Annotated in this window: 77 protein-coding genes (1 of these 77 only partly in view); 17 read left to right on the forward strand and 60 right to left on the reverse strand. The window is 68.4% G+C overall.

Features of this window, described 5'->3' with window-relative positions; all coding sequences use genetic code 11:
- Positions 1-244: 244 nt before the first annotated feature.
- The 5 genes from rimI (at position 245) to AC1RTC_RS09390 (ending at position 3122) form a co-directional block, all read left to right on the forward strand.
- Positions 245-724: a ribosomal protein S18-alanine N-acetyltransferase gene (rimI, locus tag AC1RTC_RS09370; RefSeq protein ID WP_493155261.1), complete on the forward strand. Its 480-nt coding sequence runs from the start codon at positions 245-247 to the stop codon at positions 722-724.
- Entirely contained in the window at positions 721-1767 is a 1047-nt protein-coding gene (gene tsaD / locus AC1RTC_RS09375; RefSeq protein WP_493155262.1) for a tRNA (adenosine(37)-N6)-threonylcarbamoyltransferase complex transferase subunit TsaD, read from the forward strand. The genes rimI and tsaD overlap by 4 nt, the downstream gene beginning before the upstream one ends.
- A 97-nt stretch (positions 1768-1864) precedes the next feature.
- A complete protein-coding gene (locus tag AC1RTC_RS09380; protein ID WP_493155263.1) occupies positions 1865-2218 on the forward strand; it encodes a DUF4190 domain-containing protein in 354 nt (117 codons plus the stop codon).
- A gap of 61 nt (positions 2219-2279) precedes the next feature.
- A complete protein-coding gene (locus AC1RTC_RS09385; protein ID WP_493155264.1) occupies positions 2280-2522 on the forward strand; it encodes a DUF4190 domain-containing protein in 243 nt (80 codons plus the stop codon).
- Positions 2523-2549: 27 nt separating this feature from the next.
- A complete protein-coding gene (locus tag AC1RTC_RS09390; protein WP_493155265.1) occupies positions 2550-3122 on the forward strand; it encodes a DUF4190 domain-containing protein in 573 nt (190 codons plus the stop codon).
- Here the strand turns inward: AC1RTC_RS09390 and AC1RTC_RS09395 are convergent.
- Positions 3119-4303: a class I SAM-dependent methyltransferase gene (locus AC1RTC_RS09395; protein ID WP_493155266.1), complete on the reverse strand. Its 1185-nt coding sequence runs from the start codon at positions 4301-4303 to the stop codon at positions 3119-3121. The genes AC1RTC_RS09390 and AC1RTC_RS09395 overlap by 4 nt on opposite strands.
- A gap of 119 nt (positions 4304-4422) precedes the next feature.
- Here AC1RTC_RS09395 and groES point away from each other — a divergent pair, with 119 nt between their 5' ends.
- The 6 genes from groES (at position 4423) to AC1RTC_RS09425 (ending at position 9694) form a co-directional block, all read left to right on the forward strand.
- On the forward strand, positions 4423-4719 hold the full coding sequence (gene groES / locus AC1RTC_RS09400; protein ID WP_184232811.1) for a co-chaperone GroES: 297 nt from the start codon (positions 4423-4425) through the stop codon (positions 4717-4719).
- 80 nt (positions 4720-4799) lie between these two features.
- Positions 4800-5738 carry an EamA family transporter RarD gene (gene rarD / locus AC1RTC_RS09405; RefSeq protein ID WP_493155267.1) on the forward strand — a complete coding sequence of 313 codons (939 nt, stop codon included), beginning with the start codon at positions 4800-4802 and terminating at the stop codon, positions 5736-5738.
- A gap of 35 nt (positions 5739-5773) precedes the next feature.
- Positions 5774-7018 (forward strand): ABC transporter substrate-binding protein, encoded by a 1245-nt coding sequence (locus AC1RTC_RS09410; protein ID WP_493155268.1) that lies wholly within the window; start codon positions 5774-5776, stop codon positions 7016-7018.
- A 28-nt stretch (positions 7019-7046) separates the two neighbouring features.
- A complete protein-coding gene (locus AC1RTC_RS09415; RefSeq protein WP_493155269.1) occupies positions 7047-8279 on the forward strand; it encodes an ABC transporter substrate-binding protein in 1233 nt (410 codons plus the stop codon).
- 163 nt (positions 8280-8442) lie between these two features.
- Positions 8443-9237 carry a tyrosine-type recombinase/integrase gene (locus AC1RTC_RS09420; protein ID WP_493155270.1) on the forward strand — a complete coding sequence of 265 codons (795 nt, stop codon included), beginning with the start codon at positions 8443-8445 and terminating at the stop codon, positions 9235-9237.
- 157 nt (positions 9238-9394) lie between these two features.
- Positions 9395-9694, forward strand: coding sequence for a hypothetical protein (locus tag AC1RTC_RS09425; protein ID WP_493155271.1), 300 nt, complete (start codon positions 9395-9397; stop codon positions 9692-9694).
- Here AC1RTC_RS09425 and AC1RTC_RS09430 read toward each other — a convergent pair.
- Complete coding sequence (locus AC1RTC_RS09430; protein ID WP_493155272.1) at positions 9691-9957, reverse strand: hypothetical protein; 267 nt, start codon at positions 9955-9957, stop codon at positions 9691-9693. The genes AC1RTC_RS09425 and AC1RTC_RS09430 overlap by 4 nt on opposite strands.
- Positions 9958-10064: 107 nt before the next feature.
- Between AC1RTC_RS09430 and AC1RTC_RS09435 the strand changes: the two genes are divergently transcribed.
- Positions 10065-10271: a hypothetical protein gene (locus AC1RTC_RS09435; RefSeq protein ID WP_493155273.1), complete on the forward strand. Its 207-nt coding sequence runs from the start codon at positions 10065-10067 to the stop codon at positions 10269-10271.
- Between the two features lie 92 nt (positions 10272-10363).
- Entirely contained in the window at positions 10364-10864 is a 501-nt protein-coding gene (locus AC1RTC_RS09440; RefSeq protein WP_493155274.1) for a hypothetical protein, read from the forward strand.
- Between the two features lie 143 nt (positions 10865-11007).
- Here the strand turns inward: AC1RTC_RS09440 and AC1RTC_RS09445 are convergent, their stop codons facing one another.
- Genes AC1RTC_RS09445 through AC1RTC_RS09470 form a run of 6 tightly spaced genes read right to left on the reverse strand, consistent with a single transcriptional unit; the run spans position 11008 to position 14628 of the window.
- Complete coding sequence (locus AC1RTC_RS09445; protein ID WP_493155275.1) at positions 11008-11514, reverse strand: hypothetical protein; 507 nt, start codon at positions 11512-11514, stop codon at positions 11008-11010.
- 8 nt (positions 11515-11522) lie between these two features.
- On the reverse strand, positions 11523-12104 hold the full coding sequence (locus tag AC1RTC_RS09450) for a collagen-like triple helix repeat-containing protein (RefSeq protein ID WP_493155276.1): 582 nt from the start codon (positions 12102-12104) through the stop codon (positions 11523-11525).
- Positions 12105-12107: 3 nt separating this feature from the next.
- Positions 12108-12335 (reverse strand): hypothetical protein, encoded by a 228-nt coding sequence (locus AC1RTC_RS09455; RefSeq protein WP_493155277.1) that lies wholly within the window; start codon positions 12333-12335, stop codon positions 12108-12110.
- Positions 12336-12377: 42 nt separating this feature from the next.
- On the reverse strand, positions 12378-13217 hold the full coding sequence (locus tag AC1RTC_RS09460; RefSeq protein ID WP_493155278.1) for a hypothetical protein: 840 nt from the start codon (positions 13215-13217) through the stop codon (positions 12378-12380).
- Positions 13217-14278: a hypothetical protein gene (locus AC1RTC_RS09465; RefSeq protein ID WP_493155279.1), complete on the reverse strand. Its 1062-nt coding sequence runs from the start codon at positions 14276-14278 to the stop codon at positions 13217-13219. Before AC1RTC_RS09465 ends, AC1RTC_RS09460 begins: the two co-directional genes overlap by 1 nt.
- Complete coding sequence (locus AC1RTC_RS09470; protein WP_493155280.1) at positions 14275-14628, reverse strand: hypothetical protein; 354 nt, start codon at positions 14626-14628, stop codon at positions 14275-14277. Before AC1RTC_RS09470 ends, AC1RTC_RS09465 begins: the two co-directional genes overlap by 4 nt.
- 64 nt (positions 14629-14692) lie before the next feature.
- Here AC1RTC_RS09470 and AC1RTC_RS09475 point away from each other — a divergent pair, with 64 nt between their 5' ends.
- The gene (locus tag AC1RTC_RS09475) at positions 14693-15079 is read left to right on the forward strand and encodes a hypothetical protein (protein ID WP_493155281.1); all 387 of its coding nucleotides are present in this window, start codon (positions 14693-14695) and stop codon (positions 15077-15079) included.
- Here AC1RTC_RS09475 and AC1RTC_RS09480 read toward each other — a convergent pair.
- The 48 genes from AC1RTC_RS09480 to AC1RTC_RS09715 form a co-directional block, all read right to left on the reverse strand.
- Positions 15076-15708 carry a tail fiber domain-containing protein gene (locus tag AC1RTC_RS09480; RefSeq protein ID WP_493155282.1) on the reverse strand — a complete coding sequence of 211 codons (633 nt, stop codon included), beginning with the start codon at positions 15706-15708 and terminating at the stop codon, positions 15076-15078. The genes AC1RTC_RS09475 and AC1RTC_RS09480 overlap by 4 nt on opposite strands.
- Positions 15708-16823 carry a hypothetical protein gene (locus AC1RTC_RS09485; RefSeq protein ID WP_493155283.1) on the reverse strand — a complete coding sequence of 372 codons (1116 nt, stop codon included), beginning with the start codon at positions 16821-16823 and terminating at the stop codon, positions 15708-15710. Before AC1RTC_RS09485 ends, AC1RTC_RS09480 begins: the two co-directional genes overlap by 1 nt.
- Positions 16823-17674, reverse strand: a complete 852-nt coding sequence (locus AC1RTC_RS09490; protein ID WP_493155284.1) for a phage tail family protein — start codon at positions 17672-17674, stop codon at positions 16823-16825. Before AC1RTC_RS09490 ends, AC1RTC_RS09485 begins: the two co-directional genes overlap by 1 nt.
- Positions 17667-19205, reverse strand: coding sequence for a hypothetical protein (locus AC1RTC_RS09495; RefSeq protein WP_493155285.1), 1539 nt, complete (start codon positions 19203-19205; stop codon positions 17667-17669). The genes AC1RTC_RS09490 and AC1RTC_RS09495 overlap by 8 nt, the downstream gene beginning before the upstream one ends.
- The gene (locus AC1RTC_RS09500; protein ID WP_493155286.1) at positions 19195-19365 is read right to left on the reverse strand and encodes a hypothetical protein; all 171 of its coding nucleotides are present in this window, start codon (positions 19363-19365) and stop codon (positions 19195-19197) included. Before AC1RTC_RS09500 ends, AC1RTC_RS09495 begins: the two co-directional genes overlap by 11 nt.
- A gap of 14 nt (positions 19366-19379) precedes the next feature.
- Entirely contained in the window at positions 19380-19928 is a 549-nt protein-coding gene (locus AC1RTC_RS09505; protein WP_493155287.1) for a hypothetical protein, read from the reverse strand.
- Positions 19925-20416, reverse strand: a complete 492-nt coding sequence (locus tag AC1RTC_RS09510; RefSeq protein WP_493155288.1) for a hypothetical protein — start codon at positions 20414-20416, stop codon at positions 19925-19927. Before AC1RTC_RS09510 ends, AC1RTC_RS09505 begins: the two co-directional genes overlap by 4 nt.
- A gap of 2 nt (positions 20417-20418) precedes the next feature.
- On the reverse strand, positions 20419-21435 hold the full coding sequence (locus AC1RTC_RS09515; protein ID WP_493155289.1) for a phage tail tube protein: 1017 nt from the start codon (positions 21433-21435) through the stop codon (positions 20419-20421).
- A complete protein-coding gene (locus tag AC1RTC_RS09520) occupies positions 21432-21758 on the reverse strand; it encodes a hypothetical protein (protein WP_493155290.1) in 327 nt (108 codons plus the stop codon). The genes AC1RTC_RS09515 and AC1RTC_RS09520 overlap by 4 nt, the downstream gene beginning before the upstream one ends.
- 8 nt (positions 21759-21766) lie before the next feature.
- A complete protein-coding gene (locus AC1RTC_RS09525; RefSeq protein WP_493155291.1) occupies positions 21767-22267 on the reverse strand; it encodes a hypothetical protein in 501 nt (166 codons plus the stop codon).
- Complete coding sequence (locus AC1RTC_RS09530; protein ID WP_493155292.1) at positions 22267-23070, reverse strand: hypothetical protein; 804 nt, start codon at positions 23068-23070, stop codon at positions 22267-22269. Before AC1RTC_RS09530 ends, AC1RTC_RS09525 begins: the two co-directional genes overlap by 1 nt.
- Positions 23067-23786 carry a hypothetical protein gene (locus tag AC1RTC_RS09535; RefSeq protein ID WP_493155293.1) on the reverse strand — a complete coding sequence of 240 codons (720 nt, stop codon included), beginning with the start codon at positions 23784-23786 and terminating at the stop codon, positions 23067-23069. Before AC1RTC_RS09535 ends, AC1RTC_RS09530 begins: the two co-directional genes overlap by 4 nt.
- On the reverse strand, positions 23783-24052 hold the full coding sequence (locus AC1RTC_RS09540) for a hypothetical protein (RefSeq protein WP_493155294.1): 270 nt from the start codon (positions 24050-24052) through the stop codon (positions 23783-23785). The genes AC1RTC_RS09535 and AC1RTC_RS09540 overlap by 4 nt, the downstream gene beginning before the upstream one ends.
- Positions 24053-24136: 84 nt before the next feature.
- On the reverse strand, positions 24137-25555 hold the full coding sequence (locus tag AC1RTC_RS09545; RefSeq protein WP_493155295.1) for a phage major capsid protein: 1419 nt from the start codon (positions 25553-25555) through the stop codon (positions 24137-24139).
- Between the two features lie 6 nt (positions 25556-25561).
- Positions 25562-26305 (reverse strand): HK97 family phage prohead protease, encoded by a 744-nt coding sequence (locus AC1RTC_RS09550; protein ID WP_493155296.1) that lies wholly within the window; start codon positions 26303-26305, stop codon positions 25562-25564.
- Positions 26306-26318: 13 nt separating this feature from the next.
- Positions 26319-27539 (reverse strand): phage portal protein, encoded by a 1221-nt coding sequence (locus AC1RTC_RS09555; RefSeq protein WP_493155297.1) that lies wholly within the window; start codon positions 27537-27539, stop codon positions 26319-26321.
- Between the two features lie 18 nt (positions 27540-27557).
- Positions 27558-29090, reverse strand: coding sequence for a terminase large subunit domain-containing protein (locus AC1RTC_RS09560; protein WP_493155298.1), 1533 nt, complete (start codon positions 29088-29090; stop codon positions 27558-27560).
- On the reverse strand, positions 29014-29586 hold the full coding sequence (locus AC1RTC_RS09565; protein ID WP_493155299.1) for a hypothetical protein: 573 nt from the start codon (positions 29584-29586) through the stop codon (positions 29014-29016). The genes AC1RTC_RS09560 and AC1RTC_RS09565 overlap by 77 nt, the downstream gene beginning before the upstream one ends.
- An 87-nt stretch (positions 29587-29673) precedes the next feature.
- A complete protein-coding gene (locus AC1RTC_RS09570; RefSeq protein ID WP_493155300.1) occupies positions 29674-30054 on the reverse strand; it encodes a hypothetical protein in 381 nt (126 codons plus the stop codon).
- A 310-nt stretch (positions 30055-30364) separates the two neighbouring features.
- A complete protein-coding gene (locus AC1RTC_RS09575; protein ID WP_493155301.1) occupies positions 30365-30607 on the reverse strand; it encodes a hypothetical protein in 243 nt (80 codons plus the stop codon).
- Complete coding sequence (locus tag AC1RTC_RS09580) at positions 30604-30816, reverse strand: hypothetical protein (RefSeq protein ID WP_493155302.1); 213 nt, start codon at positions 30814-30816, stop codon at positions 30604-30606. Before AC1RTC_RS09580 ends, AC1RTC_RS09575 begins: the two co-directional genes overlap by 4 nt.
- Complete coding sequence (locus AC1RTC_RS09585) at positions 30813-31001, reverse strand: hypothetical protein (protein WP_493155303.1); 189 nt, start codon at positions 30999-31001, stop codon at positions 30813-30815. The genes AC1RTC_RS09580 and AC1RTC_RS09585 overlap by 4 nt, the downstream gene beginning before the upstream one ends.
- Positions 31002-31044: 43 nt before the next feature.
- Positions 31045-31347 (reverse strand): hypothetical protein, encoded by a 303-nt coding sequence (locus tag AC1RTC_RS09590; RefSeq protein WP_493155304.1) that lies wholly within the window; start codon positions 31345-31347, stop codon positions 31045-31047.
- Entirely contained in the window at positions 31344-31580 is a 237-nt protein-coding gene (locus AC1RTC_RS09595) for a hypothetical protein (RefSeq protein ID WP_493155305.1), read from the reverse strand. Before AC1RTC_RS09595 ends, AC1RTC_RS09590 begins: the two co-directional genes overlap by 4 nt.
- A complete protein-coding gene (locus tag AC1RTC_RS09600) occupies positions 31577-31849 on the reverse strand; it encodes a hypothetical protein (protein ID WP_493155306.1) in 273 nt (90 codons plus the stop codon). Before AC1RTC_RS09600 ends, AC1RTC_RS09595 begins: the two co-directional genes overlap by 4 nt.
- 112 nt (positions 31850-31961) lie before the next feature.
- On the reverse strand, positions 31962-32444 hold the full coding sequence (locus tag AC1RTC_RS09605; protein WP_493155307.1) for a nucleoside triphosphate pyrophosphohydrolase family protein: 483 nt from the start codon (positions 32442-32444) through the stop codon (positions 31962-31964).
- The gene (locus tag AC1RTC_RS09610; RefSeq protein WP_493155308.1) at positions 32437-33051 is read right to left on the reverse strand and encodes a hypothetical protein; all 615 of its coding nucleotides are present in this window, start codon (positions 33049-33051) and stop codon (positions 32437-32439) included. Before AC1RTC_RS09610 ends, AC1RTC_RS09605 begins: the two co-directional genes overlap by 8 nt.
- Before the next feature lie 9 nt (positions 33052-33060).
- Positions 33061-33336, reverse strand: coding sequence for a hypothetical protein (locus AC1RTC_RS09615; RefSeq protein WP_493155309.1), 276 nt, complete (start codon positions 33334-33336; stop codon positions 33061-33063).
- Complete coding sequence (locus AC1RTC_RS09620) at positions 33333-33995, reverse strand: DUF2637 domain-containing protein (protein ID WP_493155310.1); 663 nt, start codon at positions 33993-33995, stop codon at positions 33333-33335. The genes AC1RTC_RS09615 and AC1RTC_RS09620 overlap by 4 nt, the downstream gene beginning before the upstream one ends.
- A complete protein-coding gene (locus AC1RTC_RS09625) occupies positions 33992-34540 on the reverse strand; it encodes a hypothetical protein (RefSeq protein ID WP_493155311.1) in 549 nt (182 codons plus the stop codon). Before AC1RTC_RS09625 ends, AC1RTC_RS09620 begins: the two co-directional genes overlap by 4 nt.
- The gene (locus AC1RTC_RS09630) at positions 34537-34923 is read right to left on the reverse strand and encodes a hypothetical protein (RefSeq protein WP_493155312.1); all 387 of its coding nucleotides are present in this window, start codon (positions 34921-34923) and stop codon (positions 34537-34539) included. Before AC1RTC_RS09630 ends, AC1RTC_RS09625 begins: the two co-directional genes overlap by 4 nt.
- Positions 34920-35195 (reverse strand): hypothetical protein, encoded by a 276-nt coding sequence (locus AC1RTC_RS09635; protein WP_493155313.1) that lies wholly within the window; start codon positions 35193-35195, stop codon positions 34920-34922. Before AC1RTC_RS09635 ends, AC1RTC_RS09630 begins: the two co-directional genes overlap by 4 nt.
- Positions 35192-35500, reverse strand: a complete 309-nt coding sequence (locus AC1RTC_RS09640) for a hypothetical protein (RefSeq protein ID WP_493155314.1) — start codon at positions 35498-35500, stop codon at positions 35192-35194. The genes AC1RTC_RS09635 and AC1RTC_RS09640 overlap by 4 nt, the downstream gene beginning before the upstream one ends.
- Positions 35497-35709 (reverse strand): hypothetical protein, encoded by a 213-nt coding sequence (locus AC1RTC_RS09645; protein WP_493155315.1) that lies wholly within the window; start codon positions 35707-35709, stop codon positions 35497-35499. The genes AC1RTC_RS09640 and AC1RTC_RS09645 overlap by 4 nt, the downstream gene beginning before the upstream one ends.
- Positions 35706-36590 (reverse strand): hypothetical protein, encoded by an 885-nt coding sequence (locus AC1RTC_RS09650; RefSeq protein ID WP_493155316.1) that lies wholly within the window; start codon positions 36588-36590, stop codon positions 35706-35708. The genes AC1RTC_RS09645 and AC1RTC_RS09650 overlap by 4 nt, the downstream gene beginning before the upstream one ends.
- A 30-nt stretch (positions 36591-36620) precedes the next feature.
- Positions 36621-37070, reverse strand: coding sequence for a TetR/AcrR family transcriptional regulator (locus AC1RTC_RS09655; protein WP_493155317.1), 450 nt, complete (start codon positions 37068-37070; stop codon positions 36621-36623).
- On the reverse strand, positions 37067-38506 hold the full coding sequence (locus tag AC1RTC_RS09660) for a ParB/RepB/Spo0J family partition protein (RefSeq protein ID WP_493155318.1): 1440 nt from the start codon (positions 38504-38506) through the stop codon (positions 37067-37069). Before AC1RTC_RS09660 ends, AC1RTC_RS09655 begins: the two co-directional genes overlap by 4 nt.
- A 17-nt stretch (positions 38507-38523) precedes the next feature.
- Positions 38524-38904, reverse strand: a complete 381-nt coding sequence (locus tag AC1RTC_RS09665) for a DUF3263 domain-containing protein (RefSeq protein ID WP_493155319.1) — start codon at positions 38902-38904, stop codon at positions 38524-38526.
- Positions 38901-39179 (reverse strand): hypothetical protein, encoded by a 279-nt coding sequence (locus tag AC1RTC_RS09670; RefSeq protein ID WP_493155320.1) that lies wholly within the window; start codon positions 39177-39179, stop codon positions 38901-38903. Before AC1RTC_RS09670 ends, AC1RTC_RS09665 begins: the two co-directional genes overlap by 4 nt.
- The gene (locus AC1RTC_RS09675; RefSeq protein WP_493155321.1) at positions 39176-39658 is read right to left on the reverse strand and encodes a hypothetical protein; all 483 of its coding nucleotides are present in this window, start codon (positions 39656-39658) and stop codon (positions 39176-39178) included. The genes AC1RTC_RS09670 and AC1RTC_RS09675 overlap by 4 nt, the downstream gene beginning before the upstream one ends.
- 8 nt (positions 39659-39666) lie before the next feature.
- On the reverse strand, positions 39667-40419 hold the full coding sequence (locus AC1RTC_RS09680; protein WP_493155322.1) for a hypothetical protein: 753 nt from the start codon (positions 40417-40419) through the stop codon (positions 39667-39669).
- A 7-nt stretch (positions 40420-40426) separates the two neighbouring features.
- The gene (locus AC1RTC_RS09685) at positions 40427-41530 is read right to left on the reverse strand and encodes a hypothetical protein (RefSeq protein WP_493155323.1); all 1104 of its coding nucleotides are present in this window, start codon (positions 41528-41530) and stop codon (positions 40427-40429) included.
- Between the two features lie 120 nt (positions 41531-41650).
- On the reverse strand, positions 41651-41866 hold the full coding sequence (locus tag AC1RTC_RS09690; protein ID WP_493155324.1) for a hypothetical protein: 216 nt from the start codon (positions 41864-41866) through the stop codon (positions 41651-41653).
- A 6-nt stretch (positions 41867-41872) separates the two neighbouring features.
- Entirely contained in the window at positions 41873-42061 is a 189-nt protein-coding gene (locus AC1RTC_RS09695; RefSeq protein ID WP_493155325.1) for a hypothetical protein, read from the reverse strand.
- Complete coding sequence (locus AC1RTC_RS09700; protein ID WP_493155326.1) at positions 42058-42255, reverse strand: hypothetical protein; 198 nt, start codon at positions 42253-42255, stop codon at positions 42058-42060. The genes AC1RTC_RS09695 and AC1RTC_RS09700 overlap by 4 nt, the downstream gene beginning before the upstream one ends.
- Entirely contained in the window at positions 42252-42980 is a 729-nt protein-coding gene (locus tag AC1RTC_RS09705) for a phage antirepressor KilAC domain-containing protein (protein ID WP_493155327.1), read from the reverse strand. The genes AC1RTC_RS09700 and AC1RTC_RS09705 overlap by 4 nt, the downstream gene beginning before the upstream one ends.
- Positions 42981-43080: 100 nt before the next feature.
- Positions 43081-43404: a hypothetical protein gene (locus AC1RTC_RS09710; protein WP_493155328.1), complete on the reverse strand. Its 324-nt coding sequence runs from the start codon at positions 43402-43404 to the stop codon at positions 43081-43083.
- Positions 43401-43631, reverse strand: coding sequence for a helix-turn-helix domain-containing protein (locus AC1RTC_RS09715; RefSeq protein ID WP_493155329.1), 231 nt, complete (start codon positions 43629-43631; stop codon positions 43401-43403). The genes AC1RTC_RS09710 and AC1RTC_RS09715 overlap by 4 nt, the downstream gene beginning before the upstream one ends.
- A 101-nt stretch (positions 43632-43732) precedes the next feature.
- Here AC1RTC_RS09715 and AC1RTC_RS09720 point away from each other — a divergent pair, with 101 nt between their 5' ends.
- Together AC1RTC_RS09720 and AC1RTC_RS09725 are read left to right on the forward strand one after the other, a co-directional pair.
- Positions 43733-44020, forward strand: a complete 288-nt coding sequence (locus tag AC1RTC_RS09720) for a helix-turn-helix domain-containing protein (RefSeq protein ID WP_493155330.1) — start codon at positions 43733-43735, stop codon at positions 44018-44020.
- A 99-nt stretch (positions 44021-44119) separates the two neighbouring features.
- The gene (locus tag AC1RTC_RS09725) at positions 44120-45379 is read left to right on the forward strand and encodes an ABC transporter substrate-binding protein (protein ID WP_493155331.1); all 1260 of its coding nucleotides are present in this window, start codon (positions 44120-44122) and stop codon (positions 45377-45379) included.
- A 242-nt stretch (positions 45380-45621) separates the two neighbouring features.
- Here AC1RTC_RS09725 and AC1RTC_RS09730 read toward each other — a convergent pair whose 3' ends face one another.
- From AC1RTC_RS09730 to AC1RTC_RS09745, 4 genes are read right to left on the reverse strand one after another with little or no spacing between them, the layout of a single operon-like run.
- The gene (locus AC1RTC_RS09730; RefSeq protein ID WP_493155332.1) at positions 45622-46389 is read right to left on the reverse strand and encodes an ABC transporter ATP-binding protein; all 768 of its coding nucleotides are present in this window, start codon (positions 46387-46389) and stop codon (positions 45622-45624) included.
- The gene (locus tag AC1RTC_RS09735; protein WP_493155575.1) at positions 46370-47251 is read right to left on the reverse strand and encodes an ABC transporter ATP-binding protein; all 882 of its coding nucleotides are present in this window, start codon (positions 47249-47251) and stop codon (positions 46370-46372) included. The genes AC1RTC_RS09730 and AC1RTC_RS09735 overlap by 20 nt, the downstream gene beginning before the upstream one ends.
- A 40-nt stretch (positions 47252-47291) precedes the next feature.
- Positions 47292-48281: a branched-chain amino acid ABC transporter permease gene (locus AC1RTC_RS09740; protein WP_493155333.1), complete on the reverse strand. Its 990-nt coding sequence runs from the start codon at positions 48279-48281 to the stop codon at positions 47292-47294.
- Positions 48282-48290: 9 nt separating this feature from the next.
- A complete protein-coding gene (locus tag AC1RTC_RS09745) occupies positions 48291-49544 on the reverse strand; it encodes an ABC transporter permease subunit (RefSeq protein WP_493155576.1) in 1254 nt (417 codons plus the stop codon).
- A 282-nt stretch (positions 49545-49826) separates the two neighbouring features.
- On the opposite strand from AC1RTC_RS09745, the gene guaB reads away from it, so the two are divergent.
- Positions 49827-50693 carry the 5' portion of an IMP dehydrogenase gene (gene guaB, locus AC1RTC_RS09750; protein WP_493155334.1) on the forward strand. It continues 636 nt past the right edge of the window, so only the first 867 of its 1503 coding nucleotides appear in the window; it begins with the start codon at positions 49827-49829; its stop codon lies beyond the right edge, outside the window.

Raw genomic sequence — 50693 nt, forward strand, 5'->3', positions numbered from 1 at the left:
GTGCGCTCTGGCGCGCGTATCGAAACCCCGTGTCTCTTGGCGGGTTGAGTAGTGCGCTCTGGCGCGCGTATCGAAACCCTGGGTCTTCCGGCGGGTTGAGTAGTGCGCTCTGGCGCGCGTATCGAAACCCCGTGTCTCTTGGCGGGTTGAGTAGTGCGCTCTGGCGCGCGTATCGAAACCCTGTGTCTTCCGGGTTTCGATACGCCCGCGGCCGGCCCACTCAACCCACCGCGGAGGTGACCTCGTGACCTGGCAGCTGCGCGCCGCGACCCCGGACGACCTGGACGCGATCATGGCCATCGAGACGAGCGTCTTCCCGGAGGACGCGTGGTCGGCCGGCACCATGCTCGCCGAGCTGCGCGACCGCAACGGCCACTACCTCGTCGCGTTCCCGCCGGACGACCCCTCCCGCATCGACGCCTATGCGGGCCTGCGCGCGCCGCGCGGACTCCCGCAGGCCGACATCCAGACCATCGCGGTCGTCGAGGATGCCCGCCGCCACGGCCTCGGCCGCGTGCTCATGCTGCGCCTGATCGACGTGGCGCGGGAGCGCGGCGCCAGCGAGCTGTTCCTCGAGGTGCGGGCCGACAACCCCGGGGCGAAGAGCCTGTACGTCTCACTCGGGTTCGAGGAGATCGCCGTGCGCCCCGGATACTACGGGGGAGTCGTCGACGCCGTGATCATGCGGCTGGGCATCCCGGAGCCGAAGGTGGGCCTGGCATGAGCGAGCCGCTGGTACTCGGCATCGAGACGAGCTGCGACGAGACCGGCATCGGGATCGTGCGCGGCACGACACTGCTGGCCAACGTCATCTCCTCGTCGATGGAGGAGCACGCCCGCTACGGCGGCGTCGTGCCCGAGGTCGCCGCGCGGGCGCACCTCGAGGCGCTCGTCCCGGCCCTGACCGAGGCCCTCGCGAAGGCCGGCGTCACGCTTGAGGAGCTCGACGCGATCGCGGTCACGAGCGGACCAGGGCTCTCCGGCGCGCTCATGGTCGGCGTGGGCGCTGCGAAGGCGCTCGCGCTCTCCCTGGGCAAGCCGCTGTACGCCGTCAACCACCTCGTCGGCCACGTGGGCGCCGACCTCATGGACCACGAGCCGCTCGACTACCCCACGATCGCCCTCCTCGTGTCGGGCGGCCACACCTCACTCCTGCACGTCCGCGATCTCGTCTCCGATGTCGAGCTGCTCGGCGAGACGATCGACGACGCGGCCGGAGAGGCCTTCGACAAGGTCGCGCGACTCCTCGGCCTGCCCTATCCGGGCGGCCCCGAGATCGACCGGGCCGCGGTCGGGGGCGACCCGAAGGCGATCCGGTTCCCGCGCGGCCTGAGCCAGCAGAAGGACATGGAGAAGCACCGCTACGACTTCTCGTTCTCGGGGCTCAAGACGGCGGTCGCCCGCTGGGTGGAGCGCGAGCGGGATGAGGGCCGCGAGGTCCCCGTCGCGGACGTGGCCGCGAGCTTCCGCGAGGCAGTTGTCGACGTGCTGCTGACCAAGGCCGTGTCCGCGTGCGTGGAGCTCGGGGTGCCGAGGCTCCTGCTCGGGGGCGGGGTGGTCGCCAACGCCCGGGTTCGCGAGCTCGCGGCCGAGCGCTGCGCGGCCGCGGGCATCCTGCTGCGCATTCCGCCGCTCTCGCTGTGCACCGACAACGGCGCGATGATCGCGGCGCTCGGCTCGCAGCTGATCATGGCGGGCCACGAACCCTCCGGCCTCGGCTTCGGTGCGGACTCGACTCTGCCCGTCACGGTCATACAGCAGTTCTGACGCGGTGCGTAACCCCCGGGGAGGCACGTTGACATCGTCGGAGGGTGCTGGAACTATGACAGGGCGCGACTAGCGCCCGTGAACTGAAGGAGTTCTCATGACCGACCAGATTCCCCCCGTCCCCGCTTCGGACGCCACGCCCGCCACCCCGGCCGCTCCCGCTGCCGCCCCGTACGCGGCTCCCGCCGCTCCCGCTGCCGGCACCTGGAACGTGCTCGCGATCGTCTCGCTCGTGATCGCGATCGTCGGCTTCGGCTGGCTGAGCCTGGGCGCCGTCATCACGGGCCACATCGCCCTCGGCCAGCTCAAGCGCACCCCGCAGCAGGGCCGCGGCCTGGCGCTCGCCGGCACCATCGTCGGCTACGTCGGCATCCTCGCGACGATCATCTGGGTCATCGTCGTGATCGGCCTCGGCGTCCTCGCCGCGACGACCGGCTACAACAGCTACTAGACCAGTACCGAGGAGGGGCCCGCGGCAGTGCCGTGGGCCCCTTCTTGCTAGGGTCGGAGCCATGACCGGCGAACCCTCCGAACCCGCCGTGAGGCGCACCAGCACGCTCTCGATCCTCGCCTTCGTCGCCGCCTTCGTCGTCTCCATCGCCGGGATCGTGCTGGGTGTCATCGCCCTCGTCCAACTGCGCCGTAGTGGCGAGTCAGGTCGCGCACTGGCGGTCGCCGCGATCGTCGTCGGCGTGCTCGTGACGGCGTTCTTCGTCTTCTCCTTTGCACTGCCCTACATCCTGAACGCGATGTGAGCATTTCAGGGACGCTAAAGTTCCCTCATGGCTGAGAACACCGACGACATCCCATCCATCCCGCTGCCTCCGGCCGCTGGCGGCGTGCCGCCGATCGAGCCCCCGCCCGCGACACCGCCCGCGCCTCCTGCCGCCCCGGCACCGCCAGCCCCTCCCGGCGCGCCCGTCCCGCTGCCGCCCGTAGCGGCCCCGCGGCCCGATCCGTATGCCGCACCGGGCGCCGTCCCCAGCCCGTACACGCAGCCCCAGGCCGGCTACGCCGCACCGCCCGCCGGGTACGCCGCACCGCCCCCCGGCTACGCTCCGGGCCAGGCGTACGCCTACGCGCCCGCCGCAGCCGGACCCGCGCAGGGCCTCAGCATCGCCGCCATGATCACGGGCATCGCCGCGCTGTTCCTGTCGTTCGTCTCGCTCGGGTTCCTGCCGTCGATCGCCGCGGTCATCCTCGGGCACTTCGGGCAGAAGCGCCAGCCCTACGCCCGGCCGTTCTGGATCACCGGCCTCATCACCGGCTACATCGCGCTCGGCATCTCCCTGATCTGGGGCCTGTTCTTCTTCGGCTCCATCATCACGGGCATCATCGGCAGCTCCTACTACTAGGGGCCGGCCACCCGCTCGACCAGGAGGGCCCTGCGCCGGTCGCCGATCCGCGTGAGGATCAGCGTCCCGCTCGCGGGGCCCTTCGGCGCGAGCGAGGTGCGGAACGCCGCCGGGTCGATGTCGACTCCGCGCTTCTTGATCTCGAGCGTGCCGATCTGCCGCGCGGAGAGCGCCCGCTTGATCGCCTTCTTGTCGAGCGGGAGCTCCTCCACCACGCGGAAGCACGCGGCGAACGGCGTCGCGACGGCCGCGTCCGCCGTGACGTAGGCGATGGTCGGGTCGAGCATGCGGCCTCCGAGAGTGCGCGCCAGGTCCCCGATCAGGCGGGCCCGGATGACCGCGCCGTCGGGCTCGTACACGAACTCCCCGAGGCTGCCGGCTGCGGCATCCTCGCTGTCCTCGTCGGCAACCATCTCGGACGTGCCGTGCTCCCCGACGACGAGGGCGGCCCTGCGCACCCCCTGCCGCGCGAGCGGGCCGAACCACACCCCCAGCTCGACCACCTCCCTGTCGACCGAGACCCACTGCGCCTCGGCGGCGTCGGGGATGAGATCGCGGTCGATGCCCGGCCCCAGCTTGACCCCGGTCGGCAGCCGCTCGGCGAGGCCGAACGCGAAGTCGAGCGAGGGGGACCAGTCAGTGGGGTTCGTGAGGCGCTTGGCGCCGTCGCGCCGGGCGGGATCGAGGTAGACGCCGTCGACGCCGCTGAGGTCGAACGACTCGGCATCGGCGTGCTCCACCCGGGCGTTCGACCACGGCGCGAGGTTGTAGGCGGCCACCGCAGCGGTCACCTCGTCGCGCTCGACGGCGGTGACCTCCAGGTCGAGCGCGGCGATGGCGAGGGCATCCGCCCCGATTCCGCAGCCGAGGTCGGCGACCCAGTTCAGGCCGGCGCGCTGGAACCGCCCGGCGTGCTGTGCCGCCACGCTCAGCCGGGTGGCCTGCTCGAGCCCCGCCTCCGTGAACAGCATGGAGGCCGCGAACGGGCCGAACTTGGTCACGGCCTTCGCCCGGAGCCGGGCCTGGCTCATCACCGCGGCGACGAGGGCGGGGGAGTGGCCGGCCTTGCGGAGGTCGGCGACGCTGCGCACGACATCCGCCGACGACTGCCACGCGGGCAGCGAGTCGAGCAGGCTCAAACCGCCGGGCGACAGCAGCTCGCGCAGTTCGGCCTGGTCCATGGGTCAACCGTAATCGTTGGCACTCACATTGAACGAGTGCCAATGAGGCTCTATAGTTGATCTGGCACTCTCAGAGGGAGTGTGCCAACCCCAAAGTTTCTAGAAAGAAGAGGTCAACCGTGTCGGTGTCCATCAAGCCGCTCGAGGATCGCATTGTCATCAAGCAGGTCGAGGCTGAGACGACCACTGCGTCGGGTCTCGTCATCCCCGATACTGCCAAGGAGAAGCCCCAGGAGGGCGAGGTCGTGGCTGTGGGCCCCGGTCGCATCGACGACAACGGCAACCGCATCCCGCTCGACATCGCTGTTGGTGACAAGGTCATCTACTCCAAGTACGGCGGCACCGAGGTGAAGTACGGCGGCGAGGACCTGCTGGTGCTCTCTGCCCGCGACGTTCTGGCGGTCGTCGTCCGCTAGGGCGAGGACTTCCTGCCAAAGGCCCCGGTGATTTCGGTCACCGGGGCCTTTGGCATTTCTGCGGCCCCTAGGCTTGGCCGGTGACCACCCCCGCTCAGGACAGGCCCTCGGGCTCCGGCATCGCGTTCGCGGGTGGCGCCTACCTGCTCTGGGGCTTCCTCCCGGTGCTCTTCTTCGCCCTGCGCGAGTCGGGCGCCATCGAGATCGTCTCGTGGCGCATCGTCCTGTCCCTCGTGTTCTGCGCACTGCTACTGACGGTGACGCGGAGCTGGCCGAAGCTCGTCGCGATCCTGCGCGACCGCCGCACGATGCTCGCCCTCTCCCTCGCGGCGGTGTTCATCCTCGTCAACTGGGTGGTCTACGTCTTCGCGAGTGTGAGCGGGCACGTCGTCGAGGCGTCCCTCGGCTACTTCACCAACCCGATAGTCACCGTGCTGCTCGGCGTGATCGTCCTCCGTGAGCGCCTGCGGCCGCTGCAGTGGGCCGCCCTCGCGGTGAGTGCGGCGGCGGTGCTCGTGATCGCGATCGGCTACGGCTCGTTCCCGTGGATCGCGCTCACCCTCGCCTTCAGCTTCGGGCTCTACGGGCTCGTCAAGAAGCGCGTGGGGCCGTCGGCCGACGCCGTCAGCGGCCTCACCATCGAGACCGCGGTGCTCGCCCCCGCCGCCGCGGTGGTGCTGATCGTGATCGCCGCGACCTCCGGGCTGTCGTTCGGCGCGCTCGGCACGGCGCACGCGCTGCTCACCCTCTCGCTCGGCGTGGCCACCGCGGTTCCCCTCATCCTGTTCGCGGCGGCCGCCCGCCGGCTGCCGCTCATCTACATCGGCCTCGCGCAGTACATCGCGCCGATCCTGCAGCTCATCGTGGGAGTGGTCATCCTCCACGAGGCGATGCCGGTCGAGCGCTGGGTAGGGTTCGCCATCGTCTGGCTCGCCCTGATCATCCTCACCGTCGACATGTTCCTGCACGCCAACCGACAGCGCGGGGCCGTCGTGCCCGAGGCGACGGGCGCGCCCTAGCCCCCGCCCGGCGGGCCGCGGGTAGCCTGTGGTCCGTGCGCCTGCCCGTCCTTGCCTCCCTCGCGCTGGTGGCCCTACTGGCGGGGTGCACCACCGCGGCTCCGACGCCGGTGCCGACCACCGCCGTCTCCGCAGCGCCGAAGCCCGGTGACGGCGTGCTGCGCGTCGGCACGCTGTTCCCGACGAGCGGAGCGGCCTCCTACCTGGGGCCCGCCCTCGCCGCGGGCGCCGCCCTCGCGGTCGCCGACCTGAACGCGGCGGGCGGCATCGGCGGCGCCCCCGTCGAGCTCGTCGCGCGCGACTCGGGCGACGCGACGACCACCACGCTCGAGGACTCCTTCGCCGACCTGGTCGAGCAGGGGGTCGACGTCGTGATCGGGCCTGCCTCGTCGCTGCTGGCCGCGCGGCTGATCCCGCTCGCCGTGGCGGCGGGCATCCCGGTCATCTCGCCGGCGGCGACATTCCCGGCGCTCACGGCAGCCGACGACGACGGGTACTTCTTCCGCACCATCGCGGCGTACGGCCACCAGGGGCTCGCGCTCGGGCAGGTGCTCTCGGAGAAGGGGCCGGCCAAGGTCGCACTCCTCTATATCGACGACGAGTTCGGTCAAGCGCTCGCGCCGACCCTCTCCGAGGGGCTGGCCTCGCACGGCAGCTCGCTCGTGCTGTCGCAGGCCATCCCGCCCGGCACCACCGACCTGTCGATCACGATCGACCGGCTGAAAGAGGCGGCGCCGGATGCCGTCGTCCTGGGCTCGACGTACGCCTCCGTCGATGCCACCAAGGCGCTCATCACCGCCGTGATCGGCGCGGGCTACGGCGGTGCGAAGCTGTGGCTCACGACCCAGAACACGGGGGACTACTCCCAGGCGCTCCCGAACGGCACCCTCGCGGGCGTCAACGGCATCATCGAGGGCTACCCGGCCGACTCGGGATTCCTCGCCCGCCTGAAGACCGTCGGCTCGGCGCTCGCGGCCGCCCACTACGCGCCGGAGTCCTACGACGCGGTGATCCTCGCGGGGCTCGCCGCCGAGCAGTCCGGGGACGACGGCGCGGCCATCGCCGGGTCGTTGACCGGCGTCTCCGTGGGCGGCCTTAAGTGTGGAAGCCCTGTGGAATGCCTCGGTCCGATCCGCGCGGGGAAGGACGTGGATTACGATGGGGTGTCCGGACCGCTGAACTTCACCCCCGATGGTGACGTCTCGCCCGCGTACTACGGCCTCTACACCTACGACGGTGAGAACAGGTTCGTGTTCGGACGTGGAGTGCTCGCCGGCTGATCCGGTGCCTCGAACCCAGGAGGAGACCATGATGTCCCGAACCGTCTTCCCGGGTGCCGCTGCCGCGGTCGCCCTGCTGCTCGTACTGACCGGATGCACGCCCGATGCGGCTCCGGAGCCCACCGTCGAGGCGCTCGACCGCGCGCCCCTCGACCTCTCCGTCGGCACCCTGCTGCCCAAGACCGGCGCGCTGGCGTCGTTCGGCCCCGCCGCCGAGGCTGCCGCCGAGCTCGCGGCCGGCGACATCAACAATGCCGACGCGGGCATCACGGTGACGATCACCAGCGCCGACTCCGGCGACGCGAAGACCGACACCTCGATCGAGTCGACCACGACGCTGCTCGACGGCGGCGCCTCTGTCATCGTGGGCGCCATCTCCGACAACGTCTCGCGCAAGGTCCTCGACCAGATCGTCTCCGCCGGGGCCGTCGAGATCTCGCCCGGCAACACCTCCACCGACTTCACGCGCGCCGCCGACCACGACCTGTACTGGCGCACGTCGCCGTCCTGCGTGCTCGAGGGCGATGCGATGGGCAAGCAGATCGCCGCCGACGGCGTGAAGACACTCGGCGTGGTCTACGAGACCGGGTTCTGCGAGCCCGGCCTCCCCGAGGCGCTCACGGCCGCGTTCGAGCGGGCGGGAGGCAAGGTCGCTGCGTCCGTGCCGTACGCGGCGGGAACGAGCGACCTGAAAGCCCAGGTGGCCACCGCCATCGAGGACAAGCCCGAGGCCGTCGTGGTCGTCGGGAGCAAGGGCGCACAGGCGTCCGTCCCGGCCCTCGCGGCGGCGAAGTACGACGGCTCCCACCTCTACTTCGTCGGGCTGAGCATCGCCAACCACAGCGCGGACATCCCGGCGGGCACCATCACGGGCTCGATCGCGAGCATGCCGGGCCTCGACATCTCGAAGCTCGGCGACTTCACCGACCGCCTGCTCGACATCAACCCCGCGCTCAAGGACTTCAGCTACGCGGCCGAGACCTATGACGCGGTCGTGCTGGCCGCACTGGCGGCGCTCGCCGCGAACTCCACGAAGGGCGCGGACATCGCCGCGAGCCTGCGCGAGGTCTCCGGCGGCGAGGGGAACGGCACGAAGGCCAGCGACTTCGCGTCGGCCGCGAAGATCATCCTCGACGGCGGGACAGTTGACTACGACGGCGTGTCGGGCGAGATCGCCTTCGACGCGAAGGGCGACCCGCAGGGAGCGGTGATCGGGATGTACCGCTACGGCAAGGACAACGCTTTCGAGCGGATCAACTGACCGCCAGGTAACGATCTCGCCATGTTACGTGGCTGTATCCGGACAAGTCCCACAAGTGGGACGGGCAGCGCATCGAGGGGTCCGCGTACGCTCGGCGGTCAACCCGCGACGCCGACGATGCAGGTGTTCGACGCGTCGCCTGATCTTCTGGGGAAGTTCAACCATGCTCGAGCAGTTCCACGAATACCTTCTGCGCCGACGCCGCTCACCGCACACGGTCCGACTGCGGATGACATACGCCCGCCAGTTCGCCGCGTCGTGCGACCCGGCCAGCGCCACGATCGACGACGTCGAAACCTTCCTGCAGCTGCGGCCCGAGTGGAAGCCCGAGACCTACAACGCGGCCCTCACATCCGTTCGCGTGTTCTACCGCTGGGCCGTGCGAAAGGGTTACGCCGCAGCGGACCCCACCGAGTTCGTTGAGTTCGCCCACGTGCCACGCCAGGTGAAAGTGCTCGCCGACGACGACGCGGTCAGACAGGGAATCGCGGTAGCGTCACTGCGCGAAGAGGCGATCCTCAGGCTGGGCCGCGAGCTCGGCCTTCGCCGCAATGAGATCGCCACCCTCTGCCTCGAGAATCGGCGCGGTTCGTGGCTGCACGTCACTGGCAAGGGCGGCAAGATGCGGCGGCTCAAGGTGCAGGGCCGGCTGCTCGAGGTGCTAGTCCTGCTCGAGGTCGGCCGGGACGGCGAGGGCTACTACTTCGAGGGTGTGCACGACGGGCACATCCCGCCGGACACGGTCTACCGGACCGTGCTGAGGCTCACCGGCACACCCACGCATGCGCTCCGCCGGCGGGGCGCGACGAGCGTGCACCAGCGAACCGGCGGCGACCTGCGGGTGACGCAGGAGTGGCTCGGGCACTCGAGCCCGACAACGTCGGCGAGGTACATCGACGTCTCGGACGACGACCTGTCGTTCGCCGGGGACGCGGCCCTGCTCGACGACGTCGCGTAGTCGGTCGCCGTCACCTAGACTCGGTCGCAAGCTGCCCCGAGCTCGCGACCTGAGCGCTGCGGGCGGCCCACACCCCCAGCATGGCCGGATGCTTCTCGAGAGGAGTTGGCCGGCGTTGGGCTCGAACAGGCGGTATGCCGCGCAGATCGACGCGCGCATGGATCAGCGCATCGGCGAGCGCATCCAGGATGCCGGATCTCCACCTCTGAGTCTGACGAACGAGGAACTCGAGCTGCGGGTGCAACCGCTCACGCGCACGCCCGTGCCTGTGCGGGTGAGGGCGTGGATCCGGTACCCGGACGGGCCGGTAAAGGTCGACGCCGAGATGGTGGCGTGGACGCCGCGGGCGTGCGCTGTGCGGTGGACAACGCCGAAGGGGCAGGAGCACCGCGCTTGGGTGTGGGCGTCGGCGGTGGAGCAGCTGCCTGCGCTGCCGCCGAAGGTGGACTTCGGCTAGCGCGAGATCCAGAGGAGGCCAGTCGCGAGGAACGCGAGCGGAATTGTGGCGATCGACAGACCGACCGCCGACACTGCTGCAGCGTGCCCGACGTACTCGCGCCTCTTCGCATTGTGCAGTCCGACGAGGCCGAAGATCAGAGCCAGGAGAGCGGGCAGTAGGGCGATGAAGAAGCCTGCTGTCGGGATCAAGCTGAGAGCGGCGGCGAGGATCCCGAGCACCAGTCCTGCGATCGCGATGCCGTTGGTCGGGGCAGGGTTCATGCGCCGAGCATAGCGGGTAGGAAACGACAGATCCGCAGTGTCAATTCTTTATAATTGTAAGAGTTGTGATAGACTTTCTTTACAATCACAAGGAAGGAGGTAAGGATATGGGAAGCGACTTCGACAGAGTCCGCATTGCATTGCTCGAGCAGGGCTTCAAGGTGAAGATCCACAGCAAGGGCTACGTGCTCGTCTATGACGGCGTGCTGGCGGCGGTGCTCTGGGACCAGAACGATGACATCGCTGTGCGACACCTGATCGTGCAGATGCGTCAGCGGTTCGGGTTCATCTGGCCCCCTCCGAAGGGCGGCTAGACGAAGGGGAGCCGGAGGCAAAGGTAGTGCCTCCGGCTCCCCGGGTCGCATCCATAATCCCACACCCGCCCGAACATGAACAGGAGCACACGATGACCACGATGTATCACGCCACCGCCGACCTCGAGCTGCGCGACTTCCCCGAGCAGCTCGCCGTCGACGTCGCCGAGAGGCTCGCAGCCTTCCACCCGTCGGTGAGCACGTCCCCGCGCGGGTGGCTCAAGGTCACGATCGCCTTCCCGGCCGAGAGCCTCGAGCAGGCCGTCGACGTCGTGCTGCCTGTGGTCGAGCAGGCTGCCGGCGCCCGGGCCCTCAACCTCGAGGTACTCACCGAAGCCGAGTTCGACGCCCGCGAGGGCTTCGTGCCGATCCCCGAGCTCATCAGCAGCGGCGAGTTCGCCGAGCTCATGGGAATCTCGCGGCCGACGGTGGGCGCGATGATCGACCGGCATGAGCTGCTGACCGCGCAGAAGGTCGGCGGGACGACGGTCATCGCGCTCAGCGAGGCGATCGCGAAGGCGAAGGCCGCCGGCCGCGATGTATCGAAGTACTCCGCCGCCCTGGGCGACGAGTACGACGCCTCGGCGAAGTAGCCCGGAACGCGGAAAAAGGGCCCCGCGGCCGCGCTGTGTGCGCGGCCGCGGGGCCCTTCACGTTGTGGTGTTACTGGCAGCTGTCGCACTGCAGGTCGTCCATCGGGTCGACGGGCACCGGGTAGCCGTCGACGACGTCGTCCTCAGGACCCATTGCGCGTGCGCACCGCGGTGGCGATCGCGAGCAGCTTGCTCGCGGAGTCCTCGAGCCCGGAGGCGGTGCGCGCGTCGATCGACAGCGGCAGCGGACCGTACTCGGTGGGGTCGGCCACGACGATGCTCTTGTCGCTGACGGGGTAGGCGACCAGTGCGGCGAGGACGGTGACGATTGCGCCGGCGATCGCGGGGTTGAGCTCGATGCCGAGGTAGGACAGGAAGGTCACGAGTCCGGCGCCCGTGATGCTGGATGCGGCGAGCGCCACGAGCTTGGGCGCCCAGGCGTTCCAGGGCAGCTCTAGGTACTTGTCGCGGATGGCCCAGCCCGCGATGGTCGAGAGGATCCCGACGATGAGGACCGCGAAGCCGGGGTCGAGATGGAGGCCGAATGCTGCGGCGAGCGCGAGCAGGCCGGATCCGGTGAGGCCGGTCGCGAGGAACGCGAGGACCTTGGGCGCGATGGCTAGCCAGGCGCGTCTGACGGTGGCGATCATGTTGCTCCTTACTGGGTGGTGCAGCTGTACGTCGGCGCGGATGCGTCGAACGGGTCCGTGCGGGTGCACGTGTAGGTGGTCGCGAGCCAGGTGAATGTCCACGATGTCGGCGGCTGCCCGTTGGCGCCGGTCGCGCCGTCCGCTCCATTTGCCCCGTCGGAGCCGTCAGCGCCCGCAGGACCGCTCGGGCCGGGCACGGTGGACGCCGGGCCCATCTGGCCGACACAGGCGCTGTGAGCGGCGCAGTAGGCCGCCACGGCCGCGTCGACCTGGTCGTTGGTCGGGCCGGGGCCCTGCGGCCCGGCGGGGCCCTCGACGAACACGCTCGAGGGAGGCACGACGGGGTCCAGCCCGTTGTCCTGCAGCTGGTCGCGGCTCTCGTCGAGGGCGGTCGCGAGGTTGTCGATCGTCGTCGCCTGCTGTGACTGGACCGCGATCGCGCCGGCGAGGGCCTGGCCCTGGGAATTGATCGCGATCGCGGCCACGACGAAGCCGACGGTGACGGAGACGACGACGAGCGCGATCCACAGCGTCGAGCGGATGGATCGCTTGGGGTGATCGAGCAGCTGCGCGAGCGTGGTGTCGGTCATGGGTTACTCCTTGGGGAAGATGCCGTCGGGGAAGGGCTCGGGCTGCACGTTGGCGTCGACGAGCTGCTTGCGCAGCACGACGACGTAGTCCTCGAGGAGGAACAGCTGGCCCCGTGTGACATCGGCGCCCTTGCGGTCCTGCGTGCGTTTGGTCTGCACGTATCCGAGGGCGCCGACGAGGGCGGTCACGGCGGAGATCGCGATCGCGGCGATCGCGAGCCAGTCGGTCATGTGCCCCTCCAGGGGTCGAAGGGGCGGCGGTCGCGCGCGTGCTCAGCCGGGAGGGTTGAGGGCCTTGGTCGCGGCGAGCAGCTGCTCGAGCACCTTGGTGTTCTCCTTGAGGGCGGCGAGGGCGGCGGGGTCTGCTGCGGCGGTGACCGTGCCGATGGAGGCCGGGGTGCTGTAGAGCTTCTTGAGCGCGTCGTACTCCGCCTGCGGCAGGACGGTGCCGTTGCCGTGCGCCTTCACCGCCATGGCACCCTGATCGCGGGTGCTGTTGTCCGCGATGGTGCGGGTGAACTCGCGCACCTGCCCGGGTCCGTTCTGGCCGGCGAGCCCGATCGTCATCCACGTGCTGCCGGCACCGCCCTGTGCTTTCTTCTTGTCGGTCTGGGAGTTCTCGAGTACGAAGTTCTGTGCCACGGTCATGCTCCTGTTCTGTTGCGTCGTCGTCGTGAAGGTGATCGGGGCGCCGGCGATGTCCGCGCCCCAGCCCGCGTAGGCGTTGCCGCACCTCTCGGCGAGCTTCTCGATCGAGATGAGGTGGCTCGTCGTGTACGGTGTGCCGTCGTCGAGCCAGACCGGCGTCGTCCACGCCAAGCCGCTGATGCGGTCGTAGAGCGCGACGTGGCCCGACTTTCCCTTCACGGGGTTCGGGAAGTACAGAGGGGCGCCGTGCTCGGGAGTCCCGGTGCGCTTGTCGACGGTCCGCTCCCACATCCGTGTCGCGGTGCCCATGTCGTCGATCGGCATGACATCGAAGGCGGCCATGACGGCGCGCGCGCACTCGAGGTCATCGACGGTGCGCGCGACACCGTCGATGCTGCTGACGGCCGTGTACGGGATAGTCGGGTGCGCCATCGCGAAGGCGATCGCTTCAGGTCCCGTGCGCATCATGCTGCCTCCGCCCAGAAGCCGCCGGCGAGGACGTCGCCAGGCTGGAATGCGAACGGCACGGTGGCCGTGATCGCGGTGGTCGTGGATCCCGTGTAGCCGCCGCGGATGATGACCGCAGTAGATGACTGGACCGAGGCCTTTGTGTAGTTGACCGCGCTGGCGCTGATGTCGGTGTAGGTGCCGTCGCCCTCGGCGAGCCAGTTGACAGGGCCTTGCATCGCGATCGCGATGGGGAGGGTGAGCGCCGGGTTGGAGCCGATCGACGCGGACGCGGTGCCCAGCACGAAGCGGTAGTCGAACCGCAGACGGCCACCGATCCACTTGTAGCGCTGCAGCGAGAACGCCGAGCCGCCGGTGCCGATGTTGATTGAGGTGGTGCCGCCCGACCAGGTGATCCAGTCCGACTCCCACGGCTTCCAGGCGGACCCGTCCCACCGGTACGTGACGAGGGTCGAGAGGTCGAGTGCGCGCTGATCGGGCAGCGCGGTCGTCCACAGGTTCATCTCCGTCGTGTTGCGGAAAGCGACCTTGCCGCCGTCGGGAGCTGTGAACGGCGCGGTGGCCGTGAAGGTCGTGCCCGAGTTCGTCGCAGTCACGCCGGCGGGCACCAGGCAGCGTCCGAGCTCGACAGCGCCCGGGAACGCCGCCAACGAAGGCACGGTTGGGACGGCACCTGCAGTGCCCTGGATGCAGCCTATGACCGGGTTCGAGTCGGTGCCGTCGAGCGAGTACTCGCGGTGCCAGTGGTAGAGGACATCCCACCTCGAGTTCGCTCCGGGCGCCGCAGTGGTCGCCACCGACAGCGTGCCGTCGTTACCGCCGACCACGACGCCGGCGCCGGCGCTGCGCTGCGTCACGACGTTATACGCCGCGACGGAGTAGGCCATGCCTGCGGTGCCGCTGACGATCGTCGACTGTCCCCAATAGAGCAGGCCGGCGCGGATCAGCAGGGCGACGGTGGTCTTGACCCACTGCGCGGCCTGCGCGATCTTGTGGTCGAGGGGCGTGACGATGCCGACGGCGTTGCCGGTGGTGCCGAGGCCCTTGGTGGCGGTCATCGGTCTGCGCCTTCCTCGAGGACGAGCTCGGGATTTTCGACGTCGAAGCCGTCGTCGGTTCTGGTGATGGTCCCGCCCGGGCGCACGTGCACGGCGCGCGCGGCGACGACCTGGATCAGCTCCTCGTAGTCGCCGTCGTTGTCGACGTCGGTGACATCGCGGACCTCCTGGATGTGGTCCCACTGCACGGTCACGCCGTTGAGCGCGCCGGGCACCCAGTCGTCGCCGATCTGGATGTAATCAAAGACGATGTGTCCGTCGACGCCGGGGAACTGGCGAGCCCAGGCGACGAGCTTCTCGGCCTCCTCGGCCGAGTTGTCGTCGCGGACGGCGAGCGCGAAGCGAGCCATGGTGGTCCTTCCGAATAGCGTTGGGGTGTTCCGTTTGCGGGCGCGGGGGTCTACAGTCACGGGCATGAAGAAGCGCACATGGGTGACGATCGCGACCGCGGCCGCGTTCGTCGTCGTCGGTGGCGGCACTGCGTTCGGGCTGAATGCCGCGCAGGACGCCTTCCAGCGCCCCGTGCCTGCAGCTACGTCGACTTCGGTCGAGGAAGCCGCGCCTACTTTCTCCCCGACTCCGACGCCCACTCCCACGCCGACCCTCGAGCCGGTGGTCGTCGAGGCGCCCGTGGAACCGCCCGCCGCGGAGGAGCCAGAAGCTCCCTACTACGGCGAGCCGGTGCCGTGGGTGGCTGATCCGAACCCCAACAACACTGAGGGCGGCTACTGGGATACCACTCAGTGCGCCAGCGGCGCGGGGTACCAGGCCGAAGACGGCAACCAGTACTGCGTTCCCTAGATGCCCGCGCGGTCCATCCGGTCTGTGAGCTCGTCGAGCTGCCGCTGCTTGTCCTGAGCGTCGAGGATCAGCAGAATGGCGAACCGTTCGTGCTTGACGCCCTCGGGCATGCCCTCGTCGTCATAATCGACGAGGAAGTAGAGACCGAGGTCGTGGATCTCCTCGGCGATGACGCCCCATTCGACTGCAGCCCAGTCGCCCAGGTGCTCGACCGCGTTGATGTAGCGGAAGGTGACGACGCGAAGCAGCGGCATGATCGCGCGAACATCGAGCTCGGCGTCCGCAATGTCCTGCTTGAACCGTCGGGATGAGGGAACGTAGCCCATCCACCCGTCTGAGGCGATGTACTGAACTTTGTATCCGGTGTAGCTGACCAGGCGGTTGTATGTGTCGACTGAGTTCACCCCGCCCGCGAAGGTGCCGGAGCCGCCCGCCTGCACGTAGCCTGAGAACACGCCATTGATCTGGGTGAGGAGCCCGTCGACGAGATCCTGCAGCTTCTTGACCGCCTGTGCGGTCTGGGTGCCGGTAGGCATCTCGAGCTCGCTGAGGCGCCGCTTGACCTCGTCGAGGTCGAGGTAGAGCTGCTCGACTGGATCGGACGAGCGCCGAACGATTCCGCCGGCCATTACTCGAGCACCATGGACTGGAACTCGAGGTCGACGGTGGTGCTCTTCGCCTTGCCCTTCCGTCCGGTGATCCTCGCTCCGTACGTGCCTTTGGGCAGGTAGCGGCTCTTGCGGATCCGGACCTTCGCGAGATCCCCGATGTTGATGGCGTTGAGCTTTGGCGTCTTCGAGAAGTCGTGGGTGAAGTTCATGGTGATGACCGGCCGCCGTCCTGCGATAACGCGCTCGTCGGAGTAGCCCTGCAGCGTCGCAGCCTCGGACACGCTCGAGTGTGTGGAGTCGACCGCCTCGAGCAGGGCGAAGCCAGCGCCGGGCAGCGTCGCGTCGTCTGACCTGGTGATGAGGCTCTTGTCAGTGCCGCGGCCTCCGGAGGCGAACGCGCGGGACGCGAGCTTGGTGCCGTTCACGTTCGCGGTGAGCCCGGAGACTGAGGATTCCGCGACGCCGACGTTGAACGTCGGCCGGATGAGCCCCTGCAGCTGCGGCTTGTCGGGTGTGCCGACCAGCAGCACCGACTCGATCTTCTGCCGGTTGTCGGCGAACCGCGGGGCGAAGCGGATGTCAGGGCCGTTCATCACTTTCGTGAGCTCGCGCAGGCGCGGCCCCACGAAGGCGAGGTTAGCGCCGGCCTCGTTGCGCACGGTGGTCCCGGCGATGATCGACGGCAGCACGACCGGCACGTTGCCGCCAGTCTCGAGCTGCGCCTGCGCGACCAGGCTGACGGCGATGCCCTGCAGTGAGCTCACGAGGTTGGTGTCGGTAGTCGGGTCAGTGGGCAGGCGGCCGGCGAGGATCGGCAGCAGCAGGCGGTAGTCGAAGTACGTCCACATGCCGCCGGCGGTGAGGGTGAGGGTGCCGGCGTCCTCGTCCCAGTCGTGGTCCCAGATGGGGCCCTGCTGCAGGACGTTGTCTCCGTCGACGGCGGCGAGCATGGACTTGCCCACGATCGCGGACTCGAACAGGTTCATGCGCTTGACGACGGGATCCTTGAGCGACACGGTGCAGGAGACGTCGCCGGCGTCGTTGAGCTGCTCGGACCAGTCGCCGTCGACGACGTCGCGGAACACCTGCAGGCGCCGGCCCGTGAGCAGGTCGCCGATGATGAATTGGAGCACTAGTGGAACCCGTCCGCTGAGGTGACCGCCATCCGGGGCGTGCCGCTGGATCCGCTGATCGCATTGAACTGGACCTCGATCGCCCCCCGCCGAGGCACGGAGAACCAGTCGTCGACGGTGAGGTAGACGGAGCCGTCGGAGACGCCGTCGACGAGGACCTCGCCGGTGCGCGAGTTCAGCGAGACCGTGCTGCCGGCGGGCACGACGCGGTCGTAGCGCAGCACCTCGCCGGTGTCGAGGCGCTGCAGGTAGAAGCCCGCGGCGAGAGTGCCGGAGATCGTGAACAGCGGCCACACGTCGGCCGTACCGTCGTTGACGATGGTGACGCGGCCGAGGTCGCCGTTCGCGCCGTACTCGAGCACGCCGGCGTTGTGGAGCGGGTACTGCAGGCCGCCGCCGGCCATAGCAAGCCCGCCTTCGACAGTCCGGGTGGGCCCGTACTTGATCGGATCCCGCGCGAGCAGCTGGATGGACACCGCGGCCACCAGGCCGATGCCGATCGCGTCTACCTCTGCGACGTCCATTATGGATACCACGGAGGATCTGGTCCCCCAGGGCCGTTCGACCGAGAATACGATCGGCACCCCGTCCGGCTGCAGCGCGGCGACCTCGTCGAAATAGTTCTCCTGCGCGTCCTGTGGGGAGGTAGCGGCAACGCCACCGATGAAGGTGATGACGCGGCCGCCGCGCGTCTCCTTGTCCACGCCGAAATCGCCGTCACTGTTAGCGCGCGGGTTCGACTCGGTGCGCCACGGCGCTGAGCCGTCCCAGCCCTGCAGGTCGGAGTAGATCCATCCGTCGGTGCCGTCCGAGTTGAACGTCAGGCCGCCGATGTGTACACGATCAACCACCTCGCACCGCCTGCCTGGCCCGGAACTTCTGGTAGAGCAACTCCGCCGCGGCCGCCGGATCGATGCCTGTGAGGTTCCAGTTGTGGGTCTCGCCCTTGCCGGTCTTCCTTGTCGCGCCGGCGATGCGGTCGCCGATCGCGCCGAGCACCTGGTCGTTGAGCGGCAGGACCGCCTCGTCGTCGCGGCCCTCGGCGATGTCGACGTTGATCCCGCCGGGGCGCGCCATGGCGACGGCACCGCGCGCGAGCCGCCGCGGCGCGCCGCTGATCCCGCCACCGCCGCCACCCACGGCACCGTCATGCGAGCCGTCTGCGCTGTCTCGGGTGCCGCCGATGAAGTAGCCCTGGCCGTTGGCGGCGCCGAAGCTGCCGGTGAAGGTGGCGACATGGTCGAGGGTGAGGTAACCGGTCTGGATCCCGATCCCGGCGAGGAAATCGTGCAAGCCCTTCGACGCACCGTTGAACATGTCGAAGATGCCGTTCACAACGCCGGCGACAGCGGTGTAGACGAAACCGCCGACGTCGATGAGGAAGTTGTTCACCTCGCCGGCCCAGCCGAGGACGGTGTTCTTCGCGTTCTCCGTGTCGTTGGTGATCCAGTTGATGGAGGCCAGGAGCCAGGCGATCGCGCCGGCCGCAGCCATGAAGGCGATCGCGTAGGGGTTGGCATCGGCCGCGGCATTGAACAGCCATGCGGCCGCGGTGACGGCGCCGAATCCGACGACGAGCGGCCCGTTGTCCTCGAGGAAGTCGGCCATCGTCTGCAGGCCGGGGATGCCGTCGGACGCGAGCCAGTCGGAGATGTCCTGCAGATGCGGCAGGAGCTTCTCGTCGGCGAAGTCGGCGAAGTCCTCGAGCGCCGGCAGCAGCGACTCGCCAACCTTCTCCTGCATCTCCCCAAACTTGGTGTTGAGGATCTCGAACTTGCCGGCCGCGGTGGTGCCGTAGACCTCGGCGTATCCGCCGACCTTGTCGGTGAGGCCGGAGATGATCTGGTCGTAGTTCGTGGCGATGTCGCCGCCGTCGACGAAGTCGATGCCGACCTTCTTGAGCGCGCGGCCCTGGCCGAGCAGGGCCTTGCCGATGGACTCCGCCGCGGCCGGCAGATCCTGCTCGGTCTTGCGGGCGTAGTCCTGCAGCAGCGGGGTGAGCTTCTTGAGCTGCTCGCCCGAGAGTTTGAACTGCGCGAGCACCGCCTGTGCCGACGCTGTCGCGTCGTCGTCGTACCCGGTCTTGAGGGCGAGCTGGCTGTTGAGCTTGCCGAGCTCCTTCTGGTTGGTATCCGCCAGGGCGGGGAACCGGGTGAATGCGTCGGCAAGTTTGGCCTGGGACTTCTCCGCGTCGAGGAACGCGGCGACGGACTCCTTGCCGAAGTTGATGATCTCCCGTGCGCTGAACGCGACGCCGATGATCCCGCCGAGTTTGGCGAACGAGGTCCCGAGCTTGCCGCCTGCGGCGCCGACGCGGTTGAGGGTCTTGACGGCGCCGCGGTCGCGGCCGAACACGTCGAAGGTGAGCGTCTTAGTAGGCACGGCGCTTCCCCCTCGTCGTGCTTGCGGCGCGCTTGAGCGCGTCGATGATCTTCATGGCGTGGGCCCGGTAGATGTGCCACCAGTGGAAGTCCAGCTCGAGCACGTTGAACGGGGTGATGCCGGATCCGGGCAGGTGGCGGCTGATCTCGGGCAGCCACATGTCGATGTCGGCGGCTAGGTCGTCGGTGTAGTCGTACCGCTCCCACCGGTGGCCGCCGGCCCTTTTGGGTCGCCCTCTTCCTCGGCGCTCTCGTCTTCGTCCTCCTCGTCGTCGGAGCTGACGAACGCCATGTCGACGAAGGGGAACTGCATCGCCTCCTCGAAGGTGAGGGGGTTGTCGCTGCGCAGGCGCGCAAGCCACACGATGCACACGAAGGCGGCGAGCATCGAGGGCTCGTCGAGCATGTCCAGCTGCGGCGGCCCGGGACGTCCCTCGGGCTCCTCCGGCTGCTCGCTGGTCTCGTCGTTCGGATCCCACGCCTGGAGCAGCTCGAGGTAGGCCTTGGTCTCGGGCAGCTCCATCCACTCGCGCATCCGGGAGATGTAGTCGGCCTGGATCTTGTCCATGCGCAGCATCGCCGCGGTGAGGGTCTTCACGCTCGCGCCGACGCCGAGGTGCTTCTTGGACTCTTTGTCCAGCTGGATGAGGGTGCCCATCCCCTGGCGCTTGACGACGAGCTGCATGTCGAACAGCTCCTCGCCGATCTTGACTGAGAAGGTCATATCCTTGTTGCTCCAATCGCGAGCAGCGCCGTGTCGAGCGCGGCGGTGAGGTGCTCGAGTGCTTCCCGGTCCATGGCCGGTTCGATGGCGGCCCGGAAGTACGGGTCGGTCTTCTGCGTCACCCACACGTCCCGCCCGAAGACGGGGTGCTTGACGGCCTTCTTGTTGTAGGCGGCGAGGAGTCCCTGGTGCTCGGGCGGCAGCTTCGAGCTGGAGGTGGTGATCTTCAGCCCGGCCTCGCGCACTCCGAAGGAGACTGTCGCCCTGGTACCTGCGGCGAGCAGGTCGCGGTTCTCGCCGGTGTCTGGGCCGTCGGCAGGGGAGGGCTCGCGCAGCTTCTCGACGACGGCGTCGACGCCGAGCTGCGCGACCTCCTTCCACTCCCGCCGCAACCCTCGGGTGAGGCCGGGCTCGAACCGGTCGAGGGTGAGCTTGAACCGCCGCAGCTCGCCCGGGTCTATGGTGACGAGGGCGTCGCGGGAGGCCATCGCTAGATGGCCGTCTCCGCGGTGACGATCGCCACATAGATCATCGAGGCGGCGACGAGGCCGTCGTGCCCGGTGTAGGGGATCGACTGGGTGATGACGCCCGACTTGACCGCCTTGGGCAGTTCCCCGCCCAGGCGCACGACCGGGATGGTGACCTCGAGGGTGCAGTAGTTCGAGCCGGCGATAGCCGGGCCGATCTTGAACTGCAGTACGAGCGCCAGGTCGTCGCCGTCGATCCACGCGTCGCGCAGGTCGTTACTGTCGTACTCCGCCTCGATCGTGCCGGTGATGGCCAGGTCGCCCACCGCGGGCTTGCGGGCGCGCCGTCCGTTCGCGCCGAAGTTGAAGCCCTCGGTGTCGAGCCCGTTGCTGCAGCTCAGATCGAACGAGCGGATGTTGGCAACCTCAGTGCCGCCCGAGGCGAGCGCCGTGGTAGTGGGCGGCGTGATGGCGCCCGAGCGGATCGAGCCGCCGACGAACGAGTGCAGGCGCACGCCCGCCGGGTAGGTCGCTGCCGCAGCCGCAGTATCGCGGTCAAGAGTGGAGCCGACCCAGTTCCACTTCAGCGTCGGGATCCCGCCGTTCGGGCCTGACATGTCGAACCCGGCGCAGACCATGTCGACGAACGTGTGGGGCTGGATACCGCCGCCGAGCAGGGGGATGTTCTTCTGGATGGTGTAGCACGGCAGGTAGTCGTCCACTATCGGGGTGAACAGCTGCTGGTAGGCGGCGCCGCTGATCTGGGTGGAGACGCCCACGCCGAGGGCGGCTTCGAAGAGCTTGCCCATGCCCTTCGTGCGGGCCTCGATCGTGAACGACCCGCCGACCTCCTCCTTGGTCTTCACGTAGGTCTGCGCCGAGGGGCCCCGCTGCCCGGTCTGCTGGCCGACGCCCTGCGTCCAGGTCGGCATGTACTCGAGGTCCTCGTCGGTGAACGGGTATGCCGTATCGGGCGTCGCCGGCGCACCGAACGCGGACTGCTTCTTGAGGGTGATGTAGGTGTCGGACTGCAGGCTCATGCCTCGGGCTCCTCAACGGTCTCGTCGGTGGGCTCGGCCGCGGTCGCGGCGAGCGCGTTGTCGTACTCCTCGAGTAGCTGCACGAGGTCGTCCCGCTCGGCACCCTTATTCGGCTTGAGGCCTCTCACGGCGGCCGCGCCGGGGAGGTCCTCGTCGGGCCACTCCGACCAGGGCACGAGGCGGTAGTGGGCGGGCTGGGCGAGCAGGGATGCGGCGAGGTCCTCGTCGGTCACGTCGAATACCTCGCCGGCCTCGAGCTCCCGGTGGAGGGCGGGCACCTGGATGGCGCCGAACGGGGAGACGTTCTGGATCTTGGTGTTCACGGGGGCTCCTAGTTGCTGATGCGGGCGGTGGCCCGGAAGGTGGCGTTGATGTCGATGCACCGGCCCTGATTGAGGACCGCCGGGGAGGACGCGCCCTCGGAGCGGTGGTTCTCGATGAAGCAGTCGCGGACGGTGTCGCTGATCGTGGTGTCGGTGGCGCGTGCGAACTGCTCGAGGATCCCGAGGTACCGGTAGGCGATTCTCGAGCACCGCAGTTCTGTCGCGTCGTCTTTGCCTGCGCGCTGCACGGACACGTAGACGTCGAGGTCAAGGGTCTCGTCTCGTTCCCGATTGGTGCCGATCGCGCCGGGGATCTGTGATGACCGCACACCGCCGAAGGCGATGATGTTCGGGGGGAGGTATCCGATGGGCTTGCCGAAGAACACGTGGACCTCGGCCGGGTCCTCCTCGACAGCGGGGTCGATCGCGAGGTCGGTGAAGAGCTCCTCTTTCGCGGCGATATAGAACGCCTCTTTGAATGCTTGGGCGACGGTGACGAGGTTGGGCATCAGAACCCCGGCAGACGGTGGGCGGGCTTGCAGAGGTCAATGACCCTGTACGGCACCGCGTAGCCGGAGGGGGTGGTGCCCATCTCGGCGTCGCCCTGGTACTCGTTGTGGCCGTTCTGCAGGATCCCCCACAGGTGCTTGATGAGCATGTCCGCGCCGAGCTGCAGGTTCGGGGCGAGGACGCTGTTGCCGCTCGTGTAGGAGATCTCTATGTTGAGGCGACCCTCGGGGAACCATCCGGGCGAGGTTCGCGTACCGGCGTAGACGATCGCGGCGACCCTGTCGACGATGAAGTCGCGCTCCTCGACGAGCGTGGTCCCGTTGGCTGTGACGGTGACCTCGGCCTCGGGGGCGAGCTTGTTCCAGAGGACGAGCGCGGCGCGGCCGCCGTCCGTGGCCTGGGAGACGGTCTTGACGAGGACGGCCCCGGCGATGTCCTCAATGATGACGGTCGCGGCCGCGAGGACCGTCCGCAGGTCCGCCTCCTCCGCGCGCGCGGACGGTGGGATCCCGATGATGCTCTTGCCCTCGCTGAGGGAGACGAGCGTGCGCGGGTCGGCGGGGCTGACGTTGAGGACGTCGGCGAAGGCGCGCACCGGCTCATCGCTGGTGGCCCAGCTCAGAAGGTACCTACCGGGCAACGGCGTGGGTACGGATGCGGTGTAGGTGCCCGCCGGGTCCTCGGAGACGTCGGGAGTCGTGGTCTGGCCGGTCGGCCCGGTTACAGTGAGGACGGCTGTCTGCCCGGCGACGCCGAGCGCCCAGGAGATGGGCGCGTCCGCGCCGAGGTCGATGGCTGTCATTGCGGCACCTCCGGGTATTGGTAGTCGTCCTCGCCGACCCAGCGCGGCTTGCGGTGGGTCGTCCTCACGCCGGTGTGCACGTGCACGGGAACGTCCACCATCCGCGCACGGGCGCAGAACGAGAGGTCCTCGCCGAGCAGCTGGCCCGTGGACGGGTTGACAATGCGGTCGTACCAGTGGCCGGCACCGCCACGGCCACCGTCCGCGATGCGCTCGAAGACGGTGCGGTGGATGAGGACGAACGCCGACCCCGTCCCCGCGACCTCGGCGACGGCGTCTCTCGGGTAGTTTCGCCAGGAGACGAAGCCGCTGCGTCCGTCGGAGATCTCGTGCCACTGGTACAGAGCCGGAACGATCTCGGTCCGGAAGCCGCCCATGCCGTCCGGCTCGCGCTCCATCTGGGCGAAGCAGAGCCCGCCGACGATCGGGCGCTCGAGCGGGTCGGCGACCTGGAGCAGCTGGTCGAGGGCATCGGGCGCGAAGCCCATGTCGGTGTCAACCCACCACAGCCACTCGGCGCCGGCCATGCTGAGGAAGGCGGTGACTGCGTCGTTGCGGGCGGCGATGAGCCCGCCGGATCCGCAGCGCACGGGCATCCACCGCTCGAGGCGGCGGGCGCCGAGCAGCTCGGCGCCGACGAGCGCGAGCATGGAGTGCATGAACGAGGCGTCGACCTCGGTCGGGTGCACCCATGCTGCGACGACCTCGCCGGTCACTTGCCGCGGCGGCTGCCGAAGGGGCGGCGGGCGTTGGAGACCTCGCCGGGGGCGGCGGTCTTCTGCTCGACCGGGGCGGACGGCGCGGTCGTCGACGGAGCGACCAGGTCCCGGCCGAGTGCCTTGTCCGGGTCGTCGGAGAACATCTCCGGGTTGAGGGCCACGACGGGGGAGTCGGCGGCCCAGGCGCTGCCCTGGATGATGTGGACGCGCTGGCTGTCGAGGAAGAGGGTGGAGCTTGCGACGGCGACGACGATCTTGGACATGGTGGTTCTCCTGTCGGGGTGTGGTGCGGTGGTCCGCCGGCCCGGGCGCGGAGGCAGCCCGGGCCGGCGGTGTTGGGGTGACTGCTACTGGTTCTGCAGCAGGCGGAAGGCGCGGATGTCGGTGACGCCCGAGCCGATGCGGGCGTACGCGAACCAGCCGCGCTGCCCGGTGGGGCGGTTGTTCGTGGTGCCGAACAGGTGGGGGATGAACTCGACGTTCATGCCGGTCCGCTCGACGATCGCGAACTTGCGGAAGTCGCCGACGACCAGGAGGTTCTGCGCCGCGGTGGAGCCGACGAAGTCCGGGATGTACGACGACGGCTTGACGGGGCGCAGGCGGAGGTTCTCGAGGTTTCCCGCGAGGTCCACCGTGCGGGTGCCGTACGCGTCGCCGAGCGCGGCGATCGCCGACGCAGTGCCGGATCCCATGACCCAGGTGGCGTTGGCCTTCGCGCGGTCGGGCAGCGCGGCCCACACCTTGGTGACGTCGACGGCGCCGAGCGCGCCGTCGGTGGTGACGACCACCTCGACGTTCGTGTCGGCGTCGAGCGCCGTCACGATGCCCAGCGGCTCGTTCGACCCGGCCCCCGCACCGACCGCGAGCTTCTGCGCGAGCAGCTCCTCGTAGCCCTCGGCGAGCAGGACGGACATCTCCTGGGCGAACCCGGGGTAGTCCTCCCCGACCTCGATCGAGTAGGGGATGAAGCCGCGCGCGGTCTGCGCCGCGATCGACGGCTGCGCCAGCGTCGGGGCGTCGTCCGACACCTCGGTCGCCTCCGCGTCGAACGACCAGCTCGCGCCGTTGGACGAGACGCCCTTCCACTCCTTGCCGGTGATGGGGATCACCCGCGAGATCGCGCGGAAGGGGTTGAGCGACTGCTGCCCGGTGAGGATGATCGTCGGGTCGATGAGCACCGGCACGCCGAAGCCGCCGCTGGTCGTCGATCCCTCGGCCATGGCGCGCAGCTCGAACTCGCGGAACTCGCCGATGGCGCGCGACTCCTCGTTCGTCCAGGCCGGCGTGGCGGAGCTCATCGCCTTGGTGAACGCGGACCGGTAGTCGGCGTTCTCGGTGATGAGCAGGCGGCGGGCGACGTAGTCGCCGTCGAAGTCGCCGGTCGACCCCGCGACCATCCGCTCGAGGCGGGCGCGCTGCGGGTCGTTGAGGGTGACGACGTCGGCAGACGCGTCGACCCGCTTGAGCGCCCTCGAGCGCGCCTCGGAGCGGCTGAGGCTGCGGACGTCGACGTCGTCGTTGTCGACGGTGGTGCCAACCTGGAGGGACGACCAGCGGGCGCGGGACTCGGCCACGCGCTGCGCGCGGGTCTCGACCTCCTCCAGCCGGGCGAGCTCGGCGCGGAGCTCGGTCTCCTCGGACTCGAGCTCGGCCCAGCGGGTCTGGTCGTCGGGCGCGAGGTCGGCCTCGCCGGCCGCCTCGTGCATGGTGCGGAACTCCGTCGTGATCTCGTCGAGGCGAGCGCGGCAGGTTTCGATGGGATTCATCTGGTGTTACTCCTTCGTGGTGAGGATGGGGTAGGAACGTGCGCGCCTCTGCGCGAACGTCGGTCCACCCGAGTGGGTCGCGCCCGGCTCGTCGGTGTTGTTCGCTGCGGCTCCGTCGGAGCGGGCAGTGGCGGGGCCGGCTGCCTTCTCGTCGGGAGTGCGGGCTTCACGCGCGCGGGTCAGCTGGTCGACCTTCTGGGGGTCGCGGCTGCGCAGGCGCTCGTAGAAGACGTCGGTGGCGGACCGCACGCCGGCGGTCGCGTCGGGGTTGGCCGGCCAGGTGACCGGGCCGAACTCGAACAGGCGCGCCTCGAGGATGCTGCGCTCGGGTAGGCCCAGCGGGTTGTGGTCGGAGACGCCCGGTTCGTCGTCCCACAGCTCCTTGATGACGCGCATGCGCATCGAGGAGCCGTACGCGCCGGCCTCGAGGCCGGGGAGCAGGTCCCGGACGTAGCTGGTGTCGAAGAGGCGCACCTCGCCCACCGCCGTCTCAGGGTCCTCGCGGAGGTCCTCGACGGTGCCGAGGACCTTGTTGCCGATCTGCGGGTCGTAGCCGTGGTCGTACAGCGACTTGATGCTGTCGCGCGACTCCTGGATGGTCTTCGCAAACGCGCCCAGCTGGGTGCGCTCGAGGAAGCGGCCCTCCCACCAGGAGTCGATCTCGTACCAGACGTCGAAGGGAGAGAACCGCACTTCCATCAGCGGCATCGCGCCGTCGACGAAGGTGGTGGCTCGGGCGGGTGCGCTCATCGCGCGGACTATGTCAAGACCCGGCAGCGTCTCCATTGGCGGGTACCTCCTTCGGGGTTGTCGTCTGCAGCAGTGCTGCCTTCTTGTCGGGCATGGGCTCGTCGCCCCACGGGACGTGCTTGAGGTTCTCGTGGTCGCGGACCTCGTTGATGGTCTTCCAGTCGCCGGCGAGCGCGAGGTTGTGGGCCATGTAGCGCTGGAGTGTGGTGGACTCGAGCATCGCGTCGCGGTTGAGCTCGACCCACTGGCCGTCGGGCAGGAACTTGGAAAGGATCCGCTCGTAGCGGCGGAACCACCGGCCCATGCCGAGCACGAGCAGGTCCTGGCGTCTCTCGACGACGTTGCCGTAGGTCATCTTCGAGCCGGTCTCGTAGCCGAGGATCTCCGCGAAGCCGGGGCCGTAGATCCTCGCGCACTGGGCTTCGGACATGCCGGCTGTCTGCAGGAACTGCGACTCTTCGTTGGTGACCTTGAGCGCTTCTCGGCTCCACTTGCCGGCGAGCACGATCGGCTCGCGCGTCCCGAGCGAGGCCAGGTAGCGCGCCTTCGCAACGGCGATCTGCTCCGCGTCGAGGTCCCCGTCGTGGGCGAGGATCTCGCTGCCGTGGGCGCCGTCGGTGAACCAGGCCCGGCCGAACCTGGTGGTGGCGAGGGAGACGCCGATGACGGCGGCGTGCCGCTCGATCGGAGAGAGGCCGAGGACGCGGCTGGACACCGGGTTGACGCGCCAGTGCGCGAAGTTCTGCGGGTCGGTCACCTCGTTGCCGTTGATGCTCCAGACGGCCTTGCCCTTGACGACGGTCGCGGTGATCTGGTCGGGGTTGATGAGATCGGCGGTGAGCATCCGGCCGGTGCGGCGATCGCGCTCGATGATGTTGCTGAAGTTGTTCCCGGTGAGCAGCCACGACTGCAGCAGCCGGTATCCCCAGTCCTCCCGGCCGACGCCGTCGCCGCCGGGATCCTCGAGGTTGCCCGGTGTCGACAGGTTGCGGCGGTCGGTTCGCGGCCCCGAGTACACGTCGATCGGCAGCTCTGAGGCGAGAGAGGCGATCAGGTCGGTGGTGGAGCCGATCGCGACGGACTGCATCGCGGTAGTCGGGGTGACCACGGGCACGATCGCGGACGAGTTGAGGGCCTGCTGCGAGGGCGCGTAGTAGCTCGTGCGCTCCTCGTCCGACGGCGACTGCTCGGTGCGGGGCGCTGCGAGGGCGACGAGCGCTTCGCGCCAGCCCATCAGGCCACCGCCGAGCCGCTAGAAGATGTTCGCGAGGGGGTCATATTTGGTCTCCTGTGCGGCGAGGATGCTGCCGTATCGAGCGATCGCGATGTTGTAGAGCGGGGACACGTCGACGGCGGAGGCGCCGCGGCTGAACATGCGGACGTCGCCACCGGTCCACGCGGCGCCGGCGACTGCGGCGTCGAGCGAGTCCTGGCCCGGGGTGTAGGAGATGTCGCCGGCGACGATGTCGTCGTAGATGCCGCCGCACGCCGCCGCCACCTCGGCGCGGCTGAGGACGACCACGTGCAGACCGGCGCGCTCGAGGTCGTCGGCCGCCAGCGCGGCGGGGGATCCTGCCGCGACGAACACCGTGCTCGTGCCGAACTCCCTCGTCTTGCGCACGAGGTACTCGATGGGCGAGTCGATGTTGTTCGCGCGGTCGCCCTGGGTCCCTCGTTCGCGGTAGACGATCCCGACGTGGGTGCCTCGGACGCTGCTCGCCGCGGCGATCCCGATCGTGGACCAGCTGCGGTCGGGCGAGATCTCGAAGCTGAACGTCACCGCGCCGAGCGGCGCGCTGTCGGGTCGGGCGCCGGCCGCCCACACGTCGGCGTCGAACATCGTTCCCTCGGCAGCGCCGAGGTCGCGGATGTTGCCGAAGCCGCGGAGGAACTGCCTCATCTTCGCCGGCGTGGTCGCGCGGTCGAAGGCGTACTGCACTTCCTCGATGCGCAGAGTGTGCCCGAGGGACGGGATGCGCCGGCGCCACGTCGCCGGGTCGCCCGGGTCGTCGTCTGGGCCGAACGACCAGTCGAACGAGGCGACGCGGCCGCGCGCGGTGGGCTCCGCCTCGAGGCGGGCGCGGAGCTCGTCGACGCGGGGGTTCCAGTAGAGCGACTCAGCGGTGCCCTCGGTCGACTCGACGAGCAGCTGCGCGTCGGGGCGGTTGTTCATCGCGAAGAGCATCGTGTCGTCGTAGCGGCCGTCGACGAGGGCGAAGGCCTCGGTGACGACGCCAAGGTCGATGGTCTCGCCATGGCCGGAGCTGGGCCGGGAGGAGATGGGACGCTCGCTCGAGCGGTTCGCCCAGACGAGGTCCTCCTTGCCGTTGGAGGTGACGGGCTGGTCGGGCCCGGCGAGGCGCGCCCCCAGCGGGCTGAGCTTGATGAGCTTGGCGTGATCGAGCCACTTGTTCTTCGCCTCGATGCCGTCCTGTGCGGCGAAGAGGATCGTCTGCGGCTCGACCTGCCCGTCGTCGATCGCGCGGTGGGCCTTGAACACTCTGATGCCAGTCGTCTTGCCGACCTGGCGCATTGTGGTCAGCTCGCCCTCGCGGTAGACCCGGAGCCCGGTCTTCGGGTCCACCTCGCCGAGGACGTCGTACACGTACTGCTGCCAGGGCATCGGGTTCTTGCGGGTGAGCACCCGGTGGACCTTGGCGAGACGGGCGCCGTACGTGGGGTTGTCGAAGTTGCGGAGCGTGCCGTGCCTAGGCGCCACGTCCAGATAGTCGGGGAGGCCCAGTGCCGAGGTCTTCGAGGAACGCGTCGAGCGCCGTGTCGCCATCGCCTTCCCTCCTCGTGCGCAGCTTCGAGATCAGGTCGCTGAGCTCACGACGCGCCTGGCTGCGAGCCGTGGCGGACGTGTTGCTGTCGAAGTCCCGGGCCGTCTCGAGCGCGAGCACGGAGAGCGAACGGTGCATGGGAACGCGCAGGTTGTCCGGGATCTCGTCGATGTCCTGCTGGATCGCGACCTCCATCGGCCCCGGCGTCGACGCCTTGTCGTCGACGGCTGGCAGCGTCGACTGCGGCGCCGGTGCGATGGCCGTCGTTGTGTCCGCGGATGTAACCGGTGCCGTATCCGCAGGCGGGTCCGGCACCAGGTGCATCCCGGCGCGCCGGCCGGCTACCAGTCGCGCAGCTCGAGCGGCGGCGACGGCCTTTGAATTGGCGGCTTTGCAGCGGTCGCACGCGGCGCCCTTCGAGCCGTCTGGCTGCTGCTTGATCTCGAGGCGGTAGCGGGCCCGCGTGCCGTGGCGGGGGAGCGGCTTGGTCGTGGACACGCGCGCCCCCCTTCGGTCGGAGAGAGAGAAAAATGGAAGACGCCGGGGTCTTCCGCACTTCAGCGCTCTCTAAAAATCCGCGCTCTCTCACGACCAATCGCGTGACGTGTCGACTCCGCGGGCGTCCGGCGACGTGCGCAGCGGTGTGCTCGTCGTCTTGCCCGCGCTGCGTCCGCGCTTCCTGTTGCCGTACGTGGCGCCGGAGGATGTGTTGCAGTGAAGGTGTTCGAGGCCGCCCTTGTACGGATGACCGTTCGCGTCGAGCTCGTCCTTGTGGCCGTAGCTCTTCGACCAGATGTTCACCTTGCGGGTGACCGGGTCCCGGTAGGGCAGCTGCTTGTTCACGGGCTTGCCGCATTTCCGGCAGTGGGTCTCTTCGCGGTAGACGCGCGCCTTCTCGCGCTCGAGCGGGCGACCACTGCGGCCTCGGCGATAGTTGAGCGACTTCTTCTTGCGATCGACGGGCATGTCACCGTCCCCAGCTGGCGCGTGTGGCGGGCCGGTCGGCACCCGAAGCTGACCGGCCCGCGCTGCTCGCTTTCGTACAGGCTGAGCTCGCCCTTGGAACGACCCGACAGGAGCCGATGCACGCAGGTCCGGGGTGGCCCGGGAACGACGAAGGCCCCGCCGAAGCGAGGCCATTGTGCGATCCGGGTGCAGGACACCGAACTCTAGCTACAGATTGTCCGATCAACCTCGGGCTATTCCCGGTATTGACCGTGTGAGCGTTCAGCGTGTCGGAACTCGGCGAGCGCCGATCTTCGTGCGTTCGGGGGGGCTATGTGACTCGGCGTACTTGGGAGATGCGGCGGCGGATCTTCTGGACGGGTGCGGCTTTGTCGACGGTGAGGAGGGTGAGGATGTCGGACATGCCGGCGGCTGGTGGGACGTGGAGGACGGTCCATCGTGGGTAGCCTGCGGGGAAGTCGTCGGGTATGACGAGGTCGCCGGGCTTGGGGATCTTGCCGAGCTTGGGCACGGTGGTGGCGAGGCGTTCGCGCTTGATGGGTCCGTCGCTCATGGTGTTTTGATGAGGCGGTCGAGGGCTGCGTGGATCTGTGCGTCGTGGTCGGCGGTGAGGAGGATCTTGCGGAGTGCTTCGAGGTCGAGGCCGTCGGTGGCGTGCCAGAGCCAGGTCTGGTGGAGGGCGTTCTCGAGTACCTGGTTGCGGTGTTCGAGGCGTTTGACTTCGGCGTTGCGGCGAGCGCGGCGGCGGGCTGCGTCGCTCATGCTTCGTCGGCCTGCGGTTCGATATCCGAGATCATCGCCGACGCCACTTCCCATGCCTCGTCGCGAGTGAGCGCGACGCCCTGCGGCGCGTAGAGCCACACCATGCCGTCTGTGCTGCGTCGTGCGATCGTGACGACCTGCTCCAGCACGCCAGTGGTGATCGTGCGCTGTTGGTCGGCGCTCATAGTCCTGGCTCCGTGGCGGCACGATCCCTCGGTTTGAGGCCGTTCATACGAACCCCTCTCGGCTCGCATCGGCGTCGAATCCGCAGTGCATGCACGTCACGTAGGGGACGCCCGCCTTCACTCGCCCGAACGCGTCGATGACGCCCCCTGACTCACGCACCATCTCGGCGGTGACCTCGAAACCCATGACCTCGGATGCGTCATTGAGTGACCGCCAGACCGTGCGCACTTCGCCGCGAAGCTGGTTGCCGCAGGTGGGGCATGGAAGTGTGATGGTGTCCAGGTCGACCAGCCCGAGCATTGCGCCCGCGGTGATCGCGACAGGCAGGTAGTCGGCGTCGCTCACTGGGAATCCCTCGATATGCGGTCTGCCTGCCACGAAGCACCGTCCGCGAATCCCGTGCGCCACTTCGAGCGGGATTCCTCTACGGGTGGATGCGGTGAGAACGGCCACTGCATCCATGCCTCGGCGAGTGCCTCAGCTTCAACCTGCCCGCCCTCGCAAGGGATCACCGTCGCGTCCTCGAACTCGACCTGCCACTCGTTCTGCTGCTCGACAGCGCGCGGAAAGTCGCTCACAGTCCCGGCTCCTCATCGTCTTCGGGGGTCCAGATGCCGAGCGCTCGGATCTGCTCAGCGAATGCGGCACGCACGGCGTAGGCGGCAAGGTCCTCGTCGGACGCCATGCTGTCTTCGTCGGGTGGATCGAGCAGCTTCGCGGCGGCTTCAAGAGCACCGCCCCAGCCGTTCTCGAAACATCCGTGATGGATCGGCGCGAGTCCCCACCCCCACGGCTTGCTCAGCACGCGCTCTTCCCACGCCTCCTCGTACTCCGGTGGGTAGCTCATTCTTCGCCCACCGCCCCATGAACCTGAGATTGGCGGGCGCAGCTCTCAAGATGCGGAATCGGCTGGCCGAGCGGCGCAGTCATCCAGCACTTCATGCAGGCAGCAGTGCAGCTCACAGTGCCTTCCCTCCGTGGTGCTGGCCGCGTGTGGCGTTGTGGTTGAGCTTCTGGATGATCGCCTTGCCGAGGTCGATGCCGTAGGCGTCCGCGATGTCGAGCACACGGATCACCACGTCGGCGAGTTCGCTCGGCACCCCCTCGGGCTTGCGCGGTGTCCCGTCGTCGTTGTGCGACTGGCTCTCGTCATACGGCGACGTGTTGGCCTTCGTGTAGTGCAGGTAGTCCATCGGGAGCCCTGCGCGCACGTCTTCGATCGCCTCGGACACCTCGGTGTCGATGAGGCCAAGTTCGGCGATCTTGTGCGCGACTTGCCACTTCGGGTCGTAAGCGTCGGGATCAGCGACCATGCCGCGACTGGTGTCCCACCCGTTGGCGACGTTCACCTCGCCCACGGCTCGCGCGAGGTCACCGAACATGAAGATCAGGTTGGTGGCGAAGCTTCCAGCGGGGGCAATCTTGGGGGTGTACTCAGACATGCTTTTCTCCTTCTGTGGTCGGAAGATCGGGTGCTATCGCTGCTGCGGGCTCAGTACTCGGGACGTCGGTGGTGAGGCTGATCGTGAATTGGGGGGTGGGGCCGTCGTTGTAGATCGTTCGTCCGACGCGCCACACACGGTTCATGAAGTCCACAGCGCGGCCAGGCCTGAGGCGATCGCGGAGGCGCTCCTCCTTGGCGGGGTGTAGCACGAAGAGGTGCATGATGCCGCAGTCTGGGCATGTGCCGCCGTCTGCGTGGACCAGGTTGCGAGCGACCGGCTCCGGTGGAGTCGACGGACGGGGCGGGAGGCCGAGCTGGTCGCGCCAGTGGTCGATGATGAAGCGCTCGAGCGCGGCGTGGTCCGTCATGCCGAGGGTGGCCAGGAGGATCGCGCCGTGGCGTATCGCGTCGCGCTGCTCTTCGGTGGGAGTGAGCGTGCGGAGGTGCTGCTCGAACTCGGATGCGTTGAGCGCGTCGAGCATGGTGGTCGCTGAGCCTGCTGCGGCGAGGCGGATCCGGATGGTGGCGAGCAGGCCGCGGGCCTTCGAGCTGGCGAGCGCGTCGCGGGCTGCGCGGGCGGCGATGAACGGGTCGCTGGTCTTCATGGGGGACGGTTACCTTTCCTGGTTCTTGCGGAGGTTGGCGAGCCGCACGAGTGAGTTCTCGATGCCGTGCATGAGGCCGTGGGCGGCCTCCTCGGTGAGGATGAGGCGGGCCTTGGCTCGCCCGGCGAAGTCGTCGACGATCGCCTCGAGGTCGATCACGACGACGGGCACCGACGGGGTGCCGGGCACTTGCGGGAGCATCCCGGCGTAGGCCGCGAAGTTCTCGACTATCGCGGCGTTCTCGCCGGCCTCCATCTCGTCACCTGCTTTGAAGATGTGGATCATGCGCTGGCCTGCTCACGCTGGGCGCGGTCGGCGAGCACTCGGACGGCGTGCTTGCCGACGAAGGACTTGGAGCGGCCGATCTCCTTGGCGATCGCGGAGTAGGGCAGTTGCTCGTCGAGCATCCTGAGCAGCTCGTCGTCGTTGATGGGCGGGATGTCGTTGCGGTGCGCGCGCTCGACGGCCTGCCCGGGCTCGCTGGACGCGATCGCCTTCGCGCGCCTACCCGGCGAGCGCCGTGCGGTCGTCGGTGTGGTGGCGGGGGCGCGGAATGCGGTGGTGGTGGCGAGGTGGATGATGAGGAAGAGGGTGAGGGCGGGCAGGGTGTTGACGCCGATGGCGATGAGCGGGGGCAGCTGCACGCGGCCGGGTGGGAGTGCGAGGACGTGGAAGGCGTTGCCGAGCACGGAGGTGATGGTCCAGAAGGCGATCGCCGACCACAGGTAGCCGGTGAGCTTCTTGGAGAGCTCGGGGTGCCACACGCGGATGAGAACGCCGGTGAAGATGGCGGCGTCGACGATGAGGGGGTAGAGGCCGGCGAGGGCGGGGTCGACGCCTGCGGCGATGGCGAGGGTGACTTGGGCGTCGAAGCTGAGCCGGAAGGCGGCGATGCCGACGCCGGCGAGCAGCAGGGACAGGGTGGTGTTCTTGAAGTGCTTCACTGTGCGCCTCCAACGGCTTTGAGGATCTTGCGGGCGGTCGAGACGGCGGCGTGGTCGCCGGTGTAGACGTCGAGTTCGGCGGCGATCGCCAGTGCTCGTTTGAGGCTGGCTCCGGCCTTGAGGGCGCCGAGGGCGAAGTGGGATCCGGAGCCGACGGCGTAGATGCCGTCGTTGGAGCGGAACCAGGAGAGGTCGCCCGAGATCTGGTAGACGCGGCCTTTGACGACGATGAGGCCGTGGGATCCGGTGCTGATCTTGGAGCTGTTCTTCTCGGTCGCCTCCTCGGTGTTGAGTGCGGCGCGGATGGCGGGCAGCAGCTCGCGGGTGACCCACCGGTCGAGGTCCCAGCCGGCCTGCTCGGGGTTGGGGAGGTTCGCGTAGCGGATGATGGCGCTGTCGAGGACGGCGCCGGCTACGCCGAAGACGATGCCGTTGTTCGTGAACACCTTGGGGCCGCCTCCGATCCTCTGGCTGCCGAACGTGATCTGGTGGTCCCAGGCGAGGTCGACGCCTCGGTCGGTTTCGATGGCGAGGATGGTGGTCATCGTGCGCGTCCTCTCGGGAACAGGTCGTCGTCGGGCATGTCGGTGTTGCGTGGGAAGAACCGGTCGACGAACTCGAGGTCGGGAGTGGTGACGAACACGAGTGCGCGGCGGACGCCGGATCCGGTGGTGGTGTACTCGAGGGCGCAGAGGCCGCGTCGGCGGACCCTGCGGGTGCGGTCGACGGCGAGCAGCTCGGGGGCGAGCTTGGCGTCCATCCAGTCGTGGAGCTCCTCGAGCTCGTCGAACGGCTTCTTGATGCGGTCGGGGTGGCGTAGCGCCCACCTGGTGCGTATCCATGTCTCGAGGTTGTGGCCGGCGGCGACGAGGACGATGGCTGCGCCCACCATGACCGCGAGGATGATGATGTGCTCGATGCCGATCACCGGAGCTCCTGCTTCTCGATCTCACGGATTGCCCGCTTCGCTCGACGTCTGGCACCTGCGATGGTCCGGCAGGGGTGGTCGTCGGTGAGGGTCGCGAAGATGGTGCGGGCGACGCCGGGCACGACCTCGGCGTACTGGCGAACCTCGGCGAAGTACCGGGTGGTCGCGCCTAGCTGGACTTCCTCGATGTGGATCTCCCACGGCTGACGGGCAACCTCGACCGACAGGGAGGCGACGATTTGGCCGTGGCGGTACTCCCAGTCGCTGCTCATGCGCGCTTCCAGACAGGGATGCGGTCGAGCTTCGCCTGGTAGTGGGCGGCGAGCTTGATGTTCTTACGGATGCGGCGGAGGGCACTAGGCGATACCGACCCGAGCCAGAGGCGGGCAGTCTCCGCGAGGTCGGCGTACGCCTTGGTGAGCGCGACCTGCGCCGCGTGGAGCTCGGCGAGCGACGTCGCGGCGTCACGGGCGTACTCTTGCGCCTCGCGGAGGTGGCGGTCGGGGGCGATACCGCCGCGGCGTGTGTCCGGTCGGCGCAAGGTGCGCACCTCGCGGGGTTCGGGAATGAAGGTCATGGGCGCAGTGCCTTCCTTGCCCGCCAGACGCGGGCTATGTCGTCGAGGTTGTACTCGCGCGGTCGGGTGGGGGTGAAGCGGATGTGCTCGAGCGCGATGACCTCGAACGCGCGGGACCGGCTGAGCTCGAGGGCCTCCTGGAGTACGTCGAGGCGCACCCATACGCCGGCGGTGGTGCCGGTGAGGATCTGCTCGACGTCGGTGCTCATGCGCGGCGCGGCATCGCGTCGACCCAGGCGTCGCGGGGCAGCTGGGGGTGGCGGGGGTCGGTGGAGCAGAGGATCTCGGAGGGGCGGCCGTCGTCCTTGGGGCGGATGATCGCGAACAGGTTCGCGCCGCAGACGATCTCGCCGAAGTCGGTCTCCTCGAGCTGGTAGCCGCAGACGGTGTTCTTGAGTGTCACGCGGGTGACGGGGGACGCGTCCATGGCCTTCATCCCGAGGCGGCGGTGCTGCAGCGCGTCCGCGAGCCACGCCGAGCCGAGGTCGGGGTATGCGGACAGCCAGCCCGAGTGCCACCGTGCGAGGGCGGCCAGCTGTGCGGGGACGCTGTCGTCCACGTCGAGGGCGTGCGTGAAGACGTGGACGTACTCGACCGGGACCTCCAGCACCTCGCGGACGCCCTCGAGTGTGAACGTCGTGATCTTGCGGATGCGGATACGCGTCTCCGGGTCCTGCAGCGGCCTCTCACGCAGCACCGTCCGCACCAAGTACCTGGTCCAGTCGGTGAGCTCCGCGAGGACGACCGCTACGTGCGGGTTCCATGCGGTACCGACGTCCGCGGGGTGGCCGGCGCCGTCGCGGACGTTCCCGCGGACGCCGGCGCTCTCACCGCGGGACGTCTTCGAGTACGCGGCCGCTTCGAGCAGCGGGAACATCTCCGCGAGATCGGTGAGGACACGGGGCAACTGTGCGTGGTGCCAGTTGCACAGGTCCGTGCCCTCACGCGCGTACCGCGGAGTCGGCTCATCTCCCGCCTTCGGCTGCATCGAGTGGATGATCCGCTTGGTGCTGTCGGGGATGTACGAGCACCCTGGCGCCTTGCAGAACAGGTCCTCGCTGGGGTTGATGTAGGGCGGGTAGTCGCTCATCGCGGTGGTGCTCTCTTCCGGTGGTGTAGGTCAGGCGTGCTGCTGGGCTGCGGGCTCGACGTCGACGTGGTGGAGGACGCCAGGGCGGTGGAGGACCTGCAGCGGCCCCCAGTCGGCGACCTGCGCGTCGTTCCAGGCCATGCCGTCGGGGTAGCCGGCGGCGAACCACCACCGCTCGGTCTGCCCGGGCGCGAGCCAGAACACCTCTCCGACGCTGCAGAGGAGAACGGTGCCTTCGTCGAGCTCGGCGATCTGCTCCTCGGTCGCGACGGTCGACGGGTATACGTGCTCGAGCAGCGCCCACTTGTCGGGGAAGTACCGGTAGACGACGCCGACCGAGGATCCGGAGAGCTCGGCGACGTGACCGGTGGTGAACCCGCGGATCCCGTGTTCGGCGATCGCCTTCTTCGTGGCGTCGGCGAGCGCCTGGATGCGCACGGTTGAGCGTGCCTGGATGGGGATGGTGCGCAGCTCGTTCATTCGTCGCCGTCCTCTTCCTGCTCGTCCCACATGTCCTTCTTCGCGCCGGCGGCGCCCTCGTCCTCGTCGGGCTCCTCGGTTACGGGCTCGAGGAGGGCCTGCTCGTGCTCCGTCAGGGCGTAGCCCCAGTCGATGAGCAGCTGCAGGTAGGTCATGCCGCGATCGACGCCCTCCTCCCACCGGTACCCACTTCGGTCGAGGAGGAAGTCGACGTCGCTCTCGTACGACACGAGCGCGACCGCGGTGGGGAACGCGGCGAGCGCTTTGGCGTTCTTCTTGAGGGCGGCGTAGACCTCGTCGGGGCCGTTCTCGCCGGCGTCGTCGCTGGGGGTGAAGCCGAGGAGGGCGGCGGCTTCGAGGGCGTCGAAGTAGTCGAGGTCGTCGAGGAGGGCGATCTGCGCGAACAGGTGCAGGTGGTCGGTCCGCGGCTTGGTGGCGAGGAGCTGCTCGCGGATGAAGTCGCGGCGGCGGAGGCGGGCGGCGTTGTGCTCGACCTTCGCGGCTTCGCGCTTCTCTTCGGCGAGGCGGCGCTCCTCGAGCTGCTCGGGCGTGAGGGCGTTTCCGCTGGAGCTCTGTGCGACGTGGCCGTTGGCGTCGGGGTCCTCGCAGTAGTACGTGATGTCGCCGGCGTCGATGGTGCTGCGTGCGATGTGGGCGACGTGGCCGGGGCAGTCGGCGTGCGTCTCGACCGTCAGTCGTTCGCGCGGCGTCGCGGTGTCGGCGAGGTAGTAGAGCTGCTGCTGCCAGCCGAGGCTCTCCGGGATCGTGCGTGTGCCGGCGGCCTTGAGCTGCTTCTCGGCCGCGGCGATCTTGCTGGGTGCCTCCACCTCCCGGTTGGCCCGGCTCAGCTCGTAGCTGAAGTTGTAGCCGCCCGCCTCCTTGATGAGCCGCTTCTGGATGTCGGGGTGTGCGTGGAACTCGGCGATCTGCGCGGCCTGCTCGAGGGTGAGCTGTTTGCTCTCGTCGGCGTAGGCCTCGGAGGCGATGGGCGAGGCGATGATCTTGAGGAAGCGGTCGACCTCGGCCTTGGGGCGGGCGGTGCGCTTGACGATGTCGGCGGGCTTGATGCCGAACAGGGACAGCTCGCGGTAGCCGCCGAGGCGCTCGGCGTCGGTGAGCTGCTGGCGCTGGTCGTTCTCGGTGAGCTGGTCGATGACGCGGGCGGCGTCGGCTTCGTGCTTGCCGACCAGGTACACGGGGATCTCCGTGAGTCCGGCGGTGACGGCGCCGAGGGTGCGGCGCTGTCCGAGGACGACGTCGTAGCCGCCCTGGTCGTTGGCGGTGACCATGGGGGGCTGCAGGATGCCGACCTCCTTGATCGACTTGACGAACTCGTCGTCGACGCGGGCGTCGGTGCGGACGTTCGCGGCGATGGTGAGCTGCCGCGGGTCGACCATGATGATCGTGCCCGCGGGTGTTGCGGTGGCCTTGGCCATGGTGTTGCTCCTGTCGGTTATCTGGTGGGGCGGAACGTGCGGGATGCACGTGCCTGGGTGCGTGCCTCGCGCTGTTCGCGGAGGCGGTTCACGAGCATCGGGTTGTGCTCGAGAGCTGTGGTGGTATCGATCGCGGCGTTGAGGAGCTGGTAGTAGCGGGCGGTGGGGCGGCCGTGGAACGTGTCGCGGATCGCTGCCTCCTTGCCGCTGGTGCGGCCGGCCCATGCCTCCTCGAAGGCGAGCAGCTGCTCGACAGTGATGGGCGGGTAGGTCTGGACCTGGCGGGTGCGGCCGTAGCGGTCGACGTCGACGAGGTCCTGGCGGCGGATCGTCGCCTCGATCCGGGCCTCGAGGGTGTCGCGGCCGCTGTAGGTGCCGAGGGTGTCGTCGTCGCTCATGCGCGCTTCGGCTTCGTGATGACGCCGTAGAAGTTCGGCAGACCGTTGCGCTGGCGGTAGCGGGCGACGGTGCGGTCGCAGATCCCGAGGCGCTCGGCGATCTCCGCATTGCTGAGGTTCTGGGCGATGAGGGAGCGCATGCGCGGGTACAACTCGAGGCGCTCGATCGGGTCGAAGTTGCCGGTGCGCTCGGAGTTGACCCGCTGGCTGTACGAGTTTCGAGGAAGGCGGCGATCAGCCTCGGGGTGGTGCTGCTTCGGGATGCGGATCCTCATGCGCCTGGTCCTTCCCAGCGGCGGACGACGAGCTCCATCCACGCTTCGCGGTGGCGCATCGGGTCGACGCGGATGATGGCCGGCATGACGGTGCACATGAGGTCCGGGGTGTCGTCGCGGACGACGTCGGCGTCGACGAGGCCGTCCTGCATGGCCTTGAGCGTGGCGGACAGGTTCACGGGATCCCGGCGGCCGGCGGTGAGGACGTACCAGGTGAGTGCGACCTCGCAGTGCTCGAGGTGGGGGATCCCGGCGTAGCGGGCCTCGCGTGCGGCGACCAGGCGCACACCCTTCACGGCTCGGGATCTGACCCGGTGGCCGCCTCGGGATCCGTTCATCGGCAGCGGGTTCTTCGGGTAGCCGAAGACGAGGGTCCACTCGTCGAGTTGCACGGCGGCGTCGCGGGTGTGGGGGTCGATGACCTTGTCGAGCCAGTCGCCGCCGTAGCGGGTCTCGACGCGGTCCTTTGCGAGGTTCACGAGGTCGTTCACCTGGTACCGCCGATCCGCCGGCGGTCGCCCTCATGCTCGAAGGCCCACTTGGACCACTCGAACGGGTCGAGCTCGAGCGCCCGGGTCACGTAGTGCGTCGCGTTGAGCACCGTCGAGGCGGCGCGGCTGATGATCTCCTGCCCCATCTCGTCGAGCGTCTCGGAGTCGATCGTGCGGAACACGGGGTCGACCTTGATCAGCGCCGTCGACCAGTCGACCACCTTCGGGTGGGAGGGCATACGTGCAGGTGATGGGGCAGAGATCGAGTCGTCGCTCTGGACCGGGCCGTCTGTGGTTGGTTCTGAGACTGACGGGTCTAAGTCATGTATTACGTCCCCCTGACCGGTCACAGTTGACTGGTGCGACCGGTCAGATCGTGCAATTCCGCGTCGCTGGCGGGCAATCTCACGGGCTGTTTCCCACCGGTCAGAGTGACCGGTGGATAACTCAAGCGGCTTGGGCCAGTCGAAGTTGAGGCAGTAGACGTTCTGCAGGCCTCGGACGTCGACGCCGACCAGGCCCATGTCCTCGAGGTCGCGGACCTTGCGCCGGAAGGTGCTCTCGGACATCCGGCTCTTCTTGGCGAGAGCGCCCTGCTTGCGCTTGTCGGGGTCGCCGTAGGTGCAGACTCCGTCGTCGCCGGCGATGTCGGCGAGCGCGAGGAGGACGACGAAGTGGGGGTGTTTGATCTGGGTGTCGAGGTCGTTGGGCAGGCCGTGCCAGACCCAGTTGGATGCTTTGACGCTCATGGCTTGGCTACCTACTGCCCACCGTGATGGCCAGGTCGCCCAGCGCTCCGTCGTGGAGGCTGGTGAGGGCGACGCGGATCTGCAGCTCTGTGCTCGAGGGCGGCAGGGTGAACGTCAGCGCCACGCCTCCCTGGCTGGTCGGGTCGATGGTGAGGGCGACGTCGGTAGCCCCCCCTGTTGGGAGAGGCTCAGGGTCTGCCTCGAGGTCGCGGAAGGGGGCGGTGAACAGGTCGACGATGGCTTCGGCCGTGTCGGCCCGCAGCTGCTCGAGATCCTCGGGTGAACCGGACGGGGCGGGATCATTCGTAGTTGGCGCACCGTCCCCCGCCTCCGTCCGGTGGTCAGCGGGCAGGGGCAGCGGGACGTCGAGCAGTGGCTCCGAGGCCGTGGGCGTCTGGTCGAATTTGACGATGACGGGCTTGCCGAGGATCTCGGACGCGGCCGCGGTGGCCTCTGCCTCGACCCGCTCGATGACCGCCTCTATCAGCTCCTCAGCCGGGATGCTGGGGCCCTCCGCTGCAGCATCCCCACCGCGCTTCTTCCTGCTGTAGTCGGCCTGGTACTTCCGCTTGGCGTCGTGGCAGGTGAACGTCGACGGGCAGACGTACAGGCCCTCGCGGCATCCCCGCTGGTAGCCGGCGTTCGTCCCGTGGGGGAACGCCGGGTCTTCCGGGCCGACCTTCGTGCCGCGCTTCGTCGGATCCGCCACCGCTGCAGGCTCAGCGGCCGCCAGCGGCTCTACGCGCTCGTGCGGGTCCATCTCGCCGAGCAGCTGCCGCGGCGGCTTCACGACGCCACCAGCGGCGAGTTTGGGGCGCTTCGGGCCGTGCGTGCCGAGGGGTGCGAGGAGCAGGTCGGAGGAGGTGCCGGTCCGTGGGGCCGGCTTCGGTGTGGCGGGCACCGGGCCGAGATTGGTGCGGCTCGTCGACGCGGTGCCGGCCTTGACGGCGAGACGATATCCGTAGTCGGAGCTGTAGAGCGACTGGGCTTCCTTGCACATCATCTCCTCGGTGTTGTGGTTCGGGCACGCGGCGCCACGACATCCGCGGTCATAGCCCTCCGGGGTGCCGTGGGGGAAGTCCTCCGTGTAGAGGTCGAGCGTTGATGACATGTTGGATCTCCGGGGGTCAGAGGGCGGACTGCAGGCGGATCGCGATCGCGATCAGGACGGTGAGGGCGCACACGGCGATAGCGGCGCGCCAGAGCGGCGGGAGGGCGCGGCGCCGGCCGGTCATGGTGTGCTCCTGGCGGCGGCGATAGCGGCCGCTACGTCGGGGATCCCGGCGCAGCGGTCGCAGGCGATCGTGTCGGGGGCGAGTTCGACCCAGCCGATGGTGGTGAAGTACTCGGCGGGCAGCTGCGGGGTGCCGGTGCCGTGGGTGTGGGCCTGGCCGCGGCCGCACCAGTTGCATACCCATGTGGTGATGAGCGTCTTGGTCTCGGGCACGGCGGGCTAGCTCTGCCGTGAGCGGTCGCGTCGGCGCGCGGCGACGGTGGCGCCGCGGCCGACGAGTAGCAGCAGTGCGGCCGCGGTGATCGCCAGGAGGGGCGCTGCCGGGGTCATGGCCTGCACCTGGTCGAGGGTGTACCAGGCGAACAGGAGCACGGCCGCGATGAGGGCCGTGCGGATCATGGCCCTCACGTGAGTTGTCCGACGAGGTGGAGCTCGATGTCGACGGCGATGCCCTCGACGATGTTGATCGCGTCCTCTGCCGGCATGGTGCCGGTGACCTCGAGGACGGCGCGGGATCCGGGCTCGGCCTTGCTGGTGAGCGTGAAGTGCTCCCCGGTGCCGCCGTCGGCGTAGATGAGGGTGTACTGCGTTGAGAGGGTCATGGGATCTCCACCAGGGTCAGGTGCGGGACTTCGTCGAGGTCGAGGGCGGCGATCGCGCCGAGCTGCTTGTGCAGCACGCGCATGCCCTCCGGCGTGAGGCGGATCTGCGGGTACATCGCCTTACGGCCGCGGATCCGGACAGGCTTCTTGATGAGGTGGCCCGCGGCGAGGGGCTCGCGGGCGGGAACCCACGTGTAGGTGCTGTCGCGATCGATCCATCCGAGCGCCTGCAGCGTGGCGAATAGGGACTTCTCGCCGACGTCGACGACGGGATCCCGTGACAGGATCTTCGCGGCGCGTGCGACGGAGTAGGACCGCCCGGCGAGTGGCTCGACGGGTTCAGTGCGAGGCTGCGCACCCTCGACGAGCTGCTCGAGCTGCGCGCCGGTCATGCCGTCGACGAGCCTGTCGAACCACTCGAGGAAGTCCCAGGTGGGCCCGAGCGGGTCGAGGAACATGGGCTTGTCGGTGGCGAGCTGGCGAACCTGCTCGGCGGTGAACAGGTCGACGTCGCAGCCGTCGAGGAGGCGTGTGGCGAGCGGGTAGGTGTACGACCAGGTGTCCCAGAAAGCGTCGTGGAACTCGAGCACGGGGAGGTCGAGGGCCTTGGCGACGTCCGGTGCTGCGAAGAGCGGCTCGTGGTCGTCGACGTAGACGCGCAGGTCCAGGCCGTGGCCGACCCAGCGGAACGGGATGAGCACCGGCCGCGTCATGGTGAGGGTCACCGGTCTGTGCGGCGAGCGCCGCGCTCGAGGTGGATGAGGGTGCCGGCGATCGTGATGATGATCGCGCCGCACACGACCAGCAGGAGGATGTCGGGCACGCTCACGAGTTCATCTCCGGTGCGATGTAGCTCGATCGGCGTCGACCCACCCGAACCTCCAGGCGGCCGCCGCTGAGGAGGTGGGCCTGCCACGGCATGAGCTCGACGCCCAGGGTGTCCGCGATCCGACCGACGTGGGAGGCTGCGGCGGCCGGGTCAGGAAGCGGGGCCGCAGCCGCGTCGATGAGACCCCCGATGAGCGTCTCTTCGACGGGGACCTCGGCTGTCGGGGGATGTGGGAGCGACATAGCGGCGTCGGTCCCGGCGACAGCCGAGGTAGTCCAGGGGAACCGGCGAGCGCGATGGGCCGCGTGCTGGCCGGTCACGACGCCTCCCCGAGCCCTGAAGCGGGGGCGGCGGTGGCGCTCTCCGCGGGCCTAAGGGCAGCGATGTCTGCCTCGTGGAAGAACATCTCTCCGGTGGCGCCGCTACCTACGAGCGCAGGGGTGAGCTTCTGGCGCTTCACCCACCGGGTCAGCGTCGACCGGTCGATGCCCAGCTGGCCAGCAGCTTCGGCTGAGCCCAGAAGCCTCTGAGGATCGGTGCTTTGCATGTCGAAACAATTGCACGTTGCACAAGATTATGCAAGACACAATGGACGTGAGGTTGCAAAAGCTCTTGCGATACCGCACAGGCTTGTGCAAGCATGCAGGTATGAGCATTGCATTTGAGGGGGACTCTGCCCGCCTTGCGTTCACCAAATCCGACCGCCTTGAGAAGGCGCTGAAGGTGGGGAAGGTGACGTCGAACGAGATGGCACTGCATCTCGGCGTGTCGAGAACGACGATCTCGAACTACATCAACGGTCGAACAGAGCCCAACAAGTCGCAAATGCGCGACTGGGCGTTCAAGACAGGCGTGCCTCTAAAGTGGCTCGAAGACGGCGAGATCGCCGATGATGGGCCCGACGGCGGTGGAGGTCGTCCTGTTACGTGGCTGTAACACGTACGTATTGTGAAAGACGCGGGCTCCCCGTAACTTGACAGGACAGCTTTGCGTCGCACTGCTGAATCCTCTACACATTCAATTGCAAGGAGCAACATGAGCGTATTCGTGAAGGCCACAGCCTCGCGGTCGCGGTCTCTCAAGTCGATCCTCGGTGGCATTGCCATCGTGGGCGCGAGCGCACTCGTCCTGAGTGGCTGCGCAGCACCGGCTGAGCCCGAGACCAGCGCGGGCCCCCGCGAACCACTGACCCTCAAGATCGGTACGATCCTCCCGCAGTCGGGAACCCTCGCGTTCCTCGGCCCGCCCGAGGAGGCCGGTGTTGCACTCGCAGTCAAGGACGTCAACGACGCCGACCTGGGCATCACCATCGATGTCGAGTACCGCGACTCCGGCGACACCACCACCGACACCGCCACCGTCTCGGTGACCGACCTCCTGTCGCTCGGTGTCTCGGCGATCGTCGGCGCGGCATCCTCGGGTGTCTCGAAGACGGTCATCGACCAGATCACCGGCGCTGGCGTCGTGGAGTTCTCCCCGGCCAACACCTCGATCGACTTCACCGACTACGCGGACAACGGCCTGTACTGGCGCACCGCCCCCTCGGACGTCCTTCAGGGCGAGGTCCTCGGCAACCTGGTTGCCGACGACGGTGTCGAGGCTCTCGGCATCATCGAGCTCAACGACTCCTACGGCACCGGCCTCGCGGCCAAGCTGAAGGAGACGTACGAGGCTGCCGGCGGCAAGGTTGTCGCCGAGTCCCTCTACAACACGGGTGACACCGTCTTCACCACGCAGATCTCGGAGGTGCTGGCGGCGAACCCCGACGCCATCGCACTCGTGACCTTCGACGAGGCGAAGATCATCGTCCCCGCGCTCCGTGGCGCCGGCTACACCGGCCCGCTGTACTTCGTCGACGGAAACCTCGCTGACTACAGCGCGGACTTCGCCGCCGGTACGCTCACGGACAGCAAGGGCACCCTCCCGGGCCTCGACGTCGGCACCCTCGGTGACTTCACCGACCGCCTCCTCGAGATCAACCCCGACCTGACCGACTACAGCTACGCGGCCGAGTCGTACGACGCAGTGATCCTCATCGCCCTCGCGGCGCTGGCGGCCAACTCGACGGACGGCAAGGACATCGCCTCCAAGCTGCAGGAAGTCTCCGGCGGTTCCGGCGATGGCAAGAAGGCGACCGACTTCGCGTCGGCCGCTCAGATCATCCTCGATGGTGGAGTCGTCGACTACGACGGCTACTCCGGCCCGATCACGTTCGACGAGAACGGCGACCCGACCGAGGCCACCATCGGCATCTACCAGTACGGTGCCGACAACAAGTACACCCGCATCAACTAGTCACTAGCTGACGCAACGAAGGGCCCCGGCTTCGGCCGGGGCCCTTTCGCGTTGCCGGAGGGTGCGGCGACGGGTGCGGCGTCGGCGGTCTTCGCGACCCCGGCCGCGGCCACAGGGCGAAGGGCGCCCCGGGCTCCGGCCTCCGAGGCCGCGAGAGCGCTCCCAGGGGGCCGCAGGGCGACTCCGCAAACGCGTGAGGCCCCGGATGCTGCATCCGGGGCCTCAGGGCTTTACAGCGCCGCTCAGTCCTCGCCGAGGGTGCCGAGGTAGAGGGAGATGACCTTGGGGTCGTTGAGAAGCTCGCGGCCCGTGCCGGTGTAGGCGTCGTGGCCCTGGTCGAGCACGTAGCCGCGGTCGCAGATCTGCAGGCAGCGGCGGGCGTTCTGCTCGACCATGATGGTCGTGACGCCGGCCTTGTTGATCTCCTTGACGCGCAGGAACGCCTCGTCCTGGCGGACGGGGGAGAGGCCCGCGGAGGGCTCGTCGAGCAGCAGGACGTGCGGGCCCATCATGAGCGCGCGGCTCATGGCGACCATCTGGCGCTCGCCGCCGGAGAGCGAGCCCGCCCGCTGTCCGAAGCGCTTCTCGAGCTCGGGGAAGATCTCGGTGACGAAGGCGAGCCGCTCCTTGATGCCCTTCGGCTTCTGGAACAGCCCCATCTCGAGGTTCTCGCGGATCGTGAGGGTGGGGAACACGTTGTTGGTCTGCGGCACGAACCCGACGCCCTTGGAGACGAGCTTGTTCGCCTTGAGGCCGGTGATGTTCTCGCCCTGCAGGAGCACTTCGCCGTCGCGCACCTTCACGAGTCCGAAGATCGCCTTGAGGAGCGTGGACTTGCCGGCGCCGTTCGGGCCGATGATGCCGATCAGCTCGCCCTGGTTGGCGACGAGGGAGCAGTCGTTGAGGATGTTGACGCCCGGGAGGTAGCCCGCGGTGATCCCCTTGACGTGCACGACCGGAGTGGCGGCACTCGTGGTGGCCGCCGCAGTGTCAGGACTTGTCGTCGGCATCGAGCAGCTCCTTGATCGCGTTCACGTTTTCCTTCTCCTGCTCGGGATCCTCGCCGAGGTCCTGGTCGTGGTGGCTGCCCAGGTAGGCGTCGATCACGGCGGGGTTCGACATGACGGCGTCGGGCGGCCCCTCAGCGACGATCTTGCCCTCGGCCATGACAATCACCCAGTCCGCGATGTGGCGGACCATCTGCATGTCGTGCTCGACGAAGAGCACGGTCATCCCCTGCGTCTTCAGGTCCAGGATGTGGTCGAGCAGCGACTGCGTAAGGGCCGGGTTGACGCCGGCCATGGGCTCGTCGAGCATGACCAGCGTCGGGTCGCTCATGAGCGCCCGCGCCATCTCCAGGAGCTTGCGCTGCCCGCCCGAGAGCGACGCGGCGTAGTCCTCCGCCTTGGTGTCGAGCTTGAAGCGGGCGAGGAGGTCCATCGCCTTGGCGTCGATCTCCTCCTCCTGCTTGCGCCACAGCCACGGCAGCAGGGCGACGAACATGTTCTCGCCCTTCTGGCCCTTGGCGCCGAGCTTCATGTTGTCGAGCACGCTCAGCAGCGACAGTGCCTTGGTGAGCTGGAAGGTGCGCACCTGCCCGAGGCGGGCGACGCGGAACGAGGGGATGCCCGCGAGCGACTTGCCCATGAACGTCCACTTGCCCGTGTCGGGCTTGTCGAACCCGGTGAGCAGGTTGAAGAACGTGGTCTTGCCTGCTCCGTTCGGGCCGATGAGGGCGGTGATCGCGTTGCGGGGGATCTCGACGTGCTCGACGTCGACGGCGGTGAGGCCGCCGAACGTGCGCGTCACGTGGTCCGCGACGATGATCGGATCCTTCTTCGGCACGCCCGGGACGATCTCGCCGACGTGCAGGTCGACGCTCTTGACCGGGGAGCCCTTCGTGGGCTTGACGTCACTTGACAAAAGCCAGCTCCTTCTTGTTCCCGAAGATGCCCTGTGGTCTGAAGATGACCAATAACATCAGGACCACTCCGACGAGGATGAAGCGCGTCTGGCCGGCCTGGACGCTCGACATCCCGATCAGGTCGAACCATCCCGCGGCCTGCGCGCGGGCCACGAAGCCGGAGACCGCAGAGAGCAGCACCCAGAAGATGATCGAGCCGATGACCGGCCCGAGGATCGTCGCAGCGCCGCCGAGCAGCAGGATCGTGTAGATGAAGAACGTCAGCGTTGTCGCGTAGTTCGCCGGCACGATGGCGCGGGGGAGGATGAAGATCATTCCCGCGATGGTGCCGAAGACGCCGCCGAGGATGAGCGACTGCATCTTGTAGAAGTAGACGTTCTTGCCGAGGGCGCGCACGGCGTCCTCATCTTCGCGGATGCCCTTGACGACGCGTCCCCACGGGCTCCGCATGAGCTGCCAGGCGAGGAGGCACGCGATGATCACGATGGTCCAGGCGACGATCCGCAGCCAGAGGTCGTAGGCGTTCATCGTCCACGGGCCGAAGCCGTAGGTGCCGTCCGGGATCGGATTGAGGTCGGCGAAGCCGCCCTTGTACCCGCTCAGGCCGTCGGCGGAGCCGGTGACCGCCTCGAGCGTGTTCGTCGTGAAGATGAGGCGCAGGATCTCCGCCGCCGCGATCGTCACGATCGACAGGTAGTCGGCGCGAAGTCGCAGCGTCGGCACACCGAGTATCAGCGCGAAGATGATCGACGCCCCGATGCCCACCAGCACCGCTCCCCAGACCGGGAAGTGGAAGGTGAGGGTCGAGATGCCGTAGCCGTAGGCGCCGATGGCCATGAACCCGGCCTGGCCGAAGTTCACCAGGCCGGTGAAGCCGAAGTGGATCGCGAGGCCGAGGGCCGCGAGCGCGTAGGCCGCCGTGGTCGGGCTGATGAGCTCGACCCCGGCATTCTGAATGATCTGCCAAAAATCAACCATGTCCGGCCCCTAGCCAATTCTCTCTTTGCGGCCCAGGATGCCCTGCGGCCTGACCAACAGCACGAGGATGAGGATCACCAGCGCTCCGACGTACTTCATGTCGGACGGGATCCAGAGTGTCGAGATCTCGATGAACAGGCCCACCACGATCGAGCCGACCACCGCGCCGAACGCGGTGCCGAGACCGCCGAGCGTCACGGCCGCGAAGATCAGCAGCAGGATCTGGAAGCCCATGTCCCACGAGACGCCCGGCCGGTAGAAGGCGAACAGGATGCCGCTGAGGCCGGCGAGCGCGCCGCCGATCACCCACACGATCCGGATCACCCGGTCGACGTCGATGCCGCTGGCGGCCGCGAGGCTCACGTTGTCGCTCACCGCACGGGTCGCCTTGCCCAGGCGGGTCCGGAGCAGGAAGAACGCGACGCCGATGACCGCGAGGATCGAGATGCCCATGCTCAGGAGGTCGAGCGGCGAGAGTGAGATCGGGCCGAACTTGAGGTCAGCGCCATCCGCACCCGGAAGCTGCCGGGTCGACCCGCCGTACAGGTACTGGTACAGGTAGCGGAGCGCGAGCGACAGGCCGATGCTGACGATCATCATCGGGATGAGGCCGACGCCCTTGCGGCGCAGCGGCCGCCAGAGCCCGGCGTCGAGCACGAAGCCGAAGGCGCCGCTCAGCACGATCGCGATGATGAGGGCCGCCCACAGCGGCCACGCGAAGTCGACAGCGAAGGTCAGGGTCGCGAGCGCTCCGAACGTCACCATCTCGGCGTGCGCGAAGTTGTTGAGCCCCGTCGTGCCGAAGATCAGGGAGAGCCCGACGGCGGCCAGCGCCAGCAGGAGCCCGAAACTCAGCCCGGTGAAGAGGCGCTGGACGAACTGGTCGAAGAAGCTCGTCGTCTCCCGCACGCCGACGCCCAGGAAGTAGTTGCTGAGCGCCGTCTTCGTCGCGCCGAACTCCACCTCGCGGGTCGGCGGGATGACGACGCCGTCCTTGTCCGTGACGATGACGCCCTTCGGCAGGGTCGACTCGTCGAGTGTGATCGTGTACTTGCCGCCCTCGGGAACGCCGACGCTCCACTTGCCGTCATCGCCGGTCTTGACCTCGCCCGAGAAGCCGTTGCCGTCGACCTTGATCAGCACCCCGCCGAGGGGGTCGCCGTCGTTCTTGACGTTCCCCTTGATCTGCCACTCGGAGTCGTCGTTGATGGAGTCGGCCGAAGCAGACAGACCACCGCTGAAGGTGAGGGCGATGAGCAGCATCGCGAACAGGGCGACTAGGGCGCGTTTCCAACGCCTGTCGATCGAACCAGTGACTTCCACGGAACCTCCAAGACGGACCAGCCGGAATCGAACATCCGCGGGCTCTGGCGCATCGTCGTCGTTGACGATACTGCTGGATTGTGTCCCCTGTGTTTCGGCGGGAACACAATCCGGTCAGGCCATTATGCGCGTGGAATAGCAGTCGTGCTAACCGGTTAATATTGAGTACCGGTTTCAGTGCGGCATCCGGGCCACTATCGCTTACTTCACACAGGGATATTCATGGACCAGCCTGACCCGTTTGGATTTATCGGACTCACCTACGACGACGTGATGCTGCTGCCCGGGCACACCGACGTGATCCCGAGCGAGGCGGACACGTCGTCGCGCCTCACGCGCCGCATCCGCGTGGCGTCCCCGCTGCTCTCCGCGGCCATGGACTCGGTCACCGAGTCGCGCATGGCGATCGCGATGGCGCGCAACGGCGGCATCGGCATCCTGCACCGCAATCTCTCGATCGAGGACCAGGCTGCGCACGTCGACAAGGTCAAGCGCAGCGAGTCGGGCATGATCACCAACCCGGTGACGACGACTCCGGATGCCACGGTCGCCGAGGTCGACGCGATCTGCGGCCAGTTCCGCGTGTCGGGCCTGCCGGTGGTCGAGGGCGACGGCCGTCTCGTGGGAATCATCACGAACCGGGACATGCGCTTCGTCTCCCCGTTCGAGAAGTCCACGACCCTCGTGCGCGACGTCATGACGTCGAAGGGGCTCATCACCGCCCCGGAGGGCATCGACCCCGACTCCGCGGTCGCGATCTTCGCGCAGCACAAGATCGAGAAGCTCCCTCTTATCGACGCGCAGGGGCGCCTCACCGGCCTCATCACCGTCAAGGACTTCGAGAAGACCGAGAAGTACCCGAATGCAACGAAGGACGACGAGGGCCGGCTGCGTGTGGGCGCGGCGATCGGCTTCTTCGGCGACGCCTGGGACCGCGCCGGCGCACTACGCGACGCGGGTGTGGACGTCATCGTCGTCGACACGGCCAACGGCGACTCGGCAGGCGTGCTCGACATCATCAAGCGGCTGAAGGGCGACAGCGCGTTCAGCGCGATCGACATCATCGGCGGCAACGTCGCGACCCGGTCC

It is taken from the genome of Rhodoglobus sp. GW821-FHT12B09 (assembly GCF_058809925.1).

Excerpts from the sequence above, each read along its gene's own strand:
- tsaD (WP_493155262.1), top strand. The coding sequence starts at position 721 with ATGAGCGAGCCGCTGGTACTCGGCATCGAGACGAGCTGCGACGAGACC.
- AC1RTC_RS09380 (WP_493155263.1), top strand. The coding sequence starts at position 1,865 with ATGACCGACCAGATTCCCCCCGTCCCCGCTTCGGACGCCACGCCCGCC.
- AC1RTC_RS09385 (WP_493155264.1), top strand. The coding sequence starts at position 2,280 with ATGACCGGCGAACCCTCCGAACCCGCCGTGAGGCGCACCAGCACGCTC.
- AC1RTC_RS09390 (WP_493155265.1), top strand. The coding sequence starts at position 2,550 with ATGGCTGAGAACACCGACGACATCCCATCCATCCCGCTGCCTCCGGCC.
- AC1RTC_RS09395 (WP_493155266.1), bottom strand. The coding sequence starts at position 4,303 with ATGGACCAGGCCGAACTGCGCGAGCTGCTGTCGCCCGGCGGTTTGAGC.
- AC1RTC_RS09415 (WP_493155269.1), top strand. The coding sequence starts at position 7,047 with ATGATGTCCCGAACCGTCTTCCCGGGTGCCGCTGCCGCGGTCGCCCTG.
- AC1RTC_RS09420 (WP_493155270.1), top strand. The coding sequence starts at position 8,443 with ATGCTCGAGCAGTTCCACGAATACCTTCTGCGCCGACGCCGCTCACCG.
- AC1RTC_RS09425 (WP_493155271.1), top strand. The coding sequence starts at position 9,395 with ATGGATCAGCGCATCGGCGAGCGCATCCAGGATGCCGGATCTCCACCT.
- AC1RTC_RS09430 (WP_493155272.1), bottom strand. The coding sequence starts at position 9,957 with ATGAACCCTGCCCCGACCAACGGCATCGCGATCGCAGGACTGGTGCTC.
- AC1RTC_RS09435 (WP_493155273.1), top strand. The coding sequence starts at position 10,065 with ATGGGAAGCGACTTCGACAGAGTCCGCATTGCATTGCTCGAGCAGGGC.
- AC1RTC_RS09440 (WP_493155274.1), top strand. The coding sequence starts at position 10,364 with ATGACCACGATGTATCACGCCACCGCCGACCTCGAGCTGCGCGACTTC.
- AC1RTC_RS09445 (WP_493155275.1), bottom strand. The coding sequence starts at position 11,514 with ATGATCGCCACCGTCAGACGCGCCTGGCTAGCCATCGCGCCCAAGGTC.
- AC1RTC_RS09450 (WP_493155276.1), bottom strand. The coding sequence starts at position 12,104 with ATGACCGACACCACGCTCGCGCAGCTGCTCGATCACCCCAAGCGATCC.
- AC1RTC_RS09455 (WP_493155277.1), bottom strand. The coding sequence starts at position 12,335 with ATGACCGACTGGCTCGCGATCGCCGCGATCGCGATCTCCGCCGTGACC.
- AC1RTC_RS09460 (WP_493155278.1), bottom strand. The coding sequence starts at position 13,217 with ATGCGCACGGGACCTGAAGCGATCGCCTTCGCGATGGCGCACCCGACT.
- AC1RTC_RS09465 (WP_493155279.1), bottom strand. The coding sequence starts at position 14,278 with ATGACCGCCACCAAGGGCCTCGGCACCACCGGCAACGCCGTCGGCATC.
- AC1RTC_RS09470 (WP_493155280.1), bottom strand. The coding sequence starts at position 14,628 with ATGGCTCGCTTCGCGCTCGCCGTCCGCGACGACAACTCGGCCGAGGAG.
- AC1RTC_RS09475 (WP_493155281.1), top strand. The coding sequence starts at position 14,693 with ATGAAGAAGCGCACATGGGTGACGATCGCGACCGCGGCCGCGTTCGTC.
- AC1RTC_RS09480 (WP_493155282.1), bottom strand. The coding sequence starts at position 15,708 with ATGGCCGGCGGAATCGTTCGGCGCTCGTCCGATCCAGTCGAGCAGCTC.
- AC1RTC_RS09500 (WP_493155286.1), bottom strand. The coding sequence starts at position 19,365 with ATGTGGCTGCCCGAGATCAGCCGCCACCTGCCCGGATCCGGCATCACC.
- AC1RTC_RS09505 (WP_493155287.1), bottom strand. The coding sequence starts at position 19,928 with ATGACCTTCTCAGTCAAGATCGGCGAGGAGCTGTTCGACATGCAGCTC.
- AC1RTC_RS09510 (WP_493155288.1), bottom strand. The coding sequence starts at position 20,416 with ATGGCCTCCCGCGACGCCCTCGTCACCATAGACCCGGGCGAGCTGCGG.
- AC1RTC_RS09515 (WP_493155289.1), bottom strand. The coding sequence starts at position 21,435 with ATGAGCCTGCAGTCCGACACCTACATCACCCTCAAGAAGCAGTCCGCG.
- AC1RTC_RS09525 (WP_493155291.1), bottom strand. The coding sequence starts at position 22,267 with ATGCCCAACCTCGTCACCGTCGCCCAAGCATTCAAAGAGGCGTTCTAT.
- AC1RTC_RS09530 (WP_493155292.1), bottom strand. The coding sequence starts at position 23,070 with ATGACAGCCATCGACCTCGGCGCGGACGCGCCCATCTCCTGGGCGCTC.
- AC1RTC_RS09540 (WP_493155294.1), bottom strand. The coding sequence starts at position 24,052 with ATGTCCAAGATCGTCGTCGCCGTCGCAAGCTCCACCCTCTTCCTCGAC.
- AC1RTC_RS09545 (WP_493155295.1), bottom strand. The coding sequence starts at position 25,555 with ATGAATCCCATCGAAACCTGCCGCGCTCGCCTCGACGAGATCACGACG.
- AC1RTC_RS09550 (WP_493155296.1), bottom strand. The coding sequence starts at position 26,305 with ATGAGCGCACCCGCCCGAGCCACCACCTTCGTCGACGGCGCGATGCCG.
- AC1RTC_RS09555 (WP_493155297.1), bottom strand. The coding sequence starts at position 27,539 with ATGGGCTGGCGCGAAGCGCTCGTCGCCCTCGCAGCGCCCCGCACCGAG.
- AC1RTC_RS09560 (WP_493155298.1), bottom strand. The coding sequence starts at position 29,090 with ATGGCGACACGGCGCTCGACGCGTTCCTCGAAGACCTCGGCACTGGGC.
- AC1RTC_RS09570 (WP_493155300.1), bottom strand. The coding sequence starts at position 30,054 with ATGCCCGTCGATCGCAAGAAGAAGTCGCTCAACTATCGCCGAGGCCGC.
- AC1RTC_RS09575 (WP_493155301.1), bottom strand. The coding sequence starts at position 30,607 with ATGAGCGACGGACCCATCAAGCGCGAACGCCTCGCCACCACCGTGCCC.
- AC1RTC_RS09580 (WP_493155302.1), bottom strand. The coding sequence starts at position 30,816 with ATGAGCGACGCAGCCCGCCGCCGCGCTCGCCGCAACGCCGAAGTCAAA.
- AC1RTC_RS09585 (WP_493155303.1), bottom strand. The coding sequence starts at position 31,001 with ATGAGCGCCGACCAACAGCGCACGATCACCACTGGCGTGCTGGAGCAG.
- AC1RTC_RS09600 (WP_493155306.1), bottom strand. The coding sequence starts at position 31,849 with ATGAGCTACCCACCGGAGTACGAGGAGGCGTGGGAAGAGCGCGTGCTG.
- AC1RTC_RS09605 (WP_493155307.1), bottom strand. The coding sequence starts at position 32,444 with ATGTCTGAGTACACCCCCAAGATTGCCCCCGCTGGAAGCTTCGCCACC.
- AC1RTC_RS09610 (WP_493155308.1), bottom strand. The coding sequence starts at position 33,051 with ATGAAGACCAGCGACCCGTTCATCGCCGCCCGCGCAGCCCGCGACGCG.
- AC1RTC_RS09615 (WP_493155309.1), bottom strand. The coding sequence starts at position 33,336 with ATGATCCACATCTTCAAAGCAGGTGACGAGATGGAGGCCGGCGAGAAC.
- AC1RTC_RS09625 (WP_493155311.1), bottom strand. The coding sequence starts at position 34,540 with ATGACCACCATCCTCGCCATCGAAACCGACCGAGGCGTCGACCTCGCC.
- AC1RTC_RS09635 (WP_493155313.1), bottom strand. The coding sequence starts at position 35,195 with ATGAGCAGCGACTGGGAGTACCGCCACGGCCAAATCGTCGCCTCCCTG.
- AC1RTC_RS09640 (WP_493155314.1), bottom strand. The coding sequence starts at position 35,500 with ATGACCTTCATTCCCGAACCCCGCGAGGTGCGCACCTTGCGCCGACCG.
- AC1RTC_RS09645 (WP_493155315.1), bottom strand. The coding sequence starts at position 35,709 with ATGAGCACCGACGTCGAGCAGATCCTCACCGGCACCACCGCCGGCGTA.
- AC1RTC_RS09650 (WP_493155316.1), bottom strand. The coding sequence starts at position 36,590 with ATGAGCGACTACCCGCCCTACATCAACCCCAGCGAGGACCTGTTCTGC.
- AC1RTC_RS09655 (WP_493155317.1), bottom strand. The coding sequence starts at position 37,070 with ATGAACGAGCTGCGCACCATCCCCATCCAGGCACGCTCAACCGTGCGC.
- AC1RTC_RS09660 (WP_493155318.1), bottom strand. The coding sequence starts at position 38,506 with ATGGCCAAGGCCACCGCAACACCCGCGGGCACGATCATCATGGTCGAC.
- AC1RTC_RS09665 (WP_493155319.1), bottom strand. The coding sequence starts at position 38,904 with ATGAGCGACGACGACACCCTCGGCACCTACAGCGGCCGCGACACCCTC.
- AC1RTC_RS09670 (WP_493155320.1), bottom strand. The coding sequence starts at position 39,179 with ATGAGGATCCGCATCCCGAAGCAGCACCACCCCGAGGCTGATCGCCGC.
- AC1RTC_RS09680 (WP_493155322.1), bottom strand. The coding sequence starts at position 40,419 with ATGAGCGTCAAAGCATCCAACTGGGTCTGGCACGGCCTGCCCAACGAC.
- AC1RTC_RS09685 (WP_493155323.1), bottom strand. The coding sequence starts at position 41,530 with ATGTCATCAACGCTCGACCTCTACACGGAGGACTTCCCCCACGGCACC.
- AC1RTC_RS09700 (WP_493155326.1), bottom strand. The coding sequence starts at position 42,255 with ATGACCCTCTCAACGCAGTACACCCTCATCTACGCCGACGGCGGCACC.
- AC1RTC_RS09715 (WP_493155329.1), bottom strand. The coding sequence starts at position 43,631 with ATGCAAAGCACCGATCCTCAGAGGCTTCTGGGCTCAGCCGAAGCTGCT.
- AC1RTC_RS09720 (WP_493155330.1), top strand. The coding sequence starts at position 43,733 with ATGAGCATTGCATTTGAGGGGGACTCTGCCCGCCTTGCGTTCACCAAA.
- AC1RTC_RS09725 (WP_493155331.1), top strand. The coding sequence starts at position 44,120 with ATGAGCGTATTCGTGAAGGCCACAGCCTCGCGGTCGCGGTCTCTCAAG.
- AC1RTC_RS09730 (WP_493155332.1), bottom strand. The coding sequence starts at position 46,389 with ATGCCGACGACAAGTCCTGACACTGCGGCGGCCACCACGAGTGCCGCC.
- AC1RTC_RS09740 (WP_493155333.1), bottom strand. The coding sequence starts at position 48,281 with ATGGTTGATTTTTGGCAGATCATTCAGAATGCCGGGGTCGAGCTCATC.
- AC1RTC_RS09745 (WP_493155576.1), bottom strand. The coding sequence starts at position 49,544 with ATGCTGCTCATCGCCCTCACCTTCAGCGGTGGTCTGTCTGCTTCGGCC.